The sequence below is a fragment of the Azospirillum sp. TSH64 genome, assembly GCF_003116035.1.
Taxonomy (GTDB): Bacteria; Pseudomonadota; Alphaproteobacteria; order Azospirillales; family Azospirillaceae; genus Azospirillum.
In genome coordinates, this window is record NZ_LGQW01000015.1 from 2,556,832 (window position 1) to 2,613,171 (window position 56,340).

Genomic DNA, 56,340 nt, shown 5'->3' on the forward strand with positions numbered 1-56,340 from the left:
TGTGGTGTTTTGGTGTGACTGCTCCCAGGACACGGAAACCACCCGATCCGGGAATGCTTATATTAGAGTTTTTCTGATGCTTATTGAAGCACCAGGCAAACTCTAAACTTTTGGTTTTCCGTGTGATTCACGCTTCAAGCGATTCCGCTTGAAGCGATCACGCTCTAGCCGGCGGCAATGGCCTCCAGACCGCCGAACCGGCCCTGGAAGGCGGGCTGGGCTTCCGGCAATGGGCCGTTGGCGGTGGTTGCCGCCTGCATCAGGAAGGCTTCCGACGGGCCGGCGAGGCGGCGGTAGAGGTTGCGCGTCAGCATCCGCGATTCCTGACCCGGCCAGTCCGCCGGCAACAGGTCGGGCGGCAGCATCGGGTCGCGCAGCAGGATGCGGCGGAAATCGTGGATCATCAGCGTGCGCAGGACAAAGCAGGCGGCCGGGTCCGGCGTCTCGGCGGCATCGACGGCTGCCCAGACCGGACGGAAGTGATCCAGAAACGCGGCATAATCGTGTTCGAGTTGATCGATGTCCCAGCAGCCGCGCACCAGATCGCGCAACGCCCCAAACCCCTCCGCCCGGTCCAGGCTGGCCTTCATGTGGACGATCCTGTCGGCCACGCCCAGCTCCGCCAGCGAACGGTGCATCGCCGCCTCGTCGCAGTTGGGGTGGGCATAGACGGTGGCCGACGCCGCGCCGAAGCCCTGCCAGGTCAACTCCCGCCGCAGGGCGTCGCGCGTCTCGGCATCCAGCGCGTTGGGCGGCACCATCAGCAGATCCCAGCCGCGGTCCCATTCGCGGGCCAGCGGGGCGTAGATCCGCCGTTCGGCCGCTGCGAAGCGTTCCTTCCCGCTGTCGGTGACGCGGTAGAAGCTGCGCCGGCCGATCTGGGTGTTGGTCAGCCAGTCGTCCTTGCACAGCCGGAAGACCGAGGTGCGGACGATCCGCTCGCTCATGCCGAACAGGCCCGTCACCTCTATCAGGCTGCCCAGCCACAGCGATCCGCCATGCGGCAGCACCGCATCGCCATAGACGGTGATGATCAGCGACTTCGCCCGCGGCGCGATGGTCTCGGTCAGCTGGGCGGCAAGGTCTTCGGGGCGGCGCGGGCGGGCCATGCGGAGGGGGTGTCCTTATCGATGCGGCTTTGAGTCGTGTGTCGAAGCGGGGGGTGCGACGGAGTTGTATACGAAACCTGGGACCGGTTGGGCCAGTGCCACGACAGCGCGGACCGGGAGGCGGAAAGCAGGTCCGCCGCCGATAGGAGGCAACCCGGACTTTCCGTTTGACAATCATTAATGTGATACACTAGCTTTGTGTCTGAAAGTAAATTTGTGTCATAAAACGAAATGACGGTTTCCCGGTGCCAAGCCGGAGGGATCGCAAAGGAAAGGGGAGGCAGGCGGCAACATCCGCAATTCGATTGTGGTTACGCCGGCTGAATTTTTTCTTTCGCAACCATTTCGTTTGAAACATTATGTGGAGCAAATCGTCCCGCAGCGCCGGGATCGGGCCGCCGCCCGGTCCGGCGACAAGCGGGACAGCATCAGGGAGGACATCATGCGCAATCGCCTGCTTGCCACCATCGCCTTCACTGCCATGACCGCCATGACAGCGGTGTCCGGTCTGATGCCGGGAGCCGCCCAGGCCGCGGATCCGATCAAGGTCGGCGCCATCGTCTCGGCCACCGGTCCGGCCTCCTTCCTGGGCGATCCGGAGAAGAAGGTGCTGGAGCTGTATGCCGACCGCATCAACCAGGCGGGCGGCGTCGGCGGCCGGCCGGTGCAGCTGACCGTCTATGACGATGGCGGTGCGGCGGACAAGGCGGCCTCCTTCACCAAGCGCCTGATCGAGAGCGACGGCGTCGACGTGATCGTCGGCGGCACCACGACCGCGGCGACCATGGCGGCGGTGCCGCTGGTGGAACGCGCCGGCGTGCCCTTCATCTCGCTGGCCGGCGCCGTGGTGATCGTCGAGCCGGTGAAGAAGTGGGTGTTCAAGACCCCCCACACCGACCGCATGGCCGCGGAAAAGGTGATGGACGACATGAAGAAGCGCGGGCTGACCAAGCTGGCGCTGTTGTCGGAGGACAGCGGCTTCGGCAAGTCGGGCCGCGAGCAGACCGTCGCTGTCGCCAAGGAGCGCGGGATCGAGCTGGTCGCCGACGAGACCTACGGCGCCAAGGACACCGATGTCACCGCCCAGCTGACCAAGGTCAAGAACAACGCCGCAGCGCAGGCGGTGCTGGTGTTCGGCCTGGGCCAGGGGCCGGCGGTTGTGACCAAGAACTACCGCCAGCTCGGCATCACGCTGCCGCTCTACCAGTCGCACGGCGTCGCGTCGAAGGAATACATCCGCCTGGCCGGCGGTGCCGCCGAGGGTGTGCGCCTGCCGGCCGCCGGTCTTGTCGTCGCGGCACAGCTGGCGGACAGCGACCCGCAGAAGAAGGTCGTGACCGAATTCACCAAGGTCTACGAGGACAGCTTCAGCACCGAAGTGTCGACCTTCGCCGGCCACGCCTATGACGGGCTGATGATCGCGCTGGACGCCGTGAAGCGCGCCGGCGGCACCGACAAGGCCAAGCTGCGCGACGCCATCGAGCAGACCAAGGGCTATGTCGGCACCGGCGGCACCGTGACCATGAGCGCCAAGGACCACATGGGCCTGACGCTGGACGCCTTCCACATGGTGGAGGTGAAGCAGGGCGACTGGTCGCTGGTGAAGTGACGAGCGCAGCCCTGACCCCCTCTTCCCCCTGCTCACGCGCAAACTTCGTTTGCGCTGACGCGACAGGCGGACCTTTGGTCCGCCGAAAGCGGGGAGAGGGTTAGGGTGAGGGGGATGCGCGGCGTGGCTTTTCTGCCCGCGTTCGCTTCGCATCTCCCCCAATCCACCCTCTGCATCCCCCTCACCCCGACCCTCTCCCCGGGGGGGAGAGGGGGAGATGTGCGCGTGAGAGGAACATCAGGAACCCAACGATGTTCGCGGAACTGCTGCAATATCTGTTGTCGGGGCTGACCATCGGCGCGATCTATGCGCTGGCGGGGCTCGGCTTCTCGATCATCTACAACGCCAGCCACGTCATCAACTTCGCCCAGGGCGAGTTCATCATGATCGGCGGCATGGCGTCGGCCACCCTGACGGCGTCGGGCGTGCCGCTGCCGCTGGCGATCATGATCGGCTGCGGCGGCGCCATGCTGGTCGGCGTCCTGGTGGCGAAGTTCGCGGTCGAACGCGCCCGCAACGCCTCCACCGTCACGCTGATCATCATCACCATCGGCGCCTCGATCTTCCTGCGCGGCGTCGCCGAGCTGGTCTGGGGCAAGGATTTCAAGCGGCTGGACGCCTTCTCGGGCGAGACGCCGATCCAGATCATGGGCGCCTCGATGCAGCCGCAGTCGCTGTGGGTGGTGGGCACCGCGGGCGTGCTGATCGTCGCCATCGGCCTGTTTTTCGCCAGGACGCTGACCGGCAAGGCGATCCTCGCCACCTCGCACAACCGGCTGGCCGCCCAGCTGGTCGGCATCGACGTGAAGCGGGTGGTGCTGGCCTCCTTCGCGCTGTCGGCGGCGCTGGGTGCGGTCGGTGGTGCTGTGGTCGCCCCCATCACCTTCTCCTACACCGAGATGGGCATCATGCTGGGGCTGAAGGGCTTCACCGCAGCGGTTCTGGGCGGGCTCGGCCACGGGCCGGGTGCGGTTGCCGGCGGGCTGATCGTCGGCATCGCCGAGGCGCTGGGCGCCGGCTACATCTCCTCGGCCTACAAGGATGCGGTGGCCTTCGTCATCATCCTGGCCGTCCTCCTCTTCATGCCGAACGGGCTGTTCGGCAAGCGCGGCACCGAACGGGTGTAAGGACCGTACAACCGATGAACGCACTCCTTCACGGGCGGCTGACCGGGCTTCTGGCGCTGGCTGCCGCGATCGCAATCCTGCCGGCCTTCCTGCCCAACAACTTCTATCTCGACATCGCCATCCTGGCCGGCTTCAACGCCGTGGTCTGCGTCGGGCTGAACCTGCTGATCGGCTATGCCGGGCAGATCAGCCTTGGCCATGCCGGCTTCTTCGGCATCGGCGCCTACGCGTCCGGCGTGCTGGTCGGCACGTACGGCTGGCCGCCGATCGTGGCGCTGCTGGCCGGTGCCGCCTTCGTCGGGCTGCTGGCCTTCCTGGTCGCCAAGCCGATCCTGCGGCTGAAGGGTCATTACCTCGCCATGGCGACGCTCGGCATCGGCATCATCGTGTCCATCGTCCTGCGCACCGAAAGCGGCCTGACCGGCGGTCCCGACGGCATGATGGTGGAGCCGTTCAAGATCTTCGGCGTCGAGCTGTATGGCGAGAAGGTCTGGTACTGGGTGGTCGGCGTGCTGCTGGTCGGCGTGGTCTGGCTGTCGCTGAACCTGATCGACAGCCCGATGGGCCGGGCGCTCCGCGCCGTCCACGGGTCCGAGGTGGCGGCCGAGGTGGTCGGCGTCGACACCGCGCGCTTCAAGGTGCTCGTCTTCGTGCTGTCGGCGGTGTTCGCCAGCGTGGCGGGCAGCCTGTTCGCCCATTATGCCGGCCTGATCACCCCGGCCAAGGCCGACTTCTTCAAGTCGATCGAGCTGGTGACCATGGTGGTGTTCGGCGGCATGGCCTCGACCTTCGGCGCCGTCGTCGGTGCGGTGGTGCTGACACTGCTGCCGCAGGCGCTGACGATCTTCCAGGATTACCAGCAGATCGTGCTGGGCGGCATCCTGATGGCGACGATGGTGTTCATGCCCAAGGGGCTGCTTCCCACCCTGGCGGCGCTGCTCCCGGCGCGGAGGCGGGCATGAAGATGCTGGCGACCACGGACCTTTCTCCCGACACCACGACCCAGGCCCGCCGCGTCGGCCCGCCGATCCTGAAGGTGGAGCATCTCAGCCGCGAGTTCGGCGGCGTGCTCGCCATCGGCGACCTCAGCTTCTCCATCGCCGCCGGCGACATCCATTCGATCATCGGGCCGAACGGGGCGGGCAAGACCACTTTGTTCAATCTGGTGACCGGTGTCTACAAGCCGTCGGGCGGCCGGGTGCTGTTCGACGGGGCCGACGTGTCGGGCATGGCGCCCTACAGGCTGGCGGCCCGCGGCATGTCGCGCACCTTCCAGAACCTGCAGATCTTCTTCAACATGACGGCGCTGGAGAATGTCATGGTGGGGCGGCACCTGCACCTGAACACCCGGCTCCTGCCGGCGCTGTTCCGTTTCCCGTCGCTGGTGCGCAAGGACCGCGAGGCGAAGGACCGGGCGGCGCAGCTGATGGCCGATGTCGGGCTGGAGAAGTATGTCGACGCCGATGCCGCCTCCATGCCCTACGGCGCGCTGAAGCGTCTGGAGATCGCCCGCGCGCTGGCGTCGGAGCCGAAGCTGCTTCTGCTGGACGAGCCGGCGGCCGGCCTGAACGCCACCGAAAGCCGCGAGATCGACGAGGTGATCAAGACGGTCGCGGCCAGCGGCGTGACCATCGTCCTGGTGGAGCATGACATGAAGATGGTGATGGGCATCTCGCACCGGATCACCGCGCTGAACCAGGGCCGCATGCTGGCCGAGGGCACGCCGCAGGAGGTGGGGGCCAACCCGGACGTCATCGCCGCCTATCTCGGCGCCGCACCGTAAGGAGGGCCACCCATGCTTCTGGAGATCGAGGGCCTCAACAGCCATTACGGCCGCATCCATGCGCTGAAATCGGCCAGCCTGACGGTGCGGGAGGGCGAACTGGTGGCGCTGGTCGGCGCCAACGGGGCCGGCAAGACGACGCTGCTGCGCACCCTGTCGGGCGTCCATCCCGCCAGTAGCGGCCGCATCACCTTCGACGGCTGCGACATCACCCGGATGAAGGCGTCGCGCCGCGTCGCCGAAGGGGTGGTGCAGGTGCCGGAGGGCCGGCAGCTGTTCGGCCCGCAGAGCGTGGAGGACAATCTCCGCCTCGGCGCCTACCGCCGGGGCAGCGGTAAGCCGGACGACGATATCGACCGGCTCTACGAGATGTTCCCGGTGCTGAAGATCAAGCGCGACCAGCCCGCCGGCACCCTGTCGGGCGGCCAGCAGCAGATCGTCGCCCTTGGCCGCGCCCTGATGGCGAAGCCGCGCCTGCTGCTGCTCGACGAACCCAGCATGGGGCTGGCGCCGCTGCTGGTCGCGGAGATCTTCGATGCCGTGCAGCGGCTGAAGCGCGAGGGCACCACCATCCTGCTGGTCGAGCAGAACGCCCATGCGGCCCTCGCCATCGCCGACCGCGGCTATGTGATCGAGACCGGCGAGATCGTGCTGAGCGACAGCGGTGCCGCCCTGCTGAGCAACGAGCGGGTGCGGCAGGCCTATCTGGGGCTGTGATAGGGTCCCGTATCCGATCACCGCCGTGACACTTCAACGGACACATCCCCCTTGAAACTCCACACCTATTTCCGCTCCTCCGCCGCCTACCGCGTGCGCATCGCCCTGAACCTGAAGGGGCTGACGCCGGACCAGGCCTTCGTCCATCTGCGCAAGGGCGAGCAGGCCAAGCCGCCCTATTCCGACCTCAACCCGGAACATCTGGTGCCGGCGCTGGAGGTCGACGGGCCGGACGGCCATCATGTGCTGACCCAGTCGCTCGCCATCATCGAATATCTGGACGAGACGCATCCCGCCCCGGCGCTGCTGCCGGCCGACCCGCTGGGCCGGGCGCGGGTGCGGGCGCTCGCCCTGGCGGTGGCCTGCGACCTTCATCCGCTGAACAATCTTCGGGTGCTGAACCACCTGAAGACCATGGGCCACAGCCAGGAGGAGGTCGACGGCTGGTACCGGCACTGGATCGCCATCGGCCTGACGGCGCTGGAGGCGCAGCTGGCCGGCGATCCGCGCACCGGCCGCTTCTGCCACGGCGACGAGCCCGGTCTGGCCGACATCCTGCTGGTGCCGCAGATGGCGAACGCCCGCCGCCTGGACTGCCCGCTGGACGGCTACCCCACGCTGCTGCGCATCGACGCGGCCTGCCGCGCCCTGCCGGCCTTCGCCGCCGCCCTTCCGGACCGCCAGCCCGACGCGGAGGCCTGAGACGCCGCACCCTGCCGGCATCGCAAGCCCGACCTTTGTCCCCGCCAGATCACACGTCTTCCGTTGGTGTTAGCGGTTTCGTGACATCCTTCCGTGGTATAGAGGTAACGGGAAATCGGGTGGGGACGGCGGCCGGGCGATGTTGGGCAACTTCTCTTCGATGGCGTACGACCTTGCCGAGAACATCGCGGCGAGCGCCTTCGTCGTTCTTGCCTACACGTTTCTGATCCGCCGGTCCGGCGGCTGGAGCATCTACACCCGCCAGATCGTCTTCGGCGCGGTGATGGCGCTGACCGCCATCTTCTCGATGGTCCACCCCATCCATATCGGACCGGGCATCTTCATCGACGCGCGGGCTCCGCTGGTCGGGCTGAGCGCGCTGTTCGGCGGTCCGCTCTCCTCCGCCATCACCGCGGTGACGGTCGCGGGGTACCGCATCTATCTGGGCGGGGTGGGGATGGAGGCCGGCGTCGCCAATGCGCTGCTGTCCTTCCTGACCGGCATCGGCTTCGCGATGTGGTCGAAGCGGCGCGGGATGGCGATGGGCGTCGGCTCGCTGCTGGGCTTCGGGCTGCTGCTGACGCTGGTGTCGACATCGACCCTGCTGCTGCTGCCCAGCTGGGAGCTTGCCTTGCAGGTGGGGCAGCGCACGGCGCCGGCGCTGCTGGCCATCATCCCGCTCGGCACCCTGTTCCTGGGCGGCCTGCTGCTGCGCGAGCAGCGCCACCACGACGCCGAACGGCGGCTGGGCGAGAGCGAGGCGCGGTACCGCCTGCTGGCCGACAACGCCACCGACATGATCCTGGAGATGAAGGCCGACGGGGCGGTGCGCTACCTGTCGCCGTCGGTGCGCGACATTCTGGGCCACGACCCGGCGGAGATCGTCGGCTCCGCTCCGGCCAACCTGCTGCACCCGGACGATCTGGAGAGCGCGGCGCTGGCCTTTGCCGGGTTGCAGCCGGGGTCGCCGCCCGTCACCTTCACCCACCGGCTGCGCCACCGCGACGGCCACTACCTGTGGGTCGAGTCCAGCATGCGCCCGACGGTGGGGTCCGACGGCCGCTTCGTGGTGGTCGGCGTGGTCCGTGACGTGACCGAGCGCAAGCGCTACGAGGAGGAGCTATCCGCCGCCCGCGCCGAGGCGGAGGCGGCCAACCGCGTGAAGTCGGAATTCCTGGCGTCGATGAGCCATGAGATCCGCACGCCGCTGAACGGCGTCATCGGCTTTGCCGACCTGCTGCTGGGCACCGAGCTGACGGCGGAACAGCGCCAGTATGTGTCGCTCCAGCGCGAGGCCGGGCGCGGGCTGCTGGCGATCATCGGCGACATCCTGGATTATTCGAAGATCGAGGCCGGCAAGCTGGAGTTGGACGAGCGCGCCTTCGACCTGCACCGGCTGCTGCGCGACTGCCGCGACCTGATGAGCAACGCCGCCTCGCAGAAGGGGCTGCTGCTGCAGCTGTCGCTGGGCGGCACCGTTCCGCGCTATGTCCGCGGCGACGAGGCGCGCATCCGCCAGATCCTGCTGAACCTCGTCGGCAATGCGGTGAAATTCACCGAACGCGGCTCGGTGCTGGTGTCGGCCGGGCTGCTGTCGGGGCAGGGGACCGGCGAGGGAGAGGCCGTTCCGGCGGCGCATGTGCGGCTCTCGGTCAGCGACACCGGCCCCGGCATCCCGGCTGCCGATCAGGGCAACCTGTTCCAGCGCTTCAGCCAGGGCGACCGTTCCACCACCCGGCGCTATGGCGGCACCGGGCTCGGCCTCATCATCTCCAAGCAGCTGTCGGAGCTGATGGGCGGGCATATCGGCGTGCAGAGCAGTCCCGGGGTGGGCAGCACCTTCTGGTTCGAGCTGCCGCTGCCGGTCGCCACCGCGCCGGGGCTGCCCGCCGTCGAGCGCAAGGATGCGGCACCGACCCGCAGCGCCCGCATCCTGCTGGCCGAAGACGTGCCGATGAACCAGATCGTCACCTCCTCCATCCTCTGCAAGGCCGGCCATACGGTCGAGGTGGCGGAGGACGGCATCCTGGCGGTGGAGGCGATGCGCCGGGGCACGTTCGACCTTGTCCTGATGGACATGCAGATGCCGCGGATGGACGGCCTGCAGGCGACTGCGGCGATCCGTCAGCTTGGCGGGCGGCGCGGCGCCGTGCCCATCATTGCGCTGACCGCCAACGCGCTGACCGATCAGCTCCAGCTTTGCCTGGATGTCGGCATGAACGACCATGTGACCAAGCCGATCGAGCGCGACACGCTGCTGTCCGCGGTCGACCGCTGGCTCGACGCCGGGGCGGATGGGGCCCTGCCGGAGGAGGATGCCGTGGAAGAGGCGACGGTGCTGGCCGGTGTGGCGACGGTGTCGGACAGCGCGCCGGTGCTGAACCGCGCCACGCTGGACACGCTGGCCGAAACGCTGGGCGCGGATGTGCTGCCCCGCTTCATCGCCGGCACCTTGGCCGAACTGGCCCTGCGCGCCGACCGCATCAGCGAGGCGGACTCGTCGAAGGCCGCCGCGGCCGATGCCCATGCCATGGTGTCGCTGGCCGGCAATGTCGGCCTCCTAGAACTGTCGCGCACCGCCCGCAAGCTTCAGCATGCCTGCGAGCATCAATGGCCGGATGAGCCGGTGCTGAAGCTTGAATTGCGCGATGCCGTCAACCGCGCCTCCTCCGCACTCCAGGCGGCGCTGCCCACCCTGGGCGTGGCGGTGGAGACGGCCCGCTGAGCCGCCCGTCTATCTGTTGACGATCAGGGCGACACCGGCCACCGCAACCGCGGCGCCGGCCCAGGCGCCCAGCGACGGGCGCTGGCCGGTCAGCAGCCACATCATCGGCAGGATCAGGACCGGGCTGAGCGCCGACAGGGTGGCGACCACCCCGGCATTGCCGTGGGCAAGCCCGACCAACAGCAGCGTCATCCCCAGCCCGACGCCGAGCAGTCCGTTGCCGGCGATCTGCAGCATCAGCTTGGGCGTCAACCCGCGGGGGACCAGCAGCCCGCCGAGCCCACCGGCGCCTGCCACCGCCGCACCGCCGCGAGCCCCCTCGCGAACCCCAGCGCGAACCCCAGCGCGAACCGTCGACAGCATGCCGATGGCCGTGAACATCAGGGCCGCCGTGGTGACCCGCACGGCGGCCGACGCAATCGGATCGGCGCCCGCCGCCATCACCGGCTTGGCGATGATCGAGCCGGCGGCCTGACCGACCGCCGCCAGAAGGCAGACCGACACGCCGGCCAGCAAATTGCCCTGGATCGCCTCCCAGCTGTGGGTGGAGCCGGAGCGCAGGGCCACTGCCAGCATCACCCCAAGCGTGACCAGCGCCACGCCCAGAACGGTCCACGGCCCCAGCGCCTCCCCCAGCAGGGCATAGGCGAGCAGGGCGGTCAGCGGCGCGTTGGCGGCATAGATCACCACATTGCGGCGCGGCCCCAGCCGGCTGAGCGACCAGAACAGCGCCATGTCCCCCACCACGATCCCCAGCAACCCCGACAATGCCAGCGTCAGCGCGGCCCCGGTGTCCAGCGTCTGCCAGCCGCCCAGCAGGGTGGTGGCGACCAACAGGGCCGCGGCGACGATGGTCAGGCGCACGCGGTTGAAGGCGATGGAGCCGAGCACCCGCACCGGTCCGATGGCGATCAGGCCGCCCGCGGCCCAGCACAGCGCCGCGCCCAGCGCGGCCATGTTGGCGATCATGATGGAAATGCGGACCGTTGGTTGAGGAGGGGGACAGGCACTCTACAGCCGACGCCCACTGCCTGCGAAATGAGCAAGATGCATGGCCGGGCAGATCTTCGACCGGTCCGCCGGAACCGTGCCCCGCCCACGACCGTTGATTCCATCGGAACACGCCCCTGAGCGGGATCGCCATGGGCATGGATGGACATGGCCAATTCGAGAGGCCAACCCGAGGCGCCAACCCGAGGAGCACGCGACCGATGCGGACAAATTTCACAAGGTTCGGCCCCGTCGCCCTCGTCATGGCGGCCGGGCTCCTCGCCGCCCAGGGAGCTGCGGCCCAGACGGGTGCCGCGGCCCAGGCGAGTTGCGGCGCGATGGTGGATCAGTTCGCCGCCGATCTCGGCCTGTCGACCGAACCGCCACCGGTCGCCGTCCCCGGCAACGGTGCGCCCGGCCTGTCGGGCTCCACACCGCGCGACGAACCGGGGTCCGGCAGCGGCAGCGACCGGCTTGCCCAATCCGGCGGCATGGTGGCGCCCCCCGCCGTCGGCGACCGGTCGGTGGTCGAGCCGCCGGCCATCGGCAGCAACATGCCGACCGCTCCGTCCATCAGCCCGCAACCCGGCCCGCAGGCCAATTCGCGGACGGCACCGGACAGCGGTCCCGGCGGCTCCGGCAGTGGCGACGGGCCGATGGGGCAGGCGGCGCGGAACGCCCAGGTGGAATCGCTGGTCACCGCCGCCCGCAGCGCCGCCCGCGACGGCGACGAAGCCCGCTGCATGACCAGCCTGAACGATGCCCGGCGCCTGTCGCGGACCGCCCCCGGCGGTCATGGCGGCTGACGACGTCGATTGCCTTAATCAATGACTTTGAGGAACCGCGCATGATCTTTGAGCTTGGACCCTATCCGCCCGCGCCGCCGCGCGAACCGTCGGTGCCGGATGACTCGATGCCGGTGCCGGGCGATCCGGCGCGTCCGCCGCTGGGCGAGCCGCCGGGCCCGATCCCGGTTCCGCCGCGCGAGCCGCCGCCGGCGCCGGACCGCCTGATGGACCGCCTGATGGGCTGAGACCGGTCCACCGGGGCCCACGGGTGTGATTTAACGGCCTGTCCGGCTTATTCGGAGCGGTCCCGACTTGCCAAGAGCGCGCGGACGGGCGATGTGTCAGGGGTTGGCGTCCACCGGTCCATGAGATGGACCGGCAAGGGCGCCGCTTCTGTTTGCCGGAGTTCGGGTTTCCCATGCACAATCAGCCGCCCCGCAGCCACGTCTATCGCCAGCCCAACGTCGTCGCCACCCAGGTGACGGCCACCGTGAAATGGTTCAACCCCGAACGTGGCTACGGCTTCGTCAAGGTCGGCGACAGCGGCAAGGACGCCCTGCTGCCGGCCTCGCTCGTCGTGCCCGCCGGCCACACCACGCTGCCGGACGGCGCCACCGTGGTCGTCGACCTGGTCGAGGACCGCAAGGGCCAGCAGGTCAGCGTCCTGCACTCCGTCGACCTGTCCACCGCCACGCCGGCCCGTCCGCAGGGGCGCGAGCGCAGCTTCGGCGACCGCGGCGATCGGGGCTTCGGTGACCGGGGTGGGGATCGGGGCGGTGACCGCGGCTTCGGTGCGCGCCGCGATGCCGGCGGTCCGCGCGACCGCGGCTTCGGCGACCGTGGTGGTGATCGTGGTGGCTTCCAGAACCGCAACCAGGATCGCGGTTTCCAGGATCGGGGCTCGGACCGTGGCTTCCAGGATCGGGGCCAGGACCGGGGCTTCCAGGATCGTGGTGGCCCCCGCCGGCCGCAGCAGGCCAGCGGTCCGACCAGCGAGATGGGCGCCACGGTGAAGTGGTTCAACGGCGGGAAGGGTTATGGCTTCGCGCAGCCCGACGACGGCGGGCGCGACGTCTTCATTCCGGCCCGTGCGCTGGAGAGCGCCGGCCTGCGCGGTCTGGATGACGGGCAGCGCGTGCGCATGACCGTCCGCCAGGGCGAAAAGGGGATGGAAGCGGTCAGCCTCAAGATCGAGTGACCGCCTCCATCCGGTGATCAACTGTCCGACGGAACCGAGGACTGGCCCAGATGCGCCGCCGCTTCCCGCTGGTTGCGGGCGGCGGCGTCATCGGGAACGGCCAGCCCGGCGTCCGGGCTGTTGACGCGGGGGCCGCCGGCATTGCGGCGATCCTCCTCCCCGATCTCGCGGGCGGCCTGCGCCCAATGGTCGAGATGGCGGTCGTTGGGCCGCCCTTCCTCTTCCCAAAGCCGATAGGCCCGTTCACGGACCCGTGGGTCGTCCGCACCCGATGTGTCTTCCATGATGGTCGGTTCCTGTTGTCGAGGGGAGCCGGTCGAACCGGCCCGGATCAGTTGTTCCGATCAGCTGCGGTCCGGCTCGGAAGGGGAGGAAATCCGCTCCAGAGTGTCCTGGACCGCGCGGTCGTTCTTGGCGTCGGTGGCAAGGTCGCCCAGCGAGACGATGCCGGTCAGGCGGTCGTTGCGGTCCACCACCGGCACCCGCCGGATCTGCTGGCCGGCCATCAGCTCGGTCACGCTGCCGACCGGATCGTCCTCGTAGCAATAGCGCGGATTGGCGGTCATCACCTCCGACACCCTGGTGCGGTCCGGCGGCTTTCCGGCGGAGATCGCCCGGATGGTGATGTCGCGGTCTGTCACCACGCCGATCAGATCCCGTCCGTCGCAGACGGGCAGGATGCCGACATTCAACTGGTCCATCAATTGCGCGGCCCGGCGGATGCTGTCGTCGGGCCGTACCGTCTGCACGTCGCGGGTCATGATCTCGCGGATTTTCATGCGGGGGCTTCCTGAAGCAATGGCGGGGGGAGCAATGGCAAGAGGTACCGGGGCGGAGGTCGGTCTGGGCGAGGGAGGCGGTACTCCTGTCCCGTCCTCAACAGATGCACCGGTCAGCCGTCCCGCTCAACCTACCCAGTAGAGTGGATCCACCCCGAAGAGCAGGGGATGCAGCATCAGCATCCCACCATAAGCGGCAAGTCCGCCGATCAGTCTTGCCGGTCCCATCTCCGCCAGTCCGCGCAGCGCCCCGCGCCATCCCTGCGGCCCGGTCAGCGGCAGCAGTGAGGTTTTGCTCCGGTAGGCGCGTCCGGCGGGGCTGCGGCGCAGCACGATCTCGTTCTTCACCAGCGCGAACAGGGCGATGGCCGCCATGGTGCCGAACAGCAGCACGCGGCGTCCATCGCCGGTGGCGTTCAGGTGCGCGCATGCCCACAGCAGCAGCGCCAGGCTGCCCGGCGCGCGGGTCAGGCGGTAGATACCGCGGGGCGGGTTGGGCGCGCCCTGGCTGCCGAAGCGGGTGGTGACGCGGGCGACCAGCAGCAGGAAGACGATGGGCATCGCCACCGCCACCAGCGGGGCGGCCCAGTCGAAAGGCGTGAACAGCGCCTCCCCGCCGTCGGCGGCGCGGTAGGCCCACACGAACAGGCTCAGCGTCAGCAGCGAGCCGACGGAATGGATCGTCACGAAGCCGCCGCGGCCGAGCCGGGCGATCAGGGCGGGCCGCACCCCCGGCCAGGATGGCAGGGCATGGCTGAGGAACAGCAGGGCGGCGGCGAGGGCAAGGGATGCAGTCATGATGGAGACACTGAACCGTGTACGAACGGCCTCTGCCTTGATTGGGGTCAAGATTGGGGTCGAGATTGTGGTCAAGGGGGATGGAAAAACGGGGAACGCTGGCAAGGTCCGCACGGTTCACTGGAGACGGCCTTCTTCTCCCCGACCCCTGTGGACCCAATGACCGAGTGGATCATCCAGATCGTGCAGCAGTTCGGCTATCTCGGCATCTTCCTGATGCTGGTCCTGGCCCGCGTGCTGCCGCCGGTGCCGGCGGAGACGGTGATCCCGCTGGCCGGCATGGGGGCCGCGACGGGGGAGTTCAACCTGCTGCTGGTGGCGCTGGCCGCCGGGGCGGGGTCGGCGGTGGGGGAACTGGTGTGGTACCTGCCGGCCCATTGGATGGGGCGAGAGCGGTTTGAAGCCTTCCTCCGCCGCCATGGCCATTGGCTGACCGTGAAGCCCGAGCAGGTCCACCGCGCCACCGAATGGTTCGCCCGTCGCGGCGGCGTCGCCGTTCTGCTGTGCCAGCCGTTGCCGGGGCTGCGCACGCTGATCTCGGTTCCCGCCGGGGCCTGCGGGCTGCCGATGGCGGTGTTCCTGCTCTATGCCGCCGCCGGGGCGGTGCTGTGGTCGCTGGTGCTGGCCGGCACCGGCTATCTGGTGCGTGTCGGCTTTCCCTGGATCGCCGACTGGATGGTGCCGGGCGCGCTGGTGCTGTTCATCGTCCTGCTGGCCGCCTATGTGCTGCGGCTGGTCCGCCACCGGCGCGACAACCGCCGGGCCGACCGTGACGGGATTTCGCGCAGCGGCGGCTGAACCGGTGCGGAACCTTCACCCGTGCTGGCGCGTTTGAGGCGCGAGACATCCCGAAAGGCCATGGCCGAAAGGACATGACTTTGAGGGGACGCGACCTTGGCCCGCCCCCGGTTTCCGGCGTGAAGCCCGATCCGAAAGGAACCGACCAGATGACCCGCAAATCCGCAATGACGAACCGGTGGCGAGCCGCCGCCGTGTTGTCGGCGGCGCTCGGCATGGCCGCCTGCGCCTCCGACGTGCCGCCGCCCACCGCCCAGCTCGGCGCCGCGTCCCAGGCGGTGCAGGAGGCCGAGCGCGCCAACGCCCTGCAATATGCCCCGGTGGCGTTGCAGAGCGCCCGCGACAAGCTGGCCTCCGCCGACAAGGCCATGCGCGCCGACGAGCGCACCCGCGCCCGCCGCCTCGCCGAGGAGGCTCGCGTCGATGCCGAGTTGGCGACGGTGACCTCGCAGCGCGCGGTGACCCAGCAGGCGGCCACCGCAGTGGCCAAGTCCGCGATCCCCAACAGCCCGCGGTCGGCCGCCGCGCCGAACGTGGCGCCGGTCTACAGCGGCTCGACGCTGGGCGGCACGCCGTCCGGCGGGGCCGGCTATGGCGGTTCCGGGATGAGCGGCTCCAGCTATCCGGCTCCGTCCGCGGTTCCGCCGGCACCTGCCGGTTCGCTCGGCACGGTTGGCGGCTCGGTGGGCGGTTCAGGCGTCGGAACCGGCGGCGGCAACAGCTGGGGTTACAGCTATCCGGAGGTGCGTCAATGACCGCGTTCGCTTCCCGCAGCATTCTTGTCCTTGCGGGTCTCGGCCTCGGGCTGGCCGGTTGCGCCACCCAGCCGACCGACAGTGCCGCCCTGACCCAGGCGCGGCAGGATTACAGCCTTGCCGCCGCCAACCCGCAGGTCGCCGGCAACGCCCCATTGCAGTTGCGCGACGCCGAGACGGCCCTGCGCCGTGCCGAGGCGATGCGCGACCAGGGCGCCGACGCCGCCGAGGTCGATCACCAGGCCTACATCGTCAGCCGCCGGGTGCAGATCGCCCAGGAGACGGCCGGGGTGAAGGGCGCCCAGACCGTGGTCGCCAACGCCGACACCTACCGCCTCCAGGCTCGCAACACAGAGTTGGAGCAGCAGCTGCGCGACCTCCAGGCGCAGCGGACCGAACGTGGTCTGGTCATGACGCTGGGCGACATCCTGTTCGCCACCGGCCGGGCGGAGCTGACCCCCGGCGCCTATGAGCGCATCGACCGGCTCGCCCAGTTCCTGCAATCCCAGCCCGGCCGCACCATCCGGATCGAGGGCCACACCGACAGCACCGGCAGCGACACCACCAACCTGCGCCTGTCGGAAGCCCGCGCCAACTCCGTCCGCGACGCCCTGACCATGCGCGGCGTCTCTCCGGCGCGCATCGTCACCCAGGGCATGGGCGAGGCGCAGCCGGTGGCCGCCAACAACACCGATGCCGGCCGCCAGCAGAACCGCCGCGTCGAGATCGTCATCTCCGACGACGGCCGCGTCGCGGAGACGCGATAAGTCCAGACATGGAAATCCCCTCTCCCACGGTGGGAGAGGGGATTTCGGAAATTGGGCCCGCCCCTTGCGTGACGGTCAGTCGTGACGGTCAGTCGCGCGCAAGGCGGGCTTTTTCGCGTCCGTTGCGGATCACACCCCAGACCCCGGCGGCCAGCCCGACCGTCAACAGAGCGGCGGCGGCGGCGCGCAGGGCAGAGCGCGGGGGCGGCGGCAGGCGCTTCCACGGCGCCCAGGCCTCGTTCGGATCGTCGGGATCGGCGATGCGCAGGGCGGCGAAGGCCTGTTCGGTCAGGCTGGGATCGCTGGCGGGCAGTTCGGCCAGCCGGCGGCCGGACTGCGGGCAGAGTCGGTCGATGGCGGCGGTGACGCTGCCGGTCGCCTGGATCTCCGCCTCCAGCCGGGTCCGGTCGATGCCCATATGCTCGGCCAGCAGGCGGTTGCGCACGCCGATGATCGCGGCTTCCGCGCAGGTCCGCTCCGGCCCGTCCTCCCGCGGCGCCTCGATGGTCAGGTCGCACTCGCTGTCATAGCCCATCGACCGGTTGTTCAGGTTGGACGAGCCGATGCGCAGCAGTCGGCCGTCCACCGCCACCACCTTGGAATGGACGATCACCGGCCCGCCGCCCTTCGTCACCGGGGTCAGGGCACGCAGCCGGCCGTAGCGGTCGGCCTCGCGCAGGCAGCGCAAGGCCACCGAGCGCGGCGTGTCCATCGCCATGCGGTCGAACCAGCTCGGGCTTTCCATCGACACCACCAGCACCACCTCCGGCCCGTCGGGCTCGGCCAGCCGGCGGGCCAGCGCCTCGGCGACGCGGGCGGAGGCGAAATACTGGTTTTCCAGATAGATGGTGCGTTCTGCCGCAGCGATGGCGGCGAAGGTCAGCGCCTCGCTCTCGCGAATCGCCGGCCGCCCGTCGATTTCCGGCACGGTGCGGGAGATGCCGATCCGCGCGTCCGTCAGGATCGGGCTGGCGCAGTCGGGCAGGGGACAGTCCGGCCAGGGATCCTGATCGGGCCGGTCGGTGTCGGGCGGCGGGCAGGGCTCCAGCACCTCGCCGGTGGCGCAACGCCAGCGCTCCCGCGCCAGTTCGGACAGGGCACGGGCGGCATCGCCGTCGACCATCATCATAACGTCGTGGCGCGGGCCATAGGGCTCGCCGTTCGGGCAGCGGCGGCGCGGGTCGTCGTCGCGATGTTCCGACGTGTCCCAGCGGTCGAAGGAGAAATCTATCCCGCCGCAGAAGGCCAGGGCATCGTCGATCACCAGCAGCTTCTGGTGCTGGGCGGCGCCGACCGGCAACTCCCCGTCGAGCCGGGCGTTCAGCCGGCGGCCGGTGCTGCGGTCCAGCCGCTCCAGCGGCTCGTGCGGATGGTCGAGCGCGATGGGAAAGGGCATATCCCATTTCAGCGCCCGGACATGCAGCCCGGGCCGCGACCGCATCAGCCGGGCGAGAAAGCGGCCCAGCGTCTCTTGGCTTTCGGGATCCAGGCGCATGCGCGGGTCGATGTCCCAGCCGACCAGCAGGATCGACCGCTTCGCCTGCTCCATGGCAGCGCGGGCGGCAACGAAGTAATCGGCGCCGTCGACCAGCACCGCCACCCGCCCGGCCCGCTCGGTCCGCCAGCAGGTCCGGCCGGGATGGAGCACCGGGGACATACCGGGATCATAGGGTCCGGAGTGATGGGCGGCATCCTGGGAGGCGTCTGGCACGGCTGGAACCCTCGTTGAGAACGCGTCGGGAGGCTTTGCGCGGACCATCCGCCTCGCGGCTTGAACCCTATGACGCGTCTGTTGTTCCCGCCTCGCCGGCTGTGCGTCGGTGGCTGGCCGAAGGAACCCGCCGGACGCGTTTTTGCCGCTCTTTTGCCGGCGTTTTTCAAAAAAAGAACAGGGACCGACCGAGATCATGCCCCGATTGCCCTGTTCTAAACCCATGAAAGACAAAGACGCCCTGGCCGGACGCCGATTGCGGCTCCAAACACGGCGTCCGTCCCGTTCCAAAGACGCCCAAATGCGAGGCGTTGCCACCATGAAGGAGTTCGAGGATGCGTAATCTGATGATCGGTGCTGTTTCGGCAGTTCTCCTGATGGCCGCCCCGGCCATGGCCCAGACCGCTCAGCAAGCCAACCCCGGCGCCCTCAAGGGCAGCGGCGCATACACCACCGCGCCGAGCAGCAGCACCAATGTCGGACCGGACGGCATCGTCCACACCCCGCCGGGCGCCACCACCTCGCCGTCGGCCGGCTCCACGACCGGCGGTGCGGGCATGTCGGGTTCGACCGGCACCACCGGCACCATGTCGGGTTCCTCGACCTCGCCGGTGCCGGGTGTGACCACCGCCCCGTCGGGCATGGGCAACAACACCGGCAGCAACGTTCCGCGCGACAACCAGACCGCCACCGGCACCCACTGCCCGCCGGGCACCCCGAACTGCGGCCCGGACAACGGCGGCAGCCAGTAACATCCCCCTCGCGGCAACAGCGCGGGCGCCCCGGAGCCATCCCTCCGGCGGCGCCCGCGTCGTTTTTGCACGTCGTTCCGGTGTTGCGATCCGTCCGGCAGGTGGCGGCGGCAGGATGCCGCCGCGTCACCATCATGGCGCACGGTAAAAGATGGACTGAGGGAGTATCAGCTGGATGCGCGGGCCGGGCGGCGGGCGGGACTCTCGACGAGTTCGTCCAGCGGGGCTGTGCCGGCGGCGGTTTCGACCAGACGGCGGAACAGGGCCTGCTGCCGGCTGTCCGCAACCAGATATTCCGGATGCCACTGCACGCCGATCATGAAGGGCTCGTTCGGCGCCTCGATGCCCTGGACGATGCCGGCGCGTTCGCGGGCGACGACGCGCAGGCCGTCGCCGACGCGGTCCACCGACTGGTGGTGCAGGGCGTTCACGCGGCATTCGGCGATGCCGAGGATGCGGTAGAGCCGGCTGTCCGGCGCGATCCGGATGCGCTTGCGCGGCAGCACGGTGCGCATATGCGGCGCTTCCTCGTAGATCTCGTGGATGTCGACGTGGAGCGAGCCACCACGGTGGACGTTGATCATCTGCGAGCCGCGGCAGATGCCCAGCACCGGCAGTCCGATCTTGGCGGCGCAGTCGAGCGCCAGCATCTCCAACCGGTCGCGTTCGGGATCGATGCGGATTTGCGGACGGGCGGATTCGCCGTAGAGCGAGGCGTCGATGTCGTCGCCGCCGCCGACGACCAGCGCGTCCAGCCGGTCGATGGGGAAGGGGGACTCGGCGGTGATGCGGACCGACGACGCGCCGGCCCGCCACAGGGCAAGCCGGTTGGCCATGGCGGCGATGCGGCTGCCATGGATCGAGGCGGTGATGCCGACCAGCGGCCGGGACCTGCCGACGATGGCTGCCATGGAAAACTCCCTCAGCCGGCCTGACGGGCGGGGCCGTCGGTTCCATCCGCTTGTCCGGCGCTGCCTGCGTGGTCACCGTGAATGCCCGGGTTGGCGGCCAGAACGGCGTCGATGCGGTCGGCCCAGCCGTCGAGCTGCTGTGCGTCGCCCGCCCGGCGATACTCGGTGCCGAGGCCGTCCAGCAGTGCGCGGTCGGCGGCCAGCCGTTCCACCGCCACCCAGCGGTTCCAGTCGGCGGCGAGCGACCAAGCCGGGTCGCTCAGCCGTGCGTTCGGCAGCCGGTAATGGAAGGTCGGGCGCGGGCGGACATGCGGATCCTCCATCGCCGCGGCCAGACGGTCGCGGTCGAGATGGGCGAACAGCGGGAACAGGTCCAGCTCGCGGTTTCGGGTTGGGTTGTCGGCCAGATAATCGTCGATCAGCCCGCCCAGGTCGGGACGATAGGCAGGATCGACGACCTTTGCGGCATAGGGCGTCGGGAAGGCGGCGATGAAGCCGGACAGGCGCCGGGTGACGTCGACCCTGATTTCCCGCCGCAGCCAAGGGGCCAGCAGCAGGAAGGCCTTCAGCATGTCCAGCAGGTAATCGCCATCGGTCCGCGCCACCTCCGGATTGAAATGCAGGCCGAAGGCGAACAGCGGGCTGGCCTCCGTCCCGGCGGCACCCAGCGCGCGCAGGCGGGCGACCATCTCCTCCAGCTCCGGCATCTGCTCCACCGTCACCGGCGGGGCGGCGATCTCGAAGGGCATCACCAGACTGCCGATGTTGCCCCACAACGGCCGCAGCGGGTCGAGGATCGCCGCACCCCCCTTGCCCTTGTGGGCGGAGCGCATGTCCAGTTCGACCGTGAAGTCACCGAGCCGCGTCTCCGTCACCAGACATCGGTGCGGGTTCTCGACGGTGACGGTGCCGCCGAACAGCCGGTGCACGCAGGCTGCGGCCGACGGCGCGTCCAGATCGGCGAATTCAAGTTCCACCCCCACGCGGCGCGGCGTGCCCTGGGACGTGGTGCGGAGCGGGGGGAGGAGGAAGGGTGTGGTCATTGCAAGGCTTCAACAGCCCACCCCGCAGCCTGTTCCATCGATGGAGCTGCATCGGGATTCCAGTTGCATCGGAAGTCCTTGAACACTGCAACGACGCGAATTCAAGCAGGCTGCGGTGCATATCCCTTTCGACCGTAACCACTCGATGGTGGTATGTTTTGGTTTTTGATGTAAATGCCCTGCAGTTGGCGGCAAATTGGGAGAGGATAACAGCCGTTCGATCGGCTTCTCCCCTCTGTTCCGGCTCATTTTTTTCTAAATTAACCGCCGCTTAACCATAAGTGCGTTAGCGATAGGCCTGCCGCAGGGTGGCGCATCCGTCGTTTCATCCGGTCGGCTTTGCGGAGGAGCCTCGTCTACGTCATGACCCTTCTGGCACGCCTCTTCATCCTGGTCCTGCTCGCGGTGCTGCCGGCGATCGGCATCCAGATCTACAGCGTGCTCGAACAGCGGGCGGAGCGCGAAGGCGAGGTGACGCTCCAGGCCGAACGGCTTCTCCGGCAGGTCGAAAGCGAGCATTTCCGTCTCATCGACAGCGCCCGCCTGATGGTCACCGCGGTGACCGAGGCGCGCTTCCTGCGCCGGGGCGAGGCCGACAGCTGCCAGACCTATCTGGAGCGGCTGGCGACCCGTTCCGCCGACTACCGCACCCTGTCGATCACCGATACCGAGGGGCGCATCCTGTGCAGCGCCGATCCGTCGCGCATCGGTGCCTCTCTGAGCGTCCAGCCGCATTTCCGCCGGGCGATGGCGCAGGGCCGTTTCGCCGTCGGCGAATGGACAATCACCCATTCCGGCGCCGACGGCGGCGAACTGCCGGTCGCCGCTCCCTATTCGGACAGCGACGGCCGGCGGGCCGGCGTGGTCGCCCTGTCGCTCGACGTCCCGCGGCTGACCGCCCTCTTCGCCTCCCGTCCGATGCCGGACAACACCACCCTGACCGTCGCCGACCGCTCCGGCACCATCCTGGTGAAGTTGCCGGGCACCCAGGGCCGCGCCGGCGAACGGCTGCCGGACAGCTATCTGGGGCTTCTGTCGGAACGGGAAGCCGGCGTGACCATGCTGCCCGGACTGGACGGCGTGTCGCGCATCCTTGCCTTCTCCCCGCCGGCCGCCGGCATCCGCGACCTGTTCATCAGCGTCGGCGTCGACCGCGGCGCCGCCATGGGCGCGGTGGACCGCGCCACCCGGGACGGGCTGCTGATGACACTGTCGGGCTTCCTGGTCGCCGCCGCCGCCGCCTGGATCGGCGGTACCCTGTTCATCCGCCGCCCGGTCGATGCGCTGGTTTCCGCCGCCCGCGACTGGAGCGAGGGCAAGACCGCCACCCGGGTGAAGCTGTCCGACCGCTCGTCGGAGATCGGACAGCTCGGCTACGCCTTCGACATGATGGCTGAACGGCTGGAGGCGCGTGAAGCGGCGCTGCGCCAGTCCGAAAGCCACATCCGCGCCGTGCTGGACGCGCTGCCGGCCTATGTCGGCGTGCTGACGCCGGACGGGGCGGTGGCCCAGGTCAACCGTGCCGCCGCCGATGCCGCCGGGCTGCCGCCCGCCCGCATCGTCGGCCGCCCCTTCGACGAGATCTGCTGGCTGTCCTTCGACGAGGCCGGGCGGGAGCGGTTGCGGCAGGCGCTGGTGCTGGGCGCCGGCGGACGGTCCTCCCGCTTCGACGCCGGGCTGCGCGTCGCCACCGGGCGGGACACCACTCCGCGGGAGATGACGGTGGACGTCAACCTGACCCCGATGGTCGATGCCGACGGCCATGTCACCCACCTGATCGCCACCGGCATCGACATCACCGAACGCAAGCGCACGGAGGAGGCGCTGCGTGTCGCCGAGGAGCGCGTGCGCACCGGCTTGCGCAATTCCGGCGTGGTGGTGCTCAACCAGGACCGCGACCTGCGCTACAACTGGGCGCATTCGGAATGGCTCGGCTTCTCTCCCGACGCACTGATCGGCCGTACCGACGCCGACCTGTGCAGCCAGCGTGAGGATGCCGACGGCATGATGGCGCTGAAGCACCGGGTGATGGAGAGCGGCGTCGGCGCGCGGGAGGAGGTGCGCATCCACTGCAAGGGCGAGGACCGCTTCTTCGACCTGACCGTCGATCCGCTGCTCGATCCCTCCGGCCGTGTCGAGGGCGTCACCTGCGCTGCCGTCGAGGTCACCGACCGCAAGAAGGCCGAGGCCGAACTGCGCCGTGCGCGGGAGGAGGCCGATCAGGCCAACGACGGCAAGTCCAAGTTCCTCGCCGCCGCCAGCCACGACCTGCGCCAGCCGGTGCAGTCGCTCTATCTCTTCACCGCGGCGTTGAGCGACCGGTTGCAGGGTCATGCGGCGCTGCCGATCCTCGACAACATCCGCCAGGGGCTGGACACGCTGAAGAGCCTGCTGGACGGTCTTCTGGACATGTCGCGGCTGGAATCCGGCAAGATCGTCGCCACGCCGGTGGAGGTGCGGCTGAACCAGATGCTCGGCCGGCTGGTCGCCGAATATGGCCCGCGCGCCGCCCAGAAGGGGTTGGTGCTGCGTGCCGTGCCGACGCGCGCCTGGGTCCGCACCGATCCGGCCCATCTGGAGCGCATCCTGCGCAACCTCGTCGAGAACGCGCTGCGCTACACCACCAGGGGCAAGGTGCTGCTGGGTTGCCGCCGGACGCCGTCCGGCATGCGGGTGGAGGTGTGGGACACCGGCGCCGGCATCCCCGCCGACCGGCTGGAGGACATCTTCGAGGAGTTCACCCAGCTGGGCGAGCGCAGCGAACGCGGCCTCGGCCTGGGGCTGGCCATCGTCAAGCGGCTGTCGCGGCTGCTCGGCCATCCGGTGACGGTGCGCTCGTGGGAGGGCAAGGGGTCGGTCTTCGCGGTCGAGCTGCCGCGGGTGATCCTGGGCAACCCGCGTCCGGCCAGCGGCACCGCCGCCGCCGCCGCGACGCTCGCGCGCCGGTCCATCGCCAACGATGCGGCGGCGGCCAATGCTGCGAACGACCGGGGGCAGGCGATCAGCGCCATCGCCAACGCCTTCGGCGGTGGGCGGAGCGCTGGCGGGGCGACCAAGACGATTGCCGCGCCGGCTGCCGCAGTTGCGGCTGGAGCCGCCAAGGGCATGGTGCTGGTGATCGACGACGAGGCGATCATCCTGCTCGGCCTCAAGGCGATCCTGGAAGGCTGGGGCTATGACGTGCTGACCGCCAAGTCGGGCGATCAGGCGCTGGAACGGCTGCGCGCCGACGGCCGCTGCCCGCAGATCGTGCTGGCCGACTACCAGCTCCAGCAGGGCCGCACCGGTCCGGAGGCGGTCTGTGCGGTCCAGACCATGCTGGGCCAGTCGGTTCCCGGCATCATCCTGACCGGCGACACCAGCTCCGAACGCCAGGAAGAAGCCGAACGCCGCGGCTTCCGCATCCTGCACAAGCCGGTCTTCCCCAACGACCTCCGCCGCATGATGGCGAGCGCCGGGGCGGCGTGATGCGCCGGTTCGGGTTTCCTCGGCAGCAAAAAGGGCCGCTCCCCCACCGGGACGCGGCCCTTGCGTTATCCGAACTCCGGCAGCCTTACTTCGCCAGATTCCTCAGCACGAAGTTCAGCACGCCGCCGTTCCGGTAATACTCCACCTCGTCCAGCGTATCGATGCGCAGCAGCAGCGGGTAGGTCTCCACCGTGCCGTCAGCGCGGGTCAGGGTCAGGGCGACGTCCTTGCGCGGCCGCAGATCCTGTTCGATGCCGGCGATGTCGAAGCGTTCCGACCCGTCCAGCTTCAGGTCGTTGCGGGTCAGGCCGTCCTTGAACTGCAAGGGCAGGATGCCCATCCCGACGAGGTTGGAGCGGTGGATGCGCTCGAAGCTCTCGGCGATCACCGCGCGGATACCCAGCAGCCGGGTGCCCTTCGCCGCCCAGTCGCGGCTCGACCCCGTGCCGTATTCCTTGCCGGCGACGACGACCAGCGGCACGCCCTCGTCGGCGTAGCGCATGGCGGCGGTGTAGATCGGCAGCCGTTCGCCCGACGGGTAATGCTTGGTCTCGCCGCCTTCGACGCCGGGGATCAGCTCGTTGCGGATGCGGATGTTGGCGAAGGTGCCGCGCATCATGACTTCATGGTTGCCGCGGCGGGCGCCGTAGCTGTTGAAGTCCTGCGGACGCACCTGATAGCTCAGCAGGTACTCGCCGGCCGGGCTGGTCTTCTTGATCGAGCCGGCGGGGGAGATGTGGTCGGTGGTGATGGAATCGCCCAGCACCGCCAGCGCCCGCGCGCCGCGAACGTCCGACACCGGGTCCGGCGTCTTGGTCAGGCCGGTGAAGAAGGGCGGCAGCTTCACATAGGTGGAGCCGTCCTGCCACTGGTAGGTCTGGCCTTCCGCCGTGGCGATGGCCTGCCACTGTTCCGGACCCTTGAACACGTCGGAATAGCGGCTTCGGAACATCTCGGCGGTCAGCGAGGCGTCGATGGCGTCCTGCACCTCGCGGTTGCTCGGCCAGACGTCCTTCAGATAGACCGGCTGGCCATCGCTGCCGGTGCCGAGGGGGTCGGTGGCCAGGTCGATGTTCAGGTTGCCGGCCAGCGCATAGGCGACGCACAGCGGCGGCGAGGCCAGATAATTGGCGCGGGTGTGCGGGTTGACGCGGCCCTCGAAGTTGCGGTTGCCCGACAGCACGGCGCCGACCACGAGGTTGCCTTCCTCCACCGCCGCGGCAATGGCGTCGGGCAGCGGGCCGGAGTTGCCGATGCAGGTGGTGCAGCCATAGCCGACGATGTTGAAGCCGATGCGGTCGAGGTAAGGCTGCAGCCCGGCCTTGGCGAGATAGTCGGTGACCACCTGGGAGCCCGGCGCCAGGGAGGTCTTGACCCACGGCTTCTGCTTCAGCCCCTTTTCCACCGCCTTTTTGGCCAGCAAACCGGCGGCGATCAGCACCGCCGGGTTGGAGGTGTTGGTGCAGGAGGTGATGGCGGCGATGACGACGGCGCCCTGTTCCAGGCTGTAGTCGGCGCCCTTCACCGGAACCGCCTTCTTCGGGTCGTCAGCCTTGTAGGCCTCGGTCATGTCCTTGGCGAAGCCTTGCGCCACCGCCGACAGCGGCACGCGGTCCTGCGGACGCTTCGGACCGGCCAGCGACGGCTCCACCGTGCCCATGTCCAGTTCGAGCACGTCGGTGAAGACCGGATCGGGGCTGTTCGGCTCGCGCCACATGCCCTGGGCTTTGGCATAAGCCTCGACCAGCGCCACGCGGTCGGGATCGCGGCCGGTGAAGGTCAGGTAGCGGATGGTCTCGGCGTCGATGGGGAAGATGCCGCAGGTCGCGCCATATTCCGGCGCCATGTTGCCGATGGTGGCGCGGTCGGGCAGCGTCATGCTGTCCAGGCCCGGCCCGAAGAACTCGACGAACTTGCCGACCACGCCCTTCTTTCGCAGCATCTGGGTGACGGTCAGCACCAGATCGGTGGCGGTCATGCCCTCCTTGAGCCGGCCGGTCAGCTTGAAGCCGACGACCTCCGGGATCAGCATGGAGATCGGCTGGCCCAGCATCGCGGCCTCCGCCTCGATGCCGCCGACGCCCCAGCCCAGCACGGACAGGCCGTTCACCATCGTGGTGTGGCTGTCGGTGCCGACCAGCGTGTCGGGATAGGCCACCGGCTTGCCCGACGGGTCATTGTCGGTCCAAACGACCTGCGCGAGATATTCGGTGTTGACCTGATGACAGATGCCGGTGCCCGGCGGCACCACGCGGAAATTGTCGAAGGCCTTCTGGCCCCAGCGCAGGAACTCGTAGCGTTCCAGGTTGCGTTCGAACTCCAGATCGACGTTCTTCTGGAAGGCCTCGGCGCCACCGAAGTAATCGACCATCACCGAATGGTCGATGACCAGATCGACCGGCACCAGCGGGTTGATCTTCGTCGGGTCGCCGCCCAGCGACGCCATTGCCTCGCGCATCGCCGCCAGATCGCAGACCGCCGGCACGCCGGTGAAGTCCTGCATCAGCACACGGGCCGGGCGATAGGCGATTTCACGGTCGGACCGCTTGTCGACCAGCCATTGGGCCACCGCCTTCACGTCGTCGACGGAGACGGTGCGCCCATCCTCGAACCGCAGCAGGTTTTCCAGCAGCACCTTCATCGAAAACGGCAGCCGCGACAGATCGCCGAGGCCCGCCTCCTCGGCGGCCTTCAGGCTGAAATAGTCGTAGCTCTTGCCGCCCGCGCTGAGCGAGCGGCGGGTCTTGAGCGAATCTTGACCGGTGAAGGTGGTCACGGGAAAGACTCCTTGGCTTCTGTGGCTTTTGGACCCGGCAGTCCGGATCGTGGCTTTCGGTTCGGGCGGGCACCGGGGCGGATGCCTGGGGGAAGATGCTTCTCGTCGGATGGACCGGGGATGGACCGGACGGCCGCCGGACAGGACGCGCCATACAGCCAAGATGTAGGGCGCGAGGCCGGTCTATCAACGCACCGGATGACCCCTGCCGCAAGACGAGGTGGAAGTCCAATCCATGGGGCAGGACTTGGCGTGTGCCTGGATACTGGAAACGATTACGGTGCGGTGGTCCATACATTACAAAGTTTTATGCCGTCCGGAATTGCATATGGCTTTCAGCGAGGTGCTTGTCCGGCTAGTCTGCCTGCGGCGACACATGGACGGAGGCGGGCGGTGACGGGCAAGAGCGGTCTTTGGGAGATGGTCCGCACAGTCACGGTCGCGGGGCTGCTGGCGCTTGGGGCCCGCTCGGTGGTGGCGCAGCCCTTCCACGTCCCGTCGGGATCGATGGAGCCGACGCTGGAGGTCGGCGATTTCCTGTTCGCCAGCAAGTTCCCCTACGGATACAGCCGCTATTCCTTCCCGCTCGACGCGCTTCCCATCGCCGGGCGGGTGCTGGGCCATGCGCCGGAGCGTGGCGACATCGTCGTCTTCCGTCTGCCGCGCGACCCGGAGCAGGTCTATGTGAAGCGGCTCGTCGGGCTACCGGGCGACGTGGTGCAGATGCGGGACGGCGTTCTGCATGTGAACGGCCAGCCGGCGGCGCTGGAGCGCCTGGAAGATTTCGTCGAGACGGGAGCCGACGGTGCCCGCCGGACCATCCCGCAATATGTGGAGCATCTGCCGGATGGTCCGACGCACCGTGTCCTGCATGTGGCCGGGCGCGACGGCCTGGACGACACCCCACCGCTTCGGGTGCCGGAAGGCCATTACTTCATGCTGGGTGACAACCGCAGCAATTCGCTGGACAGCCGGGTTGCGGCAACGGCCGGCGGCGTCGGCTTCGTTCCCGCCGAAAACCTCATCGGCCGGGCCGACCTGCGGCATTTCTCCGTCGACCCAACCGCGCTGGACGAACCGGCCCGCTGGCCGGCAGCCCTGCGGCTCGACCGCATCGGGCTGATCCACTGATCCGATACGCTGCGGCGACCCTCACGCCATCCTATCGGGCGGGCTTCGTCAGGCGGGCTTCATCGCCACATAGCGGACGAAGCGCAGGCCGCTGCCCAGCACCCGCAGCCGTGCCCACCACAGTGCCAGTTCGCGCTTCAGTGCGGCCAGCACCGGGGCCGGCGGCACGGCCGCGGCCAGCGTGTCGGCCAGCTTGCGCACGCGGTCGATGATGTGGCGGCGGTGCAACTGGGTCAGATCCTCCGAAATGCGGAGGTCGAGGTTGCGCTGGGTCAGTTCGTCGGCCATGCGGGTGGCGGTCCAGGGATAGACCTCCATCGGCTCCTCCTCCCGCCAGCCGTTCCAGCTGTCCCAGGAGCCGGGGGTGCCGTCGATCACATAGTCGTACAGGGCGATGCCGCCCTTGGGCTTCACGCAGTCGCCGAGCCGGTCGAGGAACAGGTCCTTGTCGCGCACACGGTGGAGGATGCGGTCGGCCATCACGAGGTCGAAGCTGCCGGCCTGGTTGAAATGCTCCGGGTCGTAATGGGCGATGGGCGCCTTCTTCGACAGGCCCAGCGCCTTCGACCGGTCCATGGCCAGCTTCGCCAGCAGCGGCGATGGCTCCAGCCCGGTTACCCAGGTGTCGCAGCTTTGCACCAGCGCGCGGGCGGTGCCGCCCAGGCCGGCCGACAGGTCCAGCACGCTCTTGGCCGGGTTCAGCCCGAAGGACCGGATGGAATCGACCATCCACGCCGCTTCCTCCGGCCCGGTCATGTCCTGGCCCCACAGAAGCTGCGCGCCCTCGCTGCGCGCCGGCGACCAGACCGGCTCGCCATGACGGTCGAGTTGCATCAACGCCAGCCGGTCCAGGTCCGGGTTGCCGGTGGGCGGAGCCGGCAGCGCGATTGCGGCCGACGGTGCTGGAGATGTGGTGCTGCCGACTGCATCGACCGGGCCGGGCTGCCGGCGGCCCGCCAAAGCGCGTGGGTCGGTCCGGCTCGAAATGCGGGGCAGGCGGGACAGGTCATAGCCCTCCCACCACGCAGCCAAACGGATGCGCCAGTCGGGGTTACGCCACCGCTCCAAATCCTGTGGACTGATCTGCGGCACCACGCATCTGCCCTTTCCAGGTCAAGCGGCGGATCACCGATCTACCACTTTTGGGTATATTCACGACATCCGGCACCGTGATTTAGAAGTAGGTTGGCCTGATTTGTCTGTCAAGAAACCATTGTTTAACGATTTCGACTTCGTTTTCGCCAATTGTTGGAAAATTTTACCGGTTTTTGTCTGTGCGTTGCGCTCTGTGCGGCCATTGCGGCCGCCGGGGCGCCTCCCTATACTCCCGACTCAACCGACGAAGGGGGCTTGGCGTGCCGATCGAAACCGGTGAGTCCACCGGCAATCCCTGGACCGTGCTGACCAGCACGACGAAATACGAGAATGCCTGGATGGAGGTGGTCGAACACAAGGTTCTGACCCCGAAGGGCTCTCCGGGAATCTATGGCGTCGTCCATCCCCGCAGCCTTGCCACCGGCGTGGTGCCGGTCCATGCCGACGGCACGGTGACCCTGGTCGGCCAGTACCGCTTCCCCCTGAAGCAATACAGCTGGGAAATCCCCGAGGGCGGCGGGCGCAAGGGTGTCGAACCGCAGGAATCCGCCGCGCGCGAGCTGCGCGAGGAAACCGGCCTGACGGCACGGCGCTGGATGCCGCTGATGACGCTGCACCTGTCCAACTGCATCACCGACGAGGTGGCCCACACCTTCGTCGCCTGGGATATGGAGCAGGGCGAGTCCGCGCCGGACGAGACCGAGGTGCTGGCGGTGCGCCGCCTGCCCTTCGCCGAGGTGATCGACATGGTGCTGTCCGGCGCCATCACCGACGCCATGGCGGTGGCCAGCCTGCTGAAGCTGCGGGTTCTGGCGGCGGAAGGCGCGCTGCCCGACGACCTCGCCGGCATTCTCCGCCTCTGACCTGCCGGCGATTGAACCGCCAACAAATCGGATCTCAATGACCGTCATTTCCGGCCACGCCGTCGCCATCGATTTCGAGACCGCCAACGAGACCCGCACCAGCGCCTGCTCCATCGGCGTTGCCTGGATCGAGAACGGCCGCGTGACCGGGACGGAAGAGCATCTGATCCGCCCGCGCGAGCCGCGCTTCAATCCCTTCAACAGCGCCATCCATGGCATCCGTGAAGAGGACGTGGCCGATGCGCCCGAATTCCCGGAGGTGTGGGCGGGTCTGCGGGAGCGGGTGCAGGGCCGGCTGATCCTGGCCCACAACGCCGCCTTCGACCTCAGTGTGCTGCGCCATACCCTGACCGACTATGGCGTGGACCTGCCGGCCTGCGACTATCTCTGCACCGTCATGATGGCGCGCCGGGCCTGGCCGGCCTTGACCGGACACCGGCTGAACCATCTGGCCGATTTCCTGGGGATCGCGCTCCACCACCATCATGCCGGCAGCGACGCCGAGGCCTGCGGCCGCATCGCGCTGGCCGCGGCGCTGGAGATGGGGTTGGGCGGCTTCGGCGAGATCGAGCGCACCGGTATCCGCCTGGGCCGCATCGCCCCCGGCGGATATTCGCCCTGCAAGGGCGGCAAGGCGCCGCCGCGCCGCCCGCGCGTGGTGGCGTGAACCGTCAGCCGACGCTTTCCCCCCGGCTTCCCCTGCGTTTAGATTTTTGCGATCGGCTTTACGCTTCAAATCGATTCCGATTTTTCGCGATCCGATCTAGGCTCCCGCTCCACCGTGTGAAGGAGCGAACCGCATGCTGTTCATGTTCCATTGCGTCGACAAGGCGGGCGCCGCCGATGTCCGCGCCGCCAACCGTACCGAGCATCTGGCCTATCTGGAAGCCAATGCCGCCCGCCTCTTCGCCGCCGGCCCGCTGCTGTCGGACGACCAGAGCGGCATGGTCGGCAGCCTGCTGATCGTCGAGTGCGCCGATGCCGCTGCCGCGCAGGCGTTCGCCGACGGCGACCCCTATGCCAAGGCCGGCCTGTTCGACAGCGTGACGATCCGGCCCTGGCGCCGCGTCTATCCCAAGGCCTGAGCGGGAGAGCGCTGGCGATGGCCTACTGGCTGGTGAAATCCGAGCCGTTCAAATATTCCTGGGACCGCATGGTCGCCGATGGCCGGACCCATTGGGACGGGGTGCGCAATTACCAGGCGTCCAACAATCTGAAGGCGATGGAGGTGGGCGACCGCGCCTTCTTCTATCACTCCAACGAAGGTCTGGAGATCGTCGGCATCGTCGAGATCGTCCGCACCTATTACCCGGACCCCAGCGACGAGGCCGGCCGCTTCGGCATGGTCGACGTGGCGCCGGTGATGCCGGTGAAGACGCCCGTCACGCTGAAGCAGATCAAGGCCGATCCGCATCTTCAGTCGATGGCGCTGGTGCGTCAGTCGCGGCTGTCGGTCTGCCCGGTCACCGACGAGGAGTGGGCGCGGGTGTGCGATCTGGCAGGGGTCGGCGTGCCGGCCTGAGGGGCGTAGGCGGGGCGAAAGCGGCCCCGCTCTCCGCTGCCCGGTTGCTTCGGTGAAAGACCTACTCCGCCGCTTCCTGCATCGCCGCATGGAAGTCGTTGGTCGCCTGCATCATGCGCCGGGCGATGTCCGCCATGCCGGCTGCCGAGATGGCGCTCATGGGGCCGCCGAGCGCGCGCAGCGTGGCGTCGATGGCCATCAGGCTGGTGCGGTCGGCCATGACGGCGAGACGGTCGCTGCGGTCGCCGGCTTTCGGAAGATCGTCCGCGTTGGTGGTGCTGGGCATTGCGATCCTTGCCGCCGCTGATCGTTACCGTGATGCAGCAACTCTATAGCTGCCGGCGGGTTAAGGTCGGGTTAAGCAAGGGATCGTCCGTTACAGGACAGACATCCCCGAATGCTGCCCTCCATGCTGCGCCGCGGCGCGGCGGATGGTCGCGGAACGGGACCGCCGCCCTTCCGGCCCGGTTGGCGGCGCGGTCACGGAGGCATTGGCATGCCTCGGTATGCTTGGGGAAGAAACAGTCTCGCGCTGCAAAATCAGCGACACAATCCTCCTTTGGTCGGGGGGCCTGCGGGGGCCGATCTGCTTGTTCGTCCCGCAACTTGTGTGGATAATGCCGCTCAATTCCGGGCGGCGGCCCGCCGCCCTCCAATCATCTTCCGGCCAATTCGGAAGCACCACGGGGGAATCGCACTCATGACCGACAACAGCTTCTTTCCGGTGAAGCCCGAGATCGCGGCCGCCGCCCACGTGAATGCGGAAGCCTATGCCCGCATGTACGAGCAGTCGGTCAAGGACCCCGAGGCGTTCTGGGGTGAGCAGGGCAAGCGGCTCGACTGGATCCAGCCCTACAGCAAGGTGAAGGACGTCAATTTCAACGACGACGTCCATATCCGCTGGTTCTACGACGGCACGCTGAACGTGTCGGCCAACTGCATCGACCGCCATCTGGCGACCCGCGGCGACCAGACCGCGATCCTGTTCGAAGGCGACGATCCCGGCGTTTCCAAGGCCATCACCTACAAGGAGTTGCACGAGAAGGTCTGCCGTCTCGCCAACGTGCTGAAGAAGAACGGCGTCAAGAAGGGCGACCGCGTCACCATCTATCTGCCGATGATCCCGGAGGCCGCCTATGCGATGCTGGCCTGCACCCGCATCGGCGCCATCCACTCCATCGTCTTCGGCGGCTTCTCGCCCGACAGCCTGAAGGACCGCATCGTCGACTGCGACAGCCATTTCGTCATCACCTCCGACGAGGGCCTGCGCGGCGGCCGCAAGGTGCCGCTGAAGGCCAACGCCGACAAGGCGGTGGCCGGCGCGCCGACGGTCAAGCATGTGCTGGTGGTCAAGCACACCGGCGGCAACGTCGCCTGGACCGAGGGCCGCGACCTTTGGTACCACGAGGAGATGGAGAGCGTCTCCGCCGACTGCCCGCCGGAGGAGATGAACGCCGAGGATCCGCTGTTCATCCTCTACACCTCCGGCTCGACCGGCAAGCCGAAGGGCGTGCTGCACACCACCGGCGGCTATCTCGTCTATGCGTCGATGACCCATCAGTATGTCTTCGACTACAAGGATGGCGAGGTCTACTGGTGCACGGCCGACGTGGGCTGGGTCACCGGCCACAGCTACATTGTCTATGGCCCGCTCGCCAACGGCGCCACCACGCTGATGTTCGAAGGCATCCCGACCTACCCGGACGTCTCGCGCTTCTGGCAGGTCATCGACAAGCACAAGGTCAACATCTTCTACACCGCCCCGACCGCCATCCGCTCGCTGATGCGTGAAGGCGAAGGACCGGTGAAGACGACCTCGCGCGCCTCGCTCCGCGTGCTGGGTTCGGTCGGCGAGCCGATCAATCCGGAAGCGTGGCTGTGGTATTACAATGTGGTCGGCGACGCCCGCTGCCCGATCGTCGACACCTGGTGGCAGACGGAGACCGGCGGCATCCTGATCAGCCCGCTGGTCGGCGCCATCGGCCAGAAGCCGGGCTCCGCCACCAAGCCGTTCTTCGGCGTCCAACCGGTCGTCGTCGACAACGAAGGCCAGATCCTGGAAGGCGAGACCGAGGGCAACCTCTGCATCGCCGATGCCTGGCCCGGCATGATGCGCACGGTCTATGGCGACCACGAGCGCTTCATCCAGACCTACTTCTCGACCTTCGCCGGCAAGTACTTCACTGGCGACGGATGCCGCCGCGACGCCGATGGCTATTACTGGATCACCGGCCGCGTCGACGACGTCATCAACGTGTCCGGCCACCGCATGGGCACCGCCGAGGTCGAGAGCGCGCTGGTCGCCCACCCGAAGGTCGCCGAGGCCGCGGTCGTCGGCTATCCGCACGACCTGAAGGGCCAGGGCATCTACGCCTACGTCACGCTGAACGCCGGCGAGACTCCGACCGAGGCGTTGCGCAAGGAACTGGTCGCCTGGGTCCGCAAGGAGATCGGCCCGATCGCCTCGCCCGACCTGATCCAGTGGGCCCCCGGCCTGCCGAAGACCCGTTCCGGCAAGATCATGCGCCGCATCCTGCGCAAGATCGCCGCGAACGAGCATGACAGCCTGGGCGACACCTCGACCCTCGCCGATCCGGGCGTGGTGACCGACCTGATCGACAACCGCATGAACAACGCCTGACGGCAGGTTTCACGGGGAAAAGGGGCGCTCCGGTGGGGCGCCCCTTTTTTCTTTGTCGTGTCAGGTTCTCACCCCCAACGGCACGACCACCCTCACCGCTCCGGCAGCACCAGCGGGGCGGCGGGGGAGATGGTGAAGGCGGTGGGGGAGGGGTGGCGCTCGACGATCCGCTTGCGGGCGTCTTCCGCACTTTCCGCGGCAATGGCGTAGGTGCGGATGCCGGTCCAGGGGGCGGTGGCGTCCAGCGCCTCCACCGCGACATACCACAGCGGGCCGCTGGACCGGGCGACGCGGTCGACGCAATAGAACTCCATCGGCGTCAGGGCGGCATCGTCGGTGGCCGCCGACTGCAAAGACAAAATCTCGCCCTCGACCTCCGCCGCCTCGTGGCGCAGGCCGGCGAGGGTTTCCTCCGCCTCCACCCGGCGGACCGAGGCGAGCTTGGCGTAGTTGGCGTAGACGTCCAGCCGCTCCTTCAGTGCGGTCAGCTTCTCCGACTGCCGGCGGGCGCGCATGCCGAGGATGCGCTCTGCCAGCACGCCGATCACCAGGCTGGTGACGGCTCCCAGAACCCAGACGGGGCTCATGGTGCGGAGGCCCCGGCCACAGCGTCTTCGTCGGCCTCCTCGCTGGAGACGGTGACGCCCACGCCTTCGTGGAAGATGTTGCGGGTCAGCATCTGGGCGGCGGCGAAGTCGGAGGCCCAGACCTGCGCCTCGTTCCCGAAGCGCCAGATGGCGGGGTGGACCACCGCCTTGGCATCGGGCCGGGCAGTGAAGCCGGGGGTCATCGCCAAACGGAAGGTGAAATGGTTGCGCCCCGGCTCCGGCCGGCCGATCTCGTGGATGAAGCGGCGCGCGGCGGCGGTGCGCTTGCCGCTGCGACGGTTCAGGACCAGCTTGTCGGTCGACAGTTCCACCAGCCTTGCCTTCGTCGCCTCGATTTCGGCCTGCATGGCCTCCAACTCATTGGCCTGGAGTTCCAGTGCGTCGCGTTCGGCGGTCAGGGCCGCACCGCAGCGGCGGATTTCCCGGTCCATCCGCAGGATCAGGCCGCGGCGGATGCCCAGAAACAGCAGGGTGGCGCCGATGCTGAACAGCGCCAGCAGCATTTCCGACGTCATACGCGCCCGCTCCGCAAACCATTCGGCCCTGGGGGAGTTGTAGCGCAATCCGTCTGGGCACGCATCACAAGCAAGTGCCTCGCGGGCTTAAAAAAACCAAGTCAAACAATTGGGCCTGAAAACGGCGCCCCGCAGGGCGCCGTAGTCGTCAGCCAAGCGAACGGACGGTCATTTCCGCTCGCCGATGGCGGCCTGGGCCGCCTTCACCAGATCGGGGCCGATTTGCTTGGCCCACTTGTCGAAGACCGGCTGGGTGGCGGTCTGGAAGGCCTTCTGCTGGTCCGGCGTCAGGCGAACCACCTCGACGCCCTGGGCGGTGATCTCCTTCAGCAGGCTGTCGTCCTCGGCGGTGATGCCCTTGCGGGAGATCGCGACCTCTTCCGTAGCGGCCTGGACCGCGGCGGCGCGCACGGCCTCCTGATCCTCCTTCGACCAGCTGGCCCAGACCTCCTTGTTGACCACGAAGATCAGCGGATCGGCGACGTAGCCCCACAGGGTCAGGTTCTTCTGGCCCAGCGTGGCGAGCTTGGCGGCGACGAAGATCGCCAGCGGGTTTTCCTGCCCGTCGACGGCGCCGGTCGACAAGGCCGGCTGGGCGTCGGCCCAGCTCATCTGCGTCGGGTTGGCGCCGAGTGCGGTGAAGGTGTCGAGGTAGAGCGGCGAGCCGACGACGCGGATCTTCAGCCCCTTCAGGTCGGCTGGCGTGCGGATCGGGTGCTTGGAGTTGGAGATCTCGCGGAAGCCGTTCTCACCCCAGGCCAGCGGCACCACGTCCTTGGTGGCGAGCAGCTCGAACAGCGTCTTGCCGACCCCGCCCTGGGTCAGGGCATCCAGCGCCTTGTGGTCGGGCATCAGAAAGGGCAGGGAGAAGAGGTTCAGCTCCTTCACCTGCGGCGACCAGTTGATGGTGGAGCCGACCGCCATGTCGATGGTGCCCTGGCGGAGTGCGGTGAATTCCTTGGTCTGGTCGCCGTTCACCAGCGAGGTGCCGGGATACATCTTGATGTTGATGCGGCCGCCGGTCTTCTCCTTGACCAGTTCGGCCCAGCGGTCGCCGCCGACACCCCAGGGGAAGGGCTTGCCCAGAACGGTCGAAAGCTTGTACTCCGCCTTGTAGTCGGCAGCGTTCGCCGCACCGGCAACCAGAGCCGGAACCGTCAGAGCGGCCAGCGCGATGCCGGCGAGCAGAGCCTTCAGCGATTTCATGCTTGTTTCCTCCCAAGCGCCCTATACGAAAGATACGGACCGGGATCGTACAGATGCACGCAGGACTGTTCCACGCGCAATTTGAAGCGACCGTCCGCGGTCCGAACAATGCGGCCATGCGGCTGGTTCTGGCGCTCGGCATTTGTGTCTGGCTGACGTCACCCGCTGCAGGCCTTGCCCAGGGGCTGCCCGGCCCGGCGACCCCGATGGGGCCGAATCCCAGCGAGTGCGAGATCCAGGCGGCGCTCCTCGGCACCACCGGACCCAACTGCCCGCCGTTGGCGATGCAGCGGCCCGCTGCCCCGCCGCCGGCCACGCCCCCCGCCGCATCCCCCGGTCAGCGGCCGGGACCGGTGATGGTGCCGCCGCTGCCCGGACCGACCGCCATGCAGGCGCCGGAACTGCGCGCCGCCTTCCGGGTGGAGTTCGACTTCAACTCCGCCGTCATCCGGCCGGAATCGCGGGAGATCCTGGACAAGGTGGCGGCGGTGATGGGGGCGGCCGGCACCACCCGCTTCCGCATCGTCGGCCACACCGACGCGGTCGGCAGCGACGCGGCCAACCTCTCTTTGTCCAAGCGGCGGGCGGCGGCGGTGGTCGAGTATCTGGTGTCTCGTCACCACATCCACGCCGACCGGCTGGAGGCGTCCGGCATGGGCGCGCGTGAACTGCTGCTGCCCGACCAGCCGAAGGCCGCGGCCAACCGGCGGGTGGAGATCGTCAATCTCGGCGGCTGATGTTTTTTTCCGATCCGCCGGGAACCTTTGGCGGGGTGGGGTGTTGCGCAGGAGCGCTGACGGGCCTTCGGCCCTGTGTGCCCCTCCCTCCAACCCCTGACCGGGAGAGCCGATGCCGGATCACACCCCCATTCCCATCGACAGCCACCGCATCGCCGACGACGAGGTCGGCAAGCCGGCGGTCTTCGGTGCCATCCTGTCCGGCCAGCCGCTGGAGATTCACCGCAACATCTTCGAGGGCGACTACAGCCGCTTCCGGTCGGGGGTGTGGCAGTGCACGCCGGGCCTCGTCGCGATGAAGGACTGGCCCTATCATGAGTTCTGCGTCCTGCTGTCGGGCCGGGTGATCATCACGCCGGAGGGCGGAACCCCGCGGGAATACAAGGCCGGCGACGCGCTGGTGCTGCCGATGGGCTTCACCGGCACCTGGGAGATCCTGGAGACGGTGCGCAAATACTATGCGGTCCAGGCCCGCCAGCCACTGCTGCGGCGGATGAAGGCGCGGGTGAAGGGCTGGTTGCGGCCGGAAGCCAAGGGCGGGCAGGCGGCGACTGCGCAGCCCGGCACCGCGTTCTGACACCTCGCCATCCGCCGGACGCCCGTGTTAGGGTCCGCCGCGCCGTCTGCCAGGACGGCCCCCATGCAAGACCCTGACACCGGTGCGTCCCATCATGATCCACGCCCCCCGTACCCTCACCGAGATCGCCGAAGCGCTGGGCGCTGCGGTCGAAGGCGACGGCTCCCTCACGATCCGCCGCGCCGTCCATCCGTCGGAAGCGGAAGGGCCGGAGGATCTGGCGCTGGCGATGGACAAGGATCTGCTGGCCCTGCTGCCCGGCAGCAAGGCGGTCGCCGCCGTCGTCGCCGAAGGGGTCGAGGTGCCGGAGGGCATCAAGGGCCGCATCGTGGTGAAGCGTCCGCGCTATGCCATGGCCGGGATGCTCGACATCTTCGAACGTCCGGTGCATGCCGAGCCGGGGGTGTCGCCCCAGGCCTATGTGGCGCCCGACGCGGTGGTGGCGCCCGATGCCTCCATCGCTCCCTTCGCCTACATCGGCCCGCGCGCCCGCATCGGCGCCGGTGTGGTCGTGCTGCCGCATGTCACGGTCGGGGCGGACGCGGTGATCGGCGAGGGCAGCCTGCTGCACCCCGGTGCCCGCATCGGCGAGCGGGTGGAGATGGGCGCCCGCTGCATCGTCCATCCCAACGCCGCCGTCGGCAATGACGGCTTCAGCTTCGTCACCCCGGAGCCGGGCAGCGTCGAATCGGCCAAGACCACCGGCCGTGTCGTCGGCACCAACGTGCTGATCCGCCGGGTGAACTCCATCGGCACGGTCGTGCTGGGCGACGATGTCGAGATCGGCGCCGGCGCCACCATCGACCGCGGCACGGTGACGGCCACCCGCATCGGCAACGGCACCAAGATCGACAACCTCGTTCAGATCGGCCACAACGTCCAGGTCGGCACCAACTGCATGCTGTGCGGCCATGTCGGCATCGCCGGCAGCACGGTGATCGGCGACCGCGTGGTCCTGGCCGGCAAGGTCGGCGTCGCCGACCATATCAAGATCGGCAGCGACGCGGTGGTGGCGGCCAATTCCGGCGTCGGCATGAACATCCCGCCGAAGTCGGTGTGGATGGGCTATCCCGCCCTGCCGCGCGCCCGCGCCTTCGAACAGTACAAGGGCCTTGCCCGCCTGAAGCGCCTGTTCGCCGACGTCTCCGACCTCAAGGCGCGCCTGACCGCCATCGATGGCGGCCCGGTGAAGACCGAGGCGGAGCCGGCGGAGCAGCAGGAATAGGCGGCAATCCGGCCGTCTTCGCCCTTCATCGTTCAACCACAATCGTCCCCATGACCTCCGGCCAGAACCCCACCCGTGAATCGATCCTTGGCGGCCCGGCCGTCATCCTGGTGCAGCCGCAGCTCGGCGAGAACATCGGCGCCTGCGCGCGTGCGATGCTGAATTGCGGGCTGACCGACCTCCGGCTCGTCAAGCCGCGGGACGGCTGGCCGAACCCGAAGGCGAATGCCGCGGCGTCGGGGGCCGACCTCGTCATCGACAATGCCAGGATCTTCGAGACGACGGCCGAGGCGGTCGCCGATCTGGAATCGGTCTTCGCCACCACGGTGCGCACCCGCGACATGATCCAGCGCTTCGTCACCCCGCGCGTCGCGGCCGGCGAAATGCGGGAGCGCTATGCCGCCGGGCAGAAGGTCGGGGTGATGTTCGGGCCGGAGCGCACCGGCCTGTTCAACGACGACCTGACCCTCGCCCAGACGCTGGTGACGGTGCCGCTGAACCCGGCCTTCTCCTCGCTCAACCTGGCGCAGGCGGTGCTGCTGATCGGCTACGAGTGGTTCCAGGCCGGCGACCGCACGCCCGACCGCTTCCTGCACACCGGCCAGACCCGCCCGGCGACGATGGCGGAGCGGGTGAACTTCTTCGAGCGGCTGGAGGCGTCGCTGGACCGCACCGGCTTCTTCACCAGCGAGGCGAAGCGCCCCTCGATGATCCGCACCCTGCGCAACGCCTTCGAGCGGATGGAGATGACCGAGCAGGAGGTCCGCACCCTCCATGGTGTCGTCACCGCCCTGGTCGAGGGCGACAAGCGGAAAGGCGGGAGTTAAACCGAAAGCACCGCTATAGTGGGCGTCCATGGACTATGCGTTGCAGAACATGGACGTCGGGCTGGTGCTGCTGGACAGCGCGCGGCGGGTGCTGGCCCTGAATCCGGCGGCGGTCCGGTTGCTGGGAGACCGTGCGGCCGGTCTGGTCGGCGCCTATCTGCACGACCTGCACCCGCCCTCCCACCGCGCCAAGGTGGAACTGCTGCTGGCCGCGGCCGGCGAACCGGCGGCCCCGGCATCGGCCTGTTCGATGATGGTGGCGCTTCCCGGCCGGGTGCTGGTGGTGAAGGCGACCGCGCTGGCGCCCGCCACCGCGGTGGGGGAGGGGAGTGCCGTCACCGCCCTGATGCTGATGGAGGCGGCGCGGCCATCCGCGGCCGATGGGCAAACCCCGCCATCGCACCCCCCTGGATCGCAGCCGCCTGAACCGCTGGTCAAGCTGCCGGTGGAGAAGGGGCAGGGGATCGTGCTGCTCGACCCGGCCGATGCCGTCTACCTCCAGGCCGACGGCCATTACACCACCGTCCACACCACCGATGGCGCCTTCTTCTGCGGCCTGCCGCTGTCGGAGCTGGAGGCGCGGCTCGACGCCCGGTCCTTCGTGCGCACCCATCGCGGCTACATCGTCAACCTGCGCCATGCCCGCGCGGTGGAGCGGCAGGACGGGCGCGCCGCCTTCGTCATGGCCGCCCCCGGCGCCCCCCGTGTGCCGGTCAGCCGCAACCGGGCCGAGGCGCTGAAGAAGCGGCTGGCGCTATAGCCGCTGTTCCATCTGCCGTGCCAGCGCCGGCCAGTCGCGACCGGGTGAGGCCCAGTTCGCCTCGCCATGGGTGGCGTGGCCCGGCAGCGGGCAGGCCAGGAAACGGCCGGCCGCCCCCAGCGTGTAGTGCAGGCAATAGTCGATGGACCGCCGTTCGATGCGGAAGCGGTCCCAGACGGCGCCGTCCTCGCGCAGGGTCGACAGCCGGCAGGCCCAGGTCATGGTGGTGCTGGCGGTGAATTTCCAATGGCTGAGCGGCTGGCGCAGCACGCAGGTTTCCTCGCCGCCGGCCGCGATCACCCCATCGAGGCCGGTGGCCTCGGGGGCGGCGTATTTGTCGGCATGGTCGTACAACGTCACGTAATCGGCGATCTGCAACCCCTCCGCCAGCATGGCGCGGGCACCGGGCAGATGCAGATAGTCGTCCTCCAGGAAATAGACGATGGCGTCCTGGTCATGCCGGCGGTCGGACAGGTCGGCCAGAGCCAGCGCCTTGGCATGCAGGAAGGAGCCGTGATGGCCCAGCGCCGTGCGCTGGATGACGGCTGGATGGAGACAGCCGGCCTGTGCCAGCATCGCCTCCACCCGCTCCACCGTATCGTCCCGGCAATTGTCGGCGATCACCCGCAGCTCGTCGGCGGCCGGACGGAAGACATCGAGGAAATTGGCCAGGCAGGCGAAGGGGCCGGCGATCTTCTCCTTGGGGTTCCCGCGGTCGCTCAGCCGGTAATAGACGCGCAGCCGGTTGGGAACGGGCGGAAACCGACGCCGGTCATGATGCCGCCACCGGGCTCCGCCGCTTGCGATCTGCCGGCGGTGCAGAGCCAGGGCCAGATCGCAGAAACCGTCCTCATGCTCCGGCTCGACCGCAAGCAGCCGGGACAGCCAGCCCACCGACGCCTCCGCCGGGCCATGCTGCAGGGCCGCGACGCCGGAATTGCGCAGAGCGGCGGCATCGCCGGGGGCAAGGGCGAGGGCGTTGCGGAAGGCCTGCACGGCCGTGGCTGCGTCCCCATGCTGCAAGGCCAGCGCGCCAAGCTCGGCATGGAGGTCGGATCGCAGAGGATGCCGGCCGGCCGCTTCACGGAGGGCGTCGACGGCGCCCGCCCGGTCGCCGGCCTGCTGACGGGCGGCGGCCAGACGGCGCCAGGGCATGGGATCGGCCGGGGTCAGCAGGGCGGTGCGGCGCAGCCAGACCATCGCCGCCCCGGCATCGCCGCGGGCCTTGATCATGGCGGCGAGGTTGGCGGCATAGTCGGCGCGGGCCGGATCGCAGGCGCAGGCACGGCATTGGCGCGCAATCGCATCCGCCGCGCCGTCGGCCCCCTGCTGGAAGCGGACGATGGCGGAAAGCTGCCAGGCGTCTCCCGTCTCCGGCTCCCGGCCGAGAAGCGCGATGCAGGCGTCATACGCCTCCTGCCGGCGCCCGTCGCGGAAATGCCCGGCCGCCGCCGCAAAGTCCTGGACCGCCATGTCCCCGTCCCAATCGCCCGTCGGTTGCATCCGTGGCGCGAGAGTGGTCCGTGGGCCGGGCATGGTCAAGCTTCGGCGACCGTTCCGTTCATGCAGCGATCCGGCCATTCGCGCAGGCCGGATGCCGCTGGTGCAGGGCCGCTTGATCGCAGGCGTGCCGGCGGGGAAGCATCGGACCAATCTTCCCCACCCCTGCCGACCGGCCCCTGCCGACCGGATGAGGAGCCCGCACCCGTGGACAGCATCGACGCGCCCGACCGCTATGTCTCGTTCAAGGGGATCGACTGCGAGGGCAACAGCCGCCGCATCATCGACCGCCTGTACATGCACATCGACGACCCCGCCAAGACCAACGCCTTCTGGGAGCGGTTCCGCGCCAAGCTGGCGGTGGCCGAGGACCCGCTGAAACGGCAGGCCGACGGGCTGTGCCTGCTCTGCGCCAACATCTATTACATCGCCGACCTGTTCGAGGAGCACGACGACGAGGACGGGCTGGCGATGCTGCGCCAGCTGGAGGACGAGTGCTGCTGACCCGTCAGGGCCTGGGAGCCGTCCTGCCCGCCGGCTCCCTCTCGGCATCCTTGTCCGCTGCGGCATAGGCGACGCGCCAGACCGTGCCGGAGGCGTCCTCGGCAATCAGCAGGGCACCGTCGGCGGTCACCGCCAGCCCGCTCGGCCGGCCCCAGACCTTCGGGGACTCGTCGCCCTCCGCGGCACTCCCCGTTGCGGTTCCCGCGGCCGGGGTGACGCGGAAGCCGGTGACGAAGGTCTCGTAGGTGCCGGTCGGCCGGCTCTTGTCGAAGGGTGCGGTGTCGAAAGGCACGAAGGCGATGGCGTAGCCCGTCGGCCGCGAGCGGTTCCACGACCCGTGCAGCGACACGAAGGCCCCCATGCGGTAGCGCTCCGGGAAATGGGTGGCGTCGCCGAAGGCCAGCCCGATCGGCGCCGAATGGGCCTGGAACAGCAGCCCCGGCACCAGCGCCGCCTTCACCAGATCGGGCCGCCGGCCGGCAAGGTCGGGCTGCGGGTTGTCGCCGATGTAGGAATAGGGCCAGCCATAGAAGCCGCCCGGCTTCACCGCCGTCAGGAAATCGGGAACCAACTGGTCGCCCAGCCCGTCGCGCTCGTTGACGACGGCATAGAGGTCGCCGGTGCCGGGCTTGAAGGCGAGGCCGACCGCGTTGCGCAGGCCCGCGGCGTAGGTACGCTGGCCGCTGCCGTCGATGCGGAATTCCTGGATGGTGGCGCGCGGCTCCGGCTCCACCCCGATGTTTCCCTCCGATCCGATGCCGACATAGAAATGCCGCCCGTCCGGCGCCACCGCGACGGAGCGCGTGGCATGGCCGCCGCGCTTGCCGAAGGCGCCCTCCGCCGTCAGCCGCCGCCGCTCCCCCGCCTGGGTCGCCCCGGCGGTCCAGGGCAGCCGCCACACCCCGGCCAGATCGCCGACCAGCACCGCCCCGTCATGGAAGGCGAGGCCGAAGGGATGGTCGAAGCCGTCGGCCCAGACCTGGGCCATCTCCGCCCGGCCGTCGCCGTCGGCATCGCGCAGCAGGGTCAGGGTGCCCGGCCGCTGCTGGGCCACCAGCACGTCGCCGTTGGGCAGGACCAGCAGGTTGCGCGCATTCTCCACATGGTCGCGGAACAGGGTGACGGTGAAGCCGCGCGGCGCGCGCAGGGGCTGCTCGGCGGGGCGGGGCACCAGCACCGCCTCGTTGGCGACCGCGGGCGTGGCATAGGGCTTCGGCAGGGTTTCGATCCGCACATGCACCTCTGCACCGACCGTCTGCATCGGGTCCGACCGCACCGGGCCGGTCAGCGCCGATTGCGCCAGGGCCGGGCCGGCGGCCAAAGCCAGCAGAGTGGCGAGCAGGAAAGGCTTGGGCGGCAGGGGGCGGCGGTCGGCCATCGGACGGTCGCTTTCACGGCGGAGGCGAGGGCGAAGGGGGCGGGGCGGGCATGACAAATATCGGACGTGAATATGGGGACGATGCCCCAGCCGTTGTACCGACACAGGCGGTGCAAGGGGGGCTGTACCGGAGGGGTCCCCCGCAAGCGCCGGGTGTCGCGAACGTCACCCTTGCGCACATCAAGTTGCTTGCGGACGCAGCCGGCGCCAGACCATACTCCGACCGATCTAGGCGGAAGGACCGGCGGGTGGCGCCGGTTGCCGGCGGCGGTGCGGCGACAACTCTGCAATGATGGACAGACACCCGATCGACGCTGCGGCACTCACGCTTTCGCCCACCCGCACCCGTCTGCTGCTGGCCGCGGCCTTCGCGCTGATCGCGCTGCTCGGCGCCGGCTTCTGGGGCTATGTCGTCTGGGCCGACCGGGAAGAGACTCTGCGCAACAGCCGGGAACAGGCCCAGTCCGCCGCCCGCCTGCTGCAGGAGCAGGTGCGGCGGACGGTTGCGACCGCCGATCTCGCCATCGGCCGCGTGCAGGACCTGATCCGCTATCACGGCATGCCCGGCCTGGACACCAACCGCGACGCCTGGATCCCCATCCGCGATATGGTGGACAACCTGCCGGAAATCGCGGCGCTGTGGGTGCATCGCCCGAACGGCGACAATGTGCTGACCAGCCGCCAGTTTCCGGCACCGGCAGGCAACGTCGCCGACCGGACTTATTTTCGCGCCCATCGCGATGGCGTCGATTTCCACGTCGGTGAACGGATCACCGGCCGTTTGACCGGAGCGCTTTCCTTCACGGTCAGCCGGGCGATGCGGCAGGACGGCGCACTGCTGGCCGTCATCCACACCAACATCGAGTTCGACTATTACCGGATGCTGTACGAGGGGCTGGAACTCGGAGCCGGTTCGGCCATCGCGATCTACCGCACCGACGGCAAGCCGGTGTTGAGGTTCCCCGACACGGAGCCGCTGGACGGGCCGGAAGGTCCAACGGTTCTGCGCCATGCGGCGGAGGCCGCGACCGAGGTGTTCCAGACCGACGGACCCGACGGGGTCGGCAAGCGGATCCTGTCCTATCAGCGGGTGCCGACCCTGCCGCTGATCGTCTTCGTCGCCCTGTCGGAGCGGACGGAACTGGCCCCCTGGCGGGAGCGCACGCTCCGGGGCAGCATCCTGGTCGGGCTGGCGGTGCTGGCCTGCGCCGGTCTGGCCTATACCGCGCTGCGCAGCCTGGAGCGCGAGGTTGCCGGCCGCCGCATGCTGGCCGACACCAACGCCGAGCTGGACACCAAGAAGAGCGAGCTGGAAACCGCCAACGAGGCCTTTGCCAGCGCCAACCGCCGTTTGAACCTGATCCTGCATTCGGCGTCCGACAGCATCTGCGGCATCGACCGCGACGGGATGATCACCTTCGCCAACCCCGCCACCTCGGCGCTGACGGGCTATTCCAACGAGGAGCTGCTGGGCGGCAACCTGCATGCGCTGATCCATTCCCGCCGTGCCGACGGCAGCCATTTCCCGGCGCTGGAATGCCCGGTGACCGAGGTGCTGCTGAGCGGGGAGAGCCGGCGCGGGCTGGAGGACACCTATTGGAGCAAGGCGGGGAAACCCTTCCTGGTGGAGTACACGGCGTCTCCGATGCTGGCCGAAGGCAAGGTCGAGGGCGCCGTGGTGGTCTTCCACGAGATCGCCGAGCGCAAGCGGGCGGAGGCGGCGATGCAGCGCGCCCGGCTGGCGGCGGAGGCGGCGAGCCGCTCCAAGAGCGAGTTCCTGGCCAACATGAGCCACGAGATCCGCACGCCGATGAACGCGATCCTCGGGCTGATCCACCTGCTGCAGCAGACCGAGCTGAACAGCCGGCAGGCCGATTACGTGCAGAAAGTGCGGGTATCGGCGCAGTCGCTGCTGGGCATCCTGAACGACATCCTCGACTTCTCGAAGGTGGAGGCCGGCAAGCTTGAGCTGGAGCGGGTCGATTTCCGCCTGGACGATCTGTTGCAGACGTTGGCGGTCATCGTCGGGTCGGCCGCGCAGGAGAAGGACATCGACGTCCTGTTCTCGGTGGCGCCGGATGTGCCGCTGGATTTGATCGGCGATCCGCTGCGGCTCCAGCAGGTCCTGATCAACCTCGCCGGCAACGCCATCAAGTTCACCGAGGCGGGAGAGGTCGTGGTGTCGGTCGGCGTGCGGTCGCTGGGTGACGATGGGCGCGCCGTGCTGGACTTCGCCGTGCGCGATACCGGCATCGGCATCCCGCCGGACCAGCGCGACCGGCTTTTCAAGGCCTTCAGCCAGGGCGACAGCTCCACCACCCGGCGGTTCGGCGGCACGGGGCTGGGGCTGGCGATCTGCGCCCGGCTCGTCCGGCTGATGAAGGGAACGATGGATGTGGAGAGCGAGCCCGGCAAGGGCAGCGTCTTCCGTTTCCAGGCGGAGTTCGGCCGCCATCCCGGTGGGGCCGGCCGGCGAACCGGCGGGGCTGCGGCCGGCTTGCCCGACTCCCACCCGCGCCCGGTGCCGCGCGACCTGACGGTGCTGGTGGTCGACGACAACCCCACCGCGCGCGAAGTGATGGGCGCCATCGCCACCGCCTTCGGCTGGACCGTCACCGCCTGCTGCGACGGCCAGAGCGCCATCGCCGAACTGGAACGTGCCGCCGCGGCAGGCCATGCCTATGACATGGTGCTGATGGACTGGAAGATGCCGGGGATGGACGGCATTGAGGCGGCGCGCCGCATCCGCGCCGATGTCCATGCCGGCACCCCGATGATCATCGTCATCAGCGGCTATGGCCGCGAGCGGCTGGGCGCCCGCTTCGAGGAGGCCGGGATATCCGGTTTCCTGGTGAAGCCGGTCACCGCCTCCACCCTGCTCGACGCCGTGACCGTCGCCTATGCCCAGGCCGGACATGGCGCGCCTCTCCTGCCATCCCCGGTTCCGGCGCCGTCCGGCGGCAGCGGGTTGGGCGGGCCGGCCTGGGACGCCAGCCGGGCGCTGCATGGCCGCCGGCTGCTGCTGGCCGACGACAACGACATCAGCCGGCAGGTGGCGTGCGAGATCCTGGAGCGCGCCGGCGCGTCGGTCACCGCGGCATCGACGGGGCGGGAGGCGTTGGACTGTGTGCGCGCGGCCGGCCAGCCGTTCGACGCCGTGCTGCTGGACGTGCATATGCCGGACATGGACGGCTTCGCCGCGACCGCAGCGATCCGTGCGTTGCCTGGTGGGCGGCTGTTGCCGATCATCGCCATGACGGCGAGCGCCCTGCCGGAGGACCGGCAACGCTGCCTCGACAACGGAATGGACGCCCATGTGCCGAAGCCGCTCGACCTGCCGCAGCTGTTCGCCACGCTGGCCCGCTGGATCGGGCCGCCGCTGGTGGCGGTGCGGCCCTGCGCGCCCTGTGGCGCCGCCCCTGTCCCGCTGCAAGGCGACGCCATGCTGACGCGCGCCATGCCGATTGGCCGTCCCGCCGGACCGCTGGCCGATTTGCCCGATGGATTGCCGGGCATCGACATTGCCGATGCGCTCAACCGGCTGGGCGGGGATACCGACCTGTTCCGCCGTTTCATCGGCCAGTTCGCCGACGGCTATGGCAATGTCGCCGAACGCATCGCCGCTGCGGTGAACGGCAACGATCTGGCCACTGCCAAGTCCATCGCACATGAGCTGAAAAGCGTCGCCGGCAACCTCGGTGCACGCGGCCTGTCGGTCGCCGCCGATGCATTGCAGATCGCCGCCTACAGAGACGATGCCGTCGCGGCTGCTGCCCAGGTGCCGGTGCTGCGCAGCGAACTGGCGCTCGTGCTGGAGAGCGCGCAGCGTCTGCGCGCGGTGCCCGACGGGAAGACGGGGCCGGCGGGAGAGCCGGCGATGTCCGGCCGGTCGGCGGAAACCCGGTCGTTGCTGGCGAATCGCCTACCCCAATTCGTAACTTTGTTGCAAGAGAGTAACTTCGCAGCGGCGGAGGAGTTCGCTATTCTGGCGCCGTTGCTGACGGACTGGGTCGAGCCTTCGACGATGAAGGGGTTGTCCACCGCCATCGACGGTCTGGACTTCACCAAGGCACTTGGAATCGTGCGGCGGATAGCACGCAACCTCGGCCTCCCATAACCGATGGTCTGAACGCGCTGATGGCCGATCCCCGTCCGAAAATCCTTGTGGTGGATGATATCCCGTCCAACGTCCATGTGCTGAGCCGCATCCTGAAGGACGACTACGACATCTATTTCGCCACCGACGGCGAGAAGGCGTTGGATCTGGTTCAGGCCCGGATGCCGGATCTCGTCCTGCTGGACATCATGATGCCGGGGATGGATGGGTTTGAGGTGTGCCGGCGCATCAAGGCCGACCCCGCCATCCACGACATTCCCGTCATCTTCATCTCCGCCAAGAGCGAGGTGGAGGACGAGACCCGTGGCCTGGAGGTGGGGGCCATCGACTTCATCACCAAGCCGATCAGCCCGCCCATCGTGAAGGCGCGGGTGCGCAACCATCTGCTGTTGAAGCGGCAGACCGACCTGCTGCGCAGCCTGTCCTTCCTGGACGGGCTGACCGGCATCGCCAACCGCCGCCGCTTCGACGATGCTATGGCGCGCGAATGGCGGCGCTGTGCCCGGTCGAACCTGCCGCTGTCGCTCATCATCCTCGATGTCGATCATTTCAAGGCCTACAACGATCATTACGGCCATCAGGCCGGCGACGAATGCCTGCGCATGCTGGCCGAATTGCTGTCGGGCCGGGCAAAGCGCCCGAGCGACCTCGTCGCCCGCTATGGCGGCGAGGAATTCGTCTGCCTGCTGCCGGAGACCGACGGCCCCGGCGCCGTCCGCGTGGCGGAAGGCTTCCGGACCGGCGTCGCCGAATGCCGCATCCCGCATGCGCAGTCGCCGGTTATTCCCTATGTCACCATCAGCCTGGGGGTCGCCACCGTGATCCCGTCGGCCGACGGCAGTCCCGAGCAGTTGGCGGAGATGGCCGACCAGATGCTCTACCGCGCCAAGCGCACCGGCCGCAACCGCGTGCAGGACGCCATGGTGCCGGCGCTGTGACGGCGCCGCCGACAGGATCTTCTTTTTACGATGTTCGTGGCCGCGGTTTCCCGCGCCGTGCGCCGCTGGCGGATGGCTGGGACTGGATCGACCGCCGGGTCGCCGTGCCTGCCGCAAGGGTCCGGCCCGTGGCGGAATGCGGCGGGCTGCGGCTGGCCGGCGCCGTCGCTGCGCTGGCGGACTGGCCCGCGGCAGACCGTGCCGCGGTGGACGGCCATGCCGTGGCGGCGGCCGACACGCTGGGTGCCGGCTCCTACAACCCGGTGCCCTTGACGGTGGCGGTCGCGGTGAGCGCCGGCGACCCTCTTCCGGCAGGCTGCGACGCGGTGATCCCCTACGAGGCGGCGCAGGCCGTCGGTCCCTTCATCGAGGCCATCGACACGGTGGCGCCCGGCAGCGGGGTTGAGCGGCGGGGCGCCTGGACCGCCGCCGGAAACGCGCTGCTGCCGGCCGGGCGGCGCTTGCGTCCCGGCGATCTCGGCCTGCTCGCCGCCGCGGGGCATGACACCCTATCGGTCCTGCCGGCGCCGCGGGTGCGGATTCTGATGGCCGGCGGTCCCAAGGCCAACGCGCCGGAGCAGGTCGCGACCATGCTGGCGGCGCTGGTCGGGCGCGACGGCGGGGGTGTCGAGGCGGTCGAGACCGTTCCGGCCGACCCGGATGCCCTGGCCGAGGCCTTCGCCCGGCCGGGCGCCGACCTGATCCTGTCGGCCGGCCGAACCGGCACCGGCCCCGACGATGTGGCGGCGTCCGCCCTGGCCCAGGCCGGCAGCATCGACCTGCACGGCATCGCCATGCGGCCGGGCGGCAGTGCCGGGCTGGGCATTGCCGGCGCGGTGCCCGTCCTGCTGCTGCCGGGGGAGCCGATGGCGGCGCTGGCGGCTTACGAACTGCTGGCCGGCCGTGCGGTGCGGCGCGCTGCCGGCTTGCCGGCCGATCTGCCCCATGCGACGGTCCGGGCGGTGACGGCGCGCAAGCTGGTGTCGGAAATCGGCTGCCTCGACCTGCACCGGGTCCGGCTGGATGGGGACGGCAGGGTCGAGCCGGTGGCCTCGCCCGGCTGGCCGGGACTGGCGGCGGCGGCGCGGGCCGACGGCTTCGTCCTGATCGGCGCGGACAGCGAAGGCGTGCCTGACGGCGTTCCCGTCACCATGTACAGGTTCGACTGATCTTATCGAGCAAAGGTTTGCCGCGTGCACAGTTCCGACCGCAGCCGCGAGGACATCCGCCGTTTCGTCGCCCAGGCCGCCCGCCAGGACCAGTTCCTGGAGGTGGTCAGCGGCGAGGAGGCGCGTGCCCGCTTCCACCGCCATCTCGACTTGTCGCCACGGGGGGAGGAGCGGGTGACGCTGTCGGCCGCGCTGGGGCGCGTGCTGTCCGCCGATGTGACGGCGGATGTCGATGTTCCCGGCTTCGACCGCTCGGTGGTCGACGGATTCGCGGTGCGCGCCGCCGACACCGTGGGTGCTGCCGAGGATCGGCCGGTGGCCCTGCGCCTGAACGACGAGGTGCTGGCCGCCGGCCATGCCCCCGAACTGACGGTGGAGCCCGGCACTGCCACGGTGATCGCCACCGGCGGCATGCTGCCGCGCGGCGCCGACGCCGTGGTGATGGTGGAGACGACGGAGGCGGTGGAGCGGCCCGACGGCCTGTTCGTCAGCCTGACCCGCCCGGCCACCCCCGGCGCCTTCGTCGCCGCCGCCGGCTCCGACATCGGCCGGGGCGAGGTGGTGCTGCGCAAGGGCCAACTGCTGACCTCGCGCGAGATCGGCGTGCTCGCCGCCATCGGGCTGGGCGAGGTCGCCGTGGTGCGCCGGCCGCGTGTCGCCATCCTGTCGACCGGCGACGAGATCGTCGCACCCGGCCAGCCGATCCGCACCGGAGCGGTCTATGACAGCAACGGCGCCATCCTGGCCGCCGCCGTCGCCGAACTGGGCGGGGAGCCGGTGCCGCTGGGCATCGCCCCGGACGAGGACGCGGCGCTGGAGAAGCTGGTCGCCCGGGGGTTGGACTGCGACGCGCTGCTGCTGTCGGGCGGTACGTCGAAGGGGGCGGGCGACCGTTCCCACCGCATCGTGGCGCAGCTGTCGGACCCCGGCATCGTCGCCCATGGCGTGGCGCTGAAGCCGGGCAAGCCGCTGTGCCTCGCGGTGACCGGCGGCAGGCCGGTGGTGATCCTGCCGGGCTTCCCGACCTCGGCGATGTTCACCTTCCACAGCTTCGTCGCCCCGGTGATCCGCGCCCTGGCCGGCCTGCCGCCGGCACAGGCGGAGGAGGTCACTGCCACCCTGCCGGTGCGGCTGGGGTCGGAGCGCGGGCGCACCGAATATGTCATGGTCTCGCTGGTCCATGGCGCCGGCGGGGGTGCTGGGGAAGGCGAACTGGCGGCCTATCCGCTGTCGAAGGGGTCGGGTGCGGTCACCGCCTTCAGCCATGCCGACGGCTTCCTCGCCATCGACGCCCAGGCCGAGGCGGTGGAGGCCGGCACGCCGGTGTCGGTCCAGCTGCTCGGCCGTTCGCTGACGCCCGCCGACCTGATCGTGGTCGGCAGCCAGTGCATCGGCCTGAACGCCGTGCTTGGCCGCCTGATCGGTGGGGGGATGACGGTCAAGGCGCTGAATGTCGGCTCGATGGGCGGGCTGGCGGCGGCGCGGCGCGGGGAGTGCGACATCGCCCCCGTCCACCTGATGGACCCCGCCACCGGCACCTACAACACGCCGTTCCTGGCACCGGGTCTCGACCTCGTCACCGGCTACCGCCGCATGCAGGGCATCGTCTTCCGCCGCGGCGACCCGCGGTTCGAGGGCCGGACGGCACAGGAGGCGGTGGCCGCGGTCGCCGGCCTGGCCGACTGCATCCTGATCAACCGCAATGCCGGCAGCGGCACCCGCATCCTGACCGACCGGCTGCTGGGGCCGGCGCGGCCGACCGGCTACTGGACGCAGGCCAAGTCGCACAACGCCGTCGCCGTCGCGGTGGCGCAGAACCGTGCCGACTGGGGTGTCGCCATCGAAACCGCGGCGAACCTCTACGGGCTGGGCTTCCTGCCGCTGCAGGAGGAGCATTACGATTTCGTCATCCCCGCTGCCCGCCGGGACCGTCCTGCCGTCCGCCGCTTCGTCGAGGCGCTGGAGATGCCGGATGTGGCCGACGCCCTGCGCGCCATGGGGTTCATCAGATAGGGTCTGGAGAGACGGGGCGGCCCAATCTCCGGCTAAACCGAACAAAATGCCGCAGGCCGGGTTTTTTCGTGATCCATCGGCTGGACGGTTGCGTACCGAAGGTCACGATGCGACATACAGCCCGGCGTGAAAGCCCGCGGGATGCAGGGCAGAGTGCAGGATTGACGCAGAGGTCTTGAAAACGGGGTGGCTGCCGCGAATTCCGGGAATGGGTGCCATCCCCGGCTTGTGCGGAAGCCGATGTTCCCCTTGAATGGGACCATGCAGGACCAGCACACCCCCGCGGCCGACATGGCCCCCAGCCTGGAAGATCTGCTCGTCGCCGTAGGGCGCGAGCGGGACCGCCAAGCGTTCGGGGTTCTGTTCGGCCACTTCGCGCCACGGCTGAAAACCTATCTGCGCCGGTTGGGATGCGATTCCGGCGGGGCGGAAGAGCTTGTTCAGGAGGTCATGCTGTTGGTCTGGCGTCGCGCCGAAACCTACGATCCGATCCACGCCTCGGCCGGCACCTGGGTGTTCACCATCGCCCGCAACAAGCGGATCGATGTGTTGCGGCGCGAACAGCGGCCGGAGATCGACCCCGACGATCCCGCCCTGGTGCCCGAACCCGATGAGGCCGCCGACCGCCGGATCGAGGCGAAGGAGAGCAGCGGGCGCCTGCGCGCCGCGCTGAAGGACCTGCCGCCGGAACAGGCCGAGCTTCTGCGCATGGCTTATTTCGAGGACAAGCCGCACAGCGTCATTTCCGCGGAGCACGGCATCCCGCTCGGCACCGTCAAATCGCGTCTGCGTCTGGCGATGGAACGCCTGCGCCGGTCGCTGAAGGATGTCGGATGAGGCATTTTTGATGAACCGGCCGAGCCACCACCCCGGCGACACCCTGCTGATCGATTATGCCGGCGGCGCCCTGTGCGAGGGCGCGTCGCTGGCCGTCGCCACGCATATGGCCTTCTGCCCGGCCTGCCGCCACGCCGTGACGGAGATGGAGGCGATCGGCGGCGCCCTGCTGGACGATCTCGAACCGGAACCGCTGTCCGACGGCTGCCTGGAGGCGCTGATGGCCCGTTTGGACCATGAGCGGCCGGCGCCCTGCCGCCCGGCTGTGAAGCATTCGGCGGAGCGGTCGCGCTATCCGGAGCCCCTGCGCAGCTATCTGCGCGGCCGGCTCGACCGCGAAGGACGGCTGGAGGAGGATGGCTGGCGGTTCCTGCAGCCCGGCATGCGCAGCATGGAGCTACTGTCCGGCCCGGACGGAACCACCAAGCTGATCCGCATGAAGGGCGGCGTCGGCGTGCCGAAGCACACCCATGGCGGCATCGAGTTGACCGTGGTGCTGGAGGGCGGTTTCTCCGACGAGTTCGGCGCCTTCCTGCCCGGTGACATCGCCATCGGCGACCCGTCGCTGGTCCACCGCCCGGTGTCCGACCCGGAAGGCTGCCTGTGCCTCGCCACCACCATCGGCGGGTTGCGGATGACCGGACCGCTGGGGCGGCTTTTCAACCGGTTCGTGAAGCGGTTCTGAAGACTACGGCCTGCGGTGCCCTCTCCCTAACCCCGCTTGGCAGAGGGTGGGAGAGGGCATCCGGAGCCGACGGCCTGACGCCGCGCAGCCTTACGCCGCGACCGCCACACGCCCGTCGCGGGCGCGCATCAGCAGCCAGACCACCGAGACACCCAGCAGCTTTGACGCGAAGCTGGCGGCCCAGACGGCCGGATCCCAGACGTCCAGCATGCCGAAGAAGATGGCGGTGTCGACCGGCACCGACAGGGCGGCGCTGATCCACAGCCGGTCGCGCAGCGGGCGGCGGGTGACGGTGAAGACCGCCCAGTCGATCATCTCCGACACGGCGAAAGCGGCGACGCTGGCGGTGGCGACGAAGGGATCGGTCAGCAGATAGGACAGCACGGTGCCGCTGAGCATGGCGGCGAGTGCCCAGTGGCCGAAGCGCACCTGCACCATGTCGCGCAGGATGAAGATCAGGCCGGCCCAGCAGGACCAGACCAGATCCAGGTGCGGAAACAGGCTGAAGGCGAAGTTGATGGCAAGAATGCTGCCGATATAGGCGGCGAGCCAGAGCATGGCGATGATCCTCCGAGAGCGGACCCGCGGCAATACGGGCGCTGATGACCGGAGCCGGCCCCGCGTGAATGCGAGCGCCCCGAGAAACCGCTCTAGCTAACAGAACATCGCCATGCTGGGAAGGTGCCGCGTGGCCCTTCGCGCCGTCTCTCAGACCGGTTTCGCCTCGCCCTTCATCAGGGCGTAGGTGTAGCTGTCCACCAGCGCCTCCATCGAGGCTTCGATGATGTTGGTGGACACGCCCAGCGTCGACCATTCGGTGCCGTCGGTCCGGGCGCTGCGGATCAGCACGCGCGGCATGGCGCCGGTGCCGTCCTTGGCGGCCAGGATGCGGACCCGGTAGTCGGACAGGCTGACCCTGGCGAGCGCCGGATAGGCTGGCTCCAGCGCCTTGCGCATGGCGACGTCGAGCGCATGTACCGGGCCGTTGCCGTCCGCCACCTCCATCCGCACGGCGTCGCCGACGCGCACGCGCACCACCGCCTCCGATTCCACCACCAGCTTGCCGACCGCGTTGTAGCGGCGCTCGTCAGTGACGTGGAAGCGCAGCAGTTCGAAGAAGCGCGGCACCTCGCCCAGCTCGCGCCGGACCAGCAGCTCGAAGCTGGCCTCCGCCGTATCGTAGGCGTAGCCGTCGCTGTCGCGCTGCTTGACCAGGTCGAGCAGGCCGGCAAGGCGGTCGTCCCTCGCATCCACCGCCATGCCGATGTCGCGCAGCCGCACGATCAGGTTGGAGCGGCCGGCCTGGTCGGACATGACGATCTGGCGGCGGTTGCCGATGGCCTCGGGTGCCACATGCTCGTAGGAGGACGGGTCCTTCTCAACCGCTGAGACATGCAGCCCGCCCTTGTGGGCGAAGGCGCTGGCGCCGACATAGGGGGCGTGGCGGTTGGGCGCGCGGTTCAGCCGGTCGTCGAAGGCGCGGCTCAGCTGGGTCAGGAGAGGCAGGTCCTCGCGCCGGATGCCGGTCTCGTAGCCCATCTTCAGCATCAGCGTCGGGATCAGCGAGACGAGGTTGGCGTTGCCGCACCGCTCGCCCAGCCCGTTGATGGTGCCCTGGATCATCCGCGCGCCGGCCCGCACCGCCGCCAGCGAGTTGGCGACCGCATTCTCGGTGTCGTTGTGGCAATGGATGCCGAGCCGGTCGCCGGGGATGCCGTGTGTCTCCACCACCTCGCGGACGATGGCGTCGACTTCGTGCGGCAGCGTGCCGCCGTTGGTGTCGCACAGCACGATCCAGCGCGCGCCGGCCTCGAACGCCGCCCTGATGCAGGACACGGCATAGGCCGGGTTGCGCTTGTAGCCGTCGAAGAAATGCTCCGCGTCGAACAGCGCCTCGCCCTTGGCGGCGTGCAGGGTTGCGATGCTGTCGCCGATGAGGTCGAGATTCTCCTCGCGCGGGATGTTCAGCGCCACGTCGACATGAAAGTCCCAGCTCTTGCCGACCATGCAGACCGCCTTGGCGCGCGACTGGGCCAGGGCCGTCAGCTGCGGGTCGTTGGCGGCGCTGCGGCCGGGGCGGCGGGTCATGCCGAAGGCGGTGAAGGTGGCGCGCGTCAGCTCCGGCGCCTCGGCGAAGAACTGGTCGTCGGTCGGGTTGGCGCCCGGCCAGCCGCCTTCGATGTAAT

At 69.1% G+C, this 56,340-nt stretch carries 51 protein-coding genes (1 of these 51 only partly in view); 33 read left to right on the forward strand and 18 right to left on the reverse strand.

Annotated elements, in window-relative coordinates; all coding sequences use genetic code 11:
- Window positions 1–164 precede the first annotated feature (164 nt).
- Entirely contained in the window at window positions 165–1,109 is a 945-nt protein-coding gene (gene paaX / locus TSH64_RS13070; RefSeq protein ID WP_109445465.1) for a phenylacetic acid degradation operon negative regulatory protein PaaX, read from the reverse strand.
- 442 nt (window positions 1,110–1,551) lie between these two features.
- On the opposite strand from paaX, the gene TSH64_RS13075 reads away from it, so the two are divergent.
- The 7 genes from TSH64_RS13075 to TSH64_RS13110 all read left to right on the forward strand — a co-directional run bounded on the left by TSH64_RS13075 (window position 1,552) and on the right by TSH64_RS13110 (window position 9,772).
- Window positions 1,552–2,718, forward strand: coding sequence for an ABC transporter substrate-binding protein (locus TSH64_RS13075; RefSeq protein WP_109452605.1), 1,167 nt, complete (start codon window positions 1,552–1,554; stop codon window positions 2,716–2,718).
- A gap of 251 nt (window positions 2,719–2,969) precedes the next feature.
- Window positions 2,970–3,845, forward strand: coding sequence for a branched-chain amino acid ABC transporter permease (locus TSH64_RS13085; protein WP_109048007.1), 876 nt, complete (start codon window positions 2,970–2,972; stop codon window positions 3,843–3,845).
- Between the two features lie 14 nt (window positions 3,846–3,859).
- A complete protein-coding gene (locus tag TSH64_RS13090) occupies window positions 3,860–4,807 on the forward strand; it encodes a branched-chain amino acid ABC transporter permease (RefSeq protein ID WP_109445467.1) in 948 nt (315 codons plus the stop codon).
- On the forward strand, window positions 4,804–5,628 hold the full coding sequence (locus tag TSH64_RS13095) for an ABC transporter ATP-binding protein (RefSeq protein WP_109445468.1): 825 nt from the start codon (window positions 4,804–4,806) through the stop codon (window positions 5,626–5,628). Before TSH64_RS13090 ends, TSH64_RS13095 begins: the two co-directional genes overlap by 4 nt.
- 12 nt (window positions 5,629–5,640) lie before the next feature.
- Complete coding sequence (locus TSH64_RS13100) at window positions 5,641–6,345, forward strand: ABC transporter ATP-binding protein (protein WP_109445469.1); 705 nt, start codon at window positions 5,641–5,643, stop codon at window positions 6,343–6,345.
- Window positions 6,346–6,396: 51 nt separating this feature from the next.
- Complete coding sequence (gene maiA, locus TSH64_RS13105; RefSeq protein ID WP_109445470.1) at window positions 6,397–7,047, forward strand: maleylacetoacetate isomerase; 651 nt, start codon at window positions 6,397–6,399, stop codon at window positions 7,045–7,047.
- A gap of 160 nt (window positions 7,048–7,207) precedes the next feature.
- Entirely contained in the window at window positions 7,208–9,772 is a 2,565-nt protein-coding gene (locus TSH64_RS13110) for an ATP-binding protein (RefSeq protein WP_109452607.1), read from the forward strand.
- A 9-nt stretch (window positions 9,773–9,781) separates the two neighbouring features.
- Here the strand turns inward: TSH64_RS13110 and TSH64_RS13115 are convergent, their stop codons facing one another.
- The gene (locus tag TSH64_RS13115) at window positions 9,782–10,741 is read right to left on the reverse strand and encodes a DMT family transporter (RefSeq protein ID WP_109445471.1); all 960 of its coding nucleotides are present in this window, start codon (window positions 10,739–10,741) and stop codon (window positions 9,782–9,784) included.
- Between the two features lie 242 nt (window positions 10,742–10,983).
- Here TSH64_RS13115 and TSH64_RS13120 point away from each other — a divergent pair, with 242 nt between their 5' ends.
- The 3 genes from TSH64_RS13120 to TSH64_RS13130 all read left to right on the forward strand — a co-directional run bounded on the left by TSH64_RS13120 (window position 10,984) and on the right by TSH64_RS13130 (window position 12,748).
- Complete coding sequence (locus TSH64_RS13120) at window positions 10,984–11,568, forward strand: hypothetical protein (protein ID WP_109445472.1); 585 nt, start codon at window positions 10,984–10,986, stop codon at window positions 11,566–11,568.
- A 41-nt stretch (window positions 11,569–11,609) separates the two neighbouring features.
- A complete protein-coding gene (locus tag TSH64_RS13125; protein ID WP_109445473.1) occupies window positions 11,610–11,795 on the forward strand; it encodes a hypothetical protein in 186 nt (61 codons plus the stop codon).
- A 173-nt stretch (window positions 11,796–11,968) separates the two neighbouring features.
- A complete protein-coding gene (locus tag TSH64_RS13130) occupies window positions 11,969–12,748 on the forward strand; it encodes a cold-shock protein (protein WP_109445474.1) in 780 nt (259 codons plus the stop codon).
- A 17-nt stretch (window positions 12,749–12,765) separates the two neighbouring features.
- Here TSH64_RS13130 and TSH64_RS13135 read toward each other — a convergent pair whose 3' ends face one another.
- The 3 genes from TSH64_RS13135 to TSH64_RS13145 form a co-directional block, all read right to left on the reverse strand.
- Window positions 12,766–13,032: a DUF2934 domain-containing protein gene (locus TSH64_RS13135; RefSeq protein ID WP_109445475.1), complete on the reverse strand. Its 267-nt coding sequence runs from the start codon at window positions 13,030–13,032 to the stop codon at window positions 12,766–12,768.
- Window positions 13,033–13,092: 60 nt separating this feature from the next.
- Window positions 13,093–13,527 (reverse strand): CBS domain-containing protein, encoded by a 435-nt coding sequence (locus TSH64_RS13140; RefSeq protein ID WP_109445476.1) that lies wholly within the window; start codon window positions 13,525–13,527, stop codon window positions 13,093–13,095.
- Window positions 13,528–13,653: 126 nt separating this feature from the next.
- A complete protein-coding gene (locus TSH64_RS13145; protein WP_109445477.1) occupies window positions 13,654–14,325 on the reverse strand; it encodes an NnrU family protein in 672 nt (223 codons plus the stop codon).
- Between the two features lie 159 nt (window positions 14,326–14,484).
- Here TSH64_RS13145 and TSH64_RS13150 point away from each other — a divergent pair, with 159 nt between their 5' ends.
- The 3 genes from TSH64_RS13150 to TSH64_RS13160 all read left to right on the forward strand — a co-directional run bounded on the left by TSH64_RS13150 (window position 14,485) and on the right by TSH64_RS13160 (window position 16,645).
- Entirely contained in the window at window positions 14,485–15,123 is a 639-nt protein-coding gene (locus TSH64_RS13150; protein ID WP_109445478.1) for a DedA family protein, read from the forward strand.
- Window positions 15,124–15,272: 149 nt separating this feature from the next.
- Complete coding sequence (locus tag TSH64_RS13155) at window positions 15,273–15,878, forward strand: DUF4398 domain-containing protein (RefSeq protein ID WP_109445479.1); 606 nt, start codon at window positions 15,273–15,275, stop codon at window positions 15,876–15,878.
- Complete coding sequence (locus TSH64_RS13160) at window positions 15,875–16,645, forward strand: OmpA family protein (protein ID WP_109445480.1); 771 nt, start codon at window positions 15,875–15,877, stop codon at window positions 16,643–16,645. Before TSH64_RS13155 ends, TSH64_RS13160 begins: the two co-directional genes overlap by 4 nt.
- Window positions 16,646–16,733: 88 nt before the next feature.
- Here TSH64_RS13160 and TSH64_RS13165 read toward each other — a convergent pair whose 3' ends face one another.
- Entirely contained in the window at window positions 16,734–18,302 is a 1,569-nt protein-coding gene (locus TSH64_RS13165) for a phospholipase D-like domain-containing protein (RefSeq protein WP_109445481.1), read from the reverse strand.
- A gap of 389 nt (window positions 18,303–18,691) precedes the next feature.
- Here TSH64_RS13165 and TSH64_RS13170 point away from each other — a divergent pair, with 389 nt between their 5' ends.
- Window positions 18,692–19,108, forward strand: coding sequence for a hypothetical protein (locus tag TSH64_RS13170; RefSeq protein WP_146208025.1), 417 nt, complete (start codon window positions 18,692–18,694; stop codon window positions 19,106–19,108).
- 167 nt (window positions 19,109–19,275) lie between these two features.
- On the opposite strand, the gene TSH64_RS13175 is transcribed toward TSH64_RS13170, so the two are convergent.
- Complete coding sequence (locus TSH64_RS13175; RefSeq protein WP_109445483.1) at window positions 19,276–20,019, reverse strand: gamma-glutamyl-gamma-aminobutyrate hydrolase family protein; 744 nt, start codon at window positions 20,017–20,019, stop codon at window positions 19,276–19,278.
- A gap of 11 nt (window positions 20,020–20,030) precedes the next feature.
- Complete coding sequence (locus tag TSH64_RS13180) at window positions 20,031–21,062, reverse strand: amidoligase family protein (protein WP_109445484.1); 1,032 nt, start codon at window positions 21,060–21,062, stop codon at window positions 20,031–20,033.
- A 363-nt stretch (window positions 21,063–21,425) separates the two neighbouring features.
- Here TSH64_RS13180 and TSH64_RS13185 point away from each other — a divergent pair, with 363 nt between their 5' ends.
- Window positions 21,426–24,530, forward strand: a complete 3,105-nt coding sequence (locus TSH64_RS13185; protein WP_109445485.1) for a PAS domain-containing protein — start codon at window positions 21,426–21,428, stop codon at window positions 24,528–24,530.
- Window positions 24,531–24,615: 85 nt separating this feature from the next.
- On the opposite strand, the gene acnA is transcribed toward TSH64_RS13185, so the two are convergent.
- Entirely contained in the window at window positions 24,616–27,306 is a 2,691-nt protein-coding gene (acnA, locus tag TSH64_RS13190; protein WP_109445486.1) for an aconitate hydratase AcnA, read from the reverse strand.
- A 393-nt stretch (window positions 27,307–27,699) separates the two neighbouring features.
- Between acnA and lepB the strand changes: the two genes are divergently transcribed.
- On the forward strand, window positions 27,700–28,437 hold the full coding sequence (lepB, locus tag TSH64_RS13195; protein ID WP_247872916.1) for a signal peptidase I: 738 nt from the start codon (window positions 27,700–27,702) through the stop codon (window positions 28,435–28,437).
- A 48-nt stretch (window positions 28,438–28,485) separates the two neighbouring features.
- Here the strand turns inward: lepB and TSH64_RS13200 are convergent, their stop codons facing one another.
- Window positions 28,486–29,529, reverse strand: coding sequence for a methyltransferase domain-containing protein (locus TSH64_RS13200; RefSeq protein WP_247872917.1), 1,044 nt, complete (start codon window positions 29,527–29,529; stop codon window positions 28,486–28,488).
- Between the two features lie 263 nt (window positions 29,530–29,792).
- On the opposite strand from TSH64_RS13200, the gene TSH64_RS13205 reads away from it, so the two are divergent.
- From TSH64_RS13205 to TSH64_RS13220, 4 genes are all read left to right on the forward strand, one after another.
- Window positions 29,793–30,395: an NUDIX hydrolase gene (locus TSH64_RS13205; RefSeq protein ID WP_109445489.1), complete on the forward strand. Its 603-nt coding sequence runs from the start codon at window positions 29,793–29,795 to the stop codon at window positions 30,393–30,395.
- A 37-nt stretch (window positions 30,396–30,432) separates the two neighbouring features.
- Window positions 30,433–31,062 carry a 3'-5' exonuclease gene (locus TSH64_RS13210; RefSeq protein WP_109445490.1) on the forward strand — a complete coding sequence of 210 codons (630 nt, stop codon included), beginning with the start codon at window positions 30,433–30,435 and terminating at the stop codon, window positions 31,060–31,062.
- Between the two features lie 133 nt (window positions 31,063–31,195).
- The gene (locus TSH64_RS13215) at window positions 31,196–31,480 is read left to right on the forward strand and encodes a YciI family protein (RefSeq protein WP_109445491.1); all 285 of its coding nucleotides are present in this window, start codon (window positions 31,196–31,198) and stop codon (window positions 31,478–31,480) included.
- Window positions 31,481–31,497: 17 nt separating this feature from the next.
- Window positions 31,498–31,917 (forward strand): EVE domain-containing protein, encoded by a 420-nt coding sequence (locus TSH64_RS13220; protein WP_109445492.1) that lies wholly within the window; start codon window positions 31,498–31,500, stop codon window positions 31,915–31,917.
- A 61-nt stretch (window positions 31,918–31,978) separates the two neighbouring features.
- Here TSH64_RS13220 and TSH64_RS13225 read toward each other — a convergent pair whose 3' ends face one another.
- Window positions 31,979–32,203, reverse strand: a complete 225-nt coding sequence (locus tag TSH64_RS13225; protein WP_109445493.1) for a hypothetical protein — start codon at window positions 32,201–32,203, stop codon at window positions 31,979–31,981.
- A gap of 414 nt (window positions 32,204–32,617) precedes the next feature.
- Between TSH64_RS13225 and acs the strand changes: the two genes are divergently transcribed.
- Window positions 32,618–34,558, forward strand: coding sequence for an acetate--CoA ligase (gene acs, locus TSH64_RS13230; protein WP_109445494.1), 1,941 nt, complete (start codon window positions 32,618–32,620; stop codon window positions 34,556–34,558).
- A gap of 92 nt (window positions 34,559–34,650) precedes the next feature.
- On the opposite strand, the gene TSH64_RS13235 is transcribed toward acs, so the two are convergent.
- From TSH64_RS13235 to TSH64_RS13245, 3 genes are all read right to left on the reverse strand, one after another.
- Window positions 34,651–35,145, reverse strand: coding sequence for a hypothetical protein (locus tag TSH64_RS13235; protein WP_109445495.1), 495 nt, complete (start codon window positions 35,143–35,145; stop codon window positions 34,651–34,653).
- The gene (locus TSH64_RS13240; RefSeq protein ID WP_109445496.1) at window positions 35,142–35,681 is read right to left on the reverse strand and encodes a hypothetical protein; all 540 of its coding nucleotides are present in this window, start codon (window positions 35,679–35,681) and stop codon (window positions 35,142–35,144) included. The genes TSH64_RS13235 and TSH64_RS13240 overlap by 4 nt, the downstream gene beginning before the upstream one ends.
- Window positions 35,682–35,849: 168 nt before the next feature.
- Complete coding sequence (locus TSH64_RS13245) at window positions 35,850–36,887, reverse strand: DctP family TRAP transporter solute-binding subunit (RefSeq protein WP_109445497.1); 1,038 nt, start codon at window positions 36,885–36,887, stop codon at window positions 35,850–35,852.
- Window positions 36,888–36,940: 53 nt separating this feature from the next.
- On the opposite strand from TSH64_RS13245, the gene TSH64_RS13250 reads away from it, so the two are divergent.
- The 5 genes from TSH64_RS13250 to TSH64_RS13270 all read left to right on the forward strand — a co-directional run bounded on the left by TSH64_RS13250 (window position 36,941) and on the right by TSH64_RS13270 (window position 41,013).
- Window positions 36,941–37,624 (forward strand): OmpA family protein, encoded by a 684-nt coding sequence (locus TSH64_RS13250; RefSeq protein ID WP_109445499.1) that lies wholly within the window; start codon window positions 36,941–36,943, stop codon window positions 37,622–37,624.
- 112 nt (window positions 37,625–37,736) lie between these two features.
- The gene (locus tag TSH64_RS13255; RefSeq protein WP_109445501.1) at window positions 37,737–38,201 is read left to right on the forward strand and encodes a cupin domain-containing protein; all 465 of its coding nucleotides are present in this window, start codon (window positions 37,737–37,739) and stop codon (window positions 38,199–38,201) included.
- A 94-nt stretch (window positions 38,202–38,295) separates the two neighbouring features.
- Complete coding sequence (locus TSH64_RS13260) at window positions 38,296–39,426, forward strand: UDP-3-O-(3-hydroxymyristoyl)glucosamine N-acyltransferase (protein ID WP_109445503.1); 1,131 nt, start codon at window positions 38,296–38,298, stop codon at window positions 39,424–39,426.
- A gap of 50 nt (window positions 39,427–39,476) precedes the next feature.
- A complete protein-coding gene (locus tag TSH64_RS13265; RefSeq protein WP_109445505.1) occupies window positions 39,477–40,253 on the forward strand; it encodes an RNA methyltransferase in 777 nt (258 codons plus the stop codon).
- Between the two features lie 28 nt (window positions 40,254–40,281).
- Complete coding sequence (locus TSH64_RS13270; protein ID WP_109445507.1) at window positions 40,282–41,013, forward strand: LytTR family transcriptional regulator DNA-binding domain-containing protein; 732 nt, start codon at window positions 40,282–40,284, stop codon at window positions 41,011–41,013.
- On the opposite strand, the gene TSH64_RS13275 is transcribed toward TSH64_RS13270, so the two are convergent.
- Window positions 41,008–42,486 (reverse strand): hypothetical protein, encoded by a 1,479-nt coding sequence (locus TSH64_RS13275; RefSeq protein ID WP_109445509.1) that lies wholly within the window; start codon window positions 42,484–42,486, stop codon window positions 41,008–41,010. The two genes, TSH64_RS13270 and TSH64_RS13275, sit on opposite strands and share 6 nt — an antisense overlap.
- A 234-nt stretch (window positions 42,487–42,720) precedes the next feature.
- On the opposite strand from TSH64_RS13275, the gene cowN reads away from it, so the two are divergent.
- Complete coding sequence (cowN, locus tag TSH64_RS13280; RefSeq protein WP_085090167.1) at window positions 42,721–43,017, forward strand: N(2)-fixation sustaining protein CowN; 297 nt, start codon at window positions 42,721–42,723, stop codon at window positions 43,015–43,017.
- A 4-nt stretch (window positions 43,018–43,021) separates the two neighbouring features.
- Here the strand turns inward: cowN and TSH64_RS13285 are convergent, their stop codons facing one another.
- The gene (locus tag TSH64_RS13285; RefSeq protein ID WP_109445511.1) at window positions 43,022–44,395 is read right to left on the reverse strand and encodes a PQQ-dependent sugar dehydrogenase; all 1,374 of its coding nucleotides are present in this window, start codon (window positions 44,393–44,395) and stop codon (window positions 43,022–43,024) included.
- Window positions 44,396–44,684: 289 nt separating this feature from the next.
- On the opposite strand from TSH64_RS13285, the gene TSH64_RS13290 reads away from it, so the two are divergent.
- The 6 genes from TSH64_RS13290 (at window position 44,685) to TSH64_RS13315 (ending at window position 54,154) form a co-directional block, all read left to right on the forward strand.
- Entirely contained in the window at window positions 44,685–48,512 is a 3,828-nt protein-coding gene (locus tag TSH64_RS13290; protein ID WP_109445513.1) for a response regulator, read from the forward strand.
- Window positions 48,513–48,532: 20 nt separating this feature from the next.
- On the forward strand, window positions 48,533–49,450 hold the full coding sequence (locus tag TSH64_RS13295) for a PleD family two-component system response regulator (RefSeq protein ID WP_109445515.1): 918 nt from the start codon (window positions 48,533–48,535) through the stop codon (window positions 49,448–49,450).
- The gene (locus TSH64_RS13300) at window positions 49,447–50,619 is read left to right on the forward strand and encodes a molybdopterin-binding protein (RefSeq protein ID WP_109445517.1); all 1,173 of its coding nucleotides are present in this window, start codon (window positions 49,447–49,449) and stop codon (window positions 50,617–50,619) included. Before TSH64_RS13295 ends, TSH64_RS13300 begins: the two co-directional genes overlap by 4 nt.
- A gap of 24 nt (window positions 50,620–50,643) precedes the next feature.
- A complete protein-coding gene (locus TSH64_RS13305) occupies window positions 50,644–52,632 on the forward strand; it encodes a molybdopterin biosynthesis protein (protein ID WP_109445519.1) in 1,989 nt (662 codons plus the stop codon).
- A gap of 261 nt (window positions 52,633–52,893) precedes the next feature.
- Complete coding sequence (locus TSH64_RS13310) at window positions 52,894–53,469, forward strand: sigma-70 family RNA polymerase sigma factor (RefSeq protein WP_109452609.1); 576 nt, start codon at window positions 52,894–52,896, stop codon at window positions 53,467–53,469.
- A 10-nt stretch (window positions 53,470–53,479) separates the two neighbouring features.
- The gene (locus TSH64_RS13315) at window positions 53,480–54,154 is read left to right on the forward strand and encodes a ChrR family anti-sigma-E factor (RefSeq protein WP_199237552.1); all 675 of its coding nucleotides are present in this window, start codon (window positions 53,480–53,482) and stop codon (window positions 54,152–54,154) included.
- A 90-nt stretch (window positions 54,155–54,244) separates the two neighbouring features.
- On the opposite strand, the gene TSH64_RS13320 is transcribed toward TSH64_RS13315, so the two are convergent.
- Window positions 54,245–54,712, reverse strand: coding sequence for a preQ0 transporter (locus TSH64_RS13320; protein WP_109445523.1), 468 nt, complete (start codon window positions 54,710–54,712; stop codon window positions 54,245–54,247).
- A gap of 150 nt (window positions 54,713–54,862) precedes the next feature.
- On the reverse strand, window positions 54,863–56,340 hold the 3' portion of the coding sequence (gene cimA, locus TSH64_RS13325; RefSeq protein ID WP_109445525.1) for a citramalate synthase. 124 nt of this gene lie beyond the right edge of the window; 1,478 of the gene's 1,602 nt are visible here — the last part of the coding sequence; its start codon lies beyond the right edge, outside the window; it ends in the stop codon at window positions 54,863–54,865.

Bases quoted from the DNA above. Each gene is read 5' to 3' on its own strand.
- TSH64_RS13245 (WP_109445497.1), bottom strand. From the start codon at position 36,887: ATGAAATCGCTGAAGGCTCTGCTCGCCGGCATCGCGCTGGCCGCTCTG.
- TSH64_RS13210 (WP_109445490.1), top strand. From the start codon at position 30,433: ATGACCGTCATTTCCGGCCACGCCGTCGCCATCGATTTCGAGACCGCC.
- TSH64_RS13165 (WP_109445481.1), bottom strand. From the start codon at position 18,302: ATGTCCCCGGTGCTCCATCCCGGCCGGACCTGCTGGCGGACCGAGCGG.
- TSH64_RS13075 (WP_109452605.1), top strand. From the start codon at position 1,552: ATGCGCAATCGCCTGCTTGCCACCATCGCCTTCACTGCCATGACCGCC.
- TSH64_RS13125 (WP_109445473.1), top strand. From the start codon at position 11,610: ATGATCTTTGAGCTTGGACCCTATCCGCCCGCGCCGCCGCGCGAACCG.
- TSH64_RS13290 (WP_109445513.1), top strand. From the start codon at position 44,685: ATGATGGACAGACACCCGATCGACGCTGCGGCACTCACGCTTTCGCCC.
- TSH64_RS13115 (WP_109445471.1), bottom strand. From the start codon at position 10,741: ATGATCGCCAACATGGCCGCGCTGGGCGCGGCGCTGTGCTGGGCCGCG.
- TSH64_RS13185 (WP_109445485.1), top strand. From the start codon at position 21,426: ATGACCCTTCTGGCACGCCTCTTCATCCTGGTCCTGCTCGCGGTGCTG.
- TSH64_RS13155 (WP_109445479.1), top strand. From the start codon at position 15,273: ATGACCCGCAAATCCGCAATGACGAACCGGTGGCGAGCCGCCGCCGTG.
- TSH64_RS13175 (WP_109445483.1), bottom strand. From the start codon at position 20,019: ATGGCAGCCATCGTCGGCAGGTCCCGGCCGCTGGTCGGCATCACCGCC.
- TSH64_RS13265 (WP_109445505.1), top strand. From the start codon at position 39,477: ATGACCTCCGGCCAGAACCCCACCCGTGAATCGATCCTTGGCGGCCCG.
- TSH64_RS13250 (WP_109445499.1), top strand. From the start codon at position 36,941: ATGCACGCAGGACTGTTCCACGCGCAATTTGAAGCGACCGTCCGCGGT.
- TSH64_RS13240 (WP_109445496.1), bottom strand. From the start codon at position 35,681: ATGACGTCGGAAATGCTGCTGGCGCTGTTCAGCATCGGCGCCACCCTG.
- TSH64_RS13095 (WP_109445468.1), top strand. From the start codon at position 4,804: ATGAAGATGCTGGCGACCACGGACCTTTCTCCCGACACCACGACCCAG.
- TSH64_RS13255 (WP_109445501.1), top strand. From the start codon at position 37,737: ATGCCGGATCACACCCCCATTCCCATCGACAGCCACCGCATCGCCGAC.
- TSH64_RS13110 (WP_109452607.1), top strand. From the start codon at position 7,208: ATGGCGTACGACCTTGCCGAGAACATCGCGGCGAGCGCCTTCGTCGTT.
- TSH64_RS13140 (WP_109445476.1), bottom strand. From the start codon at position 13,527: ATGAAAATCCGCGAGATCATGACCCGCGACGTGCAGACGGTACGGCCC.
- TSH64_RS13145 (WP_109445477.1), bottom strand. From the start codon at position 14,325: ATGACTGCATCCCTTGCCCTCGCCGCCGCCCTGCTGTTCCTCAGCCAT.
- TSH64_RS13320 (WP_109445523.1), bottom strand. From the start codon at position 54,712: ATGCTCTGGCTCGCCGCCTATATCGGCAGCATTCTTGCCATCAACTTC.
- TSH64_RS13085 (WP_109048007.1), top strand. From the start codon at position 2,970: ATGTTCGCGGAACTGCTGCAATATCTGTTGTCGGGGCTGACCATCGGC.
- TSH64_RS13260 (WP_109445503.1), top strand. From the start codon at position 38,296: ATGATCCACGCCCCCCGTACCCTCACCGAGATCGCCGAAGCGCTGGGC.
- TSH64_RS13235 (WP_109445495.1), bottom strand. From the start codon at position 35,145: ATGAGCCCCGTCTGGGTTCTGGGAGCCGTCACCAGCCTGGTGATCGGC.
- acs (WP_109445494.1), top strand. From the start codon at position 32,618: ATGACCGACAACAGCTTCTTTCCGGTGAAGCCCGAGATCGCGGCCGCC.
- TSH64_RS13295 (WP_109445515.1), top strand. From the start codon at position 48,533: ATGGCCGATCCCCGTCCGAAAATCCTTGTGGTGGATGATATCCCGTCC.
- TSH64_RS13090 (WP_109445467.1), top strand. From the start codon at position 3,860: ATGAACGCACTCCTTCACGGGCGGCTGACCGGGCTTCTGGCGCTGGCT.
- TSH64_RS13285 (WP_109445511.1), bottom strand. From the start codon at position 44,395: ATGGCCGACCGCCGCCCCCTGCCGCCCAAGCCTTTCCTGCTCGCCACT.
- TSH64_RS13275 (WP_109445509.1), bottom strand. From the start codon at position 42,486: ATGGCGGTCCAGGACTTTGCGGCGGCGGCCGGGCATTTCCGCGACGGG.
- TSH64_RS13310 (WP_109452609.1), top strand. From the start codon at position 52,894: ATGCAGGACCAGCACACCCCCGCGGCCGACATGGCCCCCAGCCTGGAA.
- TSH64_RS13215 (WP_109445491.1), top strand. From the start codon at position 31,196: ATGCTGTTCATGTTCCATTGCGTCGACAAGGCGGGCGCCGCCGATGTC.
- paaX (WP_109445465.1), bottom strand. From the start codon at position 1,109: ATGGCCCGCCCGCGCCGCCCCGAAGACCTTGCCGCCCAGCTGACCGAG.
- TSH64_RS13225 (WP_109445493.1), bottom strand. From the start codon at position 32,203: ATGCCCAGCACCACCAACGCGGACGATCTTCCGAAAGCCGGCGACCGC.
- TSH64_RS13315 (WP_199237552.1), top strand. From the start codon at position 53,480: ATGAACCGGCCGAGCCACCACCCCGGCGACACCCTGCTGATCGATTAT.
- TSH64_RS13100 (WP_109445469.1), top strand. From the start codon at position 5,641: ATGCTTCTGGAGATCGAGGGCCTCAACAGCCATTACGGCCGCATCCAT.
- TSH64_RS13160 (WP_109445480.1), top strand. From the start codon at position 15,875: ATGACCGCGTTCGCTTCCCGCAGCATTCTTGTCCTTGCGGGTCTCGGC.
- TSH64_RS13170 (WP_146208025.1), top strand. From the start codon at position 18,692: ATGCGTAATCTGATGATCGGTGCTGTTTCGGCAGTTCTCCTGATGGCC.
- TSH64_RS13150 (WP_109445478.1), top strand. From the start codon at position 14,485: ATGACCGAGTGGATCATCCAGATCGTGCAGCAGTTCGGCTATCTCGGC.
- TSH64_RS13120 (WP_109445472.1), top strand. From the start codon at position 10,984: ATGCGGACAAATTTCACAAGGTTCGGCCCCGTCGCCCTCGTCATGGCG.
- TSH64_RS13180 (WP_109445484.1), bottom strand. From the start codon at position 21,062: ATGACCACACCCTTCCTCCTCCCCCCGCTCCGCACCACGTCCCAGGGC.
- TSH64_RS13220 (WP_109445492.1), top strand. From the start codon at position 31,498: ATGGCCTACTGGCTGGTGAAATCCGAGCCGTTCAAATATTCCTGGGAC.
- TSH64_RS13270 (WP_109445507.1), top strand. From the start codon at position 40,282: ATGGACTATGCGTTGCAGAACATGGACGTCGGGCTGGTGCTGCTGGAC.
- TSH64_RS13130 (WP_109445474.1), top strand. From the start codon at position 11,969: ATGCACAATCAGCCGCCCCGCAGCCACGTCTATCGCCAGCCCAACGTC.
- TSH64_RS13135 (WP_109445475.1), bottom strand. From the start codon at position 13,032: ATGGAAGACACATCGGGTGCGGACGACCCACGGGTCCGTGAACGGGCC.